This is a genomic window from Paraburkholderia sp. CNPSo 3076, from assembly GCF_026343935.1.
Classification (GTDB): Bacteria; Pseudomonadota; Gammaproteobacteria; order Burkholderiales; family Burkholderiaceae; genus Paraburkholderia; species Paraburkholderia nodosa.
On sequence record NZ_JAPMAL010000027.1, the window covers coordinates 114054 to 170353 of the forward strand.

At 64.6% G+C, this 56300-nt stretch carries 51 protein-coding genes and 1 pseudogene (2 of these 52 cut by a window edge); 24 read left to right on the top strand and 28 right to left on the bottom strand.

Going from position 1 to position 56300, the window contains the following annotated elements:
* Together M3A49_RS28595 and M3A49_RS28600 are read left to right on the top strand one after the other, a co-directional pair.
* Positions 1 to 1084, top strand: partial view of an MFS transporter gene (locus M3A49_RS28595; RefSeq protein ID WP_266232018.1) — the 3' portion only. Its footprint begins 281 nt before the window's first position; only the last 1084 of its 1365 coding nucleotides appear in the window; the start codon falls outside the window, past its left edge; its stop codon occupies positions 1082 to 1084.
* A 116-nt stretch (positions 1085 to 1200) separates the two neighbouring features.
* Positions 1201 to 2019 carry a sulfotransferase family protein gene (locus M3A49_RS28600; RefSeq protein WP_266232019.1) on the top strand — a complete coding sequence of 273 codons (819 nt, stop codon included), beginning with the start codon at positions 1201 to 1203 and terminating at the stop codon, positions 2017 to 2019.
* 16 nt (positions 2020 to 2035) lie between these two features.
* Here the strand turns inward: M3A49_RS28600 and M3A49_RS28605 are convergent.
* Positions 2036 to 2505, bottom strand: a pseudogene (locus tag M3A49_RS28605) (class II aldolase/adducin family protein); the annotation flags it as partial.
* 121 nt (positions 2506 to 2626) lie between these two features.
* Here M3A49_RS28605 and M3A49_RS28610 point away from each other — a divergent pair.
* Together M3A49_RS28610 and M3A49_RS28615 are read left to right on the top strand one after the other, a co-directional pair.
* Complete coding sequence (locus tag M3A49_RS28610) at positions 2627 to 3517, top strand: LysR substrate-binding domain-containing protein (protein ID WP_266232020.1); 891 nt, start codon at positions 2627 to 2629, stop codon at positions 3515 to 3517.
* Between the two features lie 103 nt (positions 3518 to 3620).
* Positions 3621 to 4628 (top strand): hypothetical protein, encoded by a 1008-nt coding sequence (locus M3A49_RS28615; protein WP_266232021.1) that lies wholly within the window; start codon positions 3621 to 3623, stop codon positions 4626 to 4628.
* A gap of 7 nt (positions 4629 to 4635) precedes the next feature.
* On the opposite strand, the gene M3A49_RS28620 is transcribed toward M3A49_RS28615, so the two are convergent.
* From M3A49_RS28620 to M3A49_RS28635, 4 genes are all read right to left on the bottom strand, one after another.
* A complete protein-coding gene (locus M3A49_RS28620; RefSeq protein ID WP_266232022.1) occupies positions 4636 to 4833 on the bottom strand; it encodes a hypothetical protein in 198 nt (65 codons plus the stop codon).
* A gap of 157 nt (positions 4834 to 4990) precedes the next feature.
* The gene (locus M3A49_RS28625; RefSeq protein WP_266232023.1) at positions 4991 to 5506 is read right to left on the bottom strand and encodes a hypothetical protein; all 516 of its coding nucleotides are present in this window, start codon (positions 5504 to 5506) and stop codon (positions 4991 to 4993) included.
* A gap of 202 nt (positions 5507 to 5708) precedes the next feature.
* Positions 5709 to 7190: a carbohydrate porin gene (locus M3A49_RS28630; protein ID WP_266232024.1), complete on the bottom strand. Its 1482-nt coding sequence runs from the start codon at positions 7188 to 7190 to the stop codon at positions 5709 to 5711.
* Between the two features lie 98 nt (positions 7191 to 7288).
* On the bottom strand, positions 7289 to 7651 hold the full coding sequence (locus M3A49_RS28635) for a hypothetical protein (protein WP_266232025.1): 363 nt from the start codon (positions 7649 to 7651) through the stop codon (positions 7289 to 7291).
* A 919-nt stretch (positions 7652 to 8570) separates the two neighbouring features.
* On the opposite strand from M3A49_RS28635, the gene M3A49_RS28640 reads away from it, so the two are divergent.
* The 5 genes from M3A49_RS28640 (at position 8571) to M3A49_RS28660 (ending at position 12944) form a co-directional block, all read left to right on the top strand.
* Positions 8571 to 8711 carry a hypothetical protein gene (locus M3A49_RS28640; RefSeq protein ID WP_266232026.1) on the top strand — a complete coding sequence of 47 codons (141 nt, stop codon included), beginning with the start codon at positions 8571 to 8573 and terminating at the stop codon, positions 8709 to 8711.
* 170 nt (positions 8712 to 8881) lie between these two features.
* On the top strand, positions 8882 to 10216 hold the full coding sequence (locus tag M3A49_RS28645; RefSeq protein WP_266232027.1) for a nitrate/sulfonate/bicarbonate ABC transporter ATP-binding protein: 1335 nt from the start codon (positions 8882 to 8884) through the stop codon (positions 10214 to 10216).
* Positions 10217 to 10457: 241 nt separating this feature from the next.
* Positions 10458 to 11234, top strand: a complete 777-nt coding sequence (locus M3A49_RS28650; RefSeq protein ID WP_028205798.1) for a DUF4118 domain-containing protein — start codon at positions 10458 to 10460, stop codon at positions 11232 to 11234.
* 16 nt (positions 11235 to 11250) lie between these two features.
* Positions 11251 to 12156 (top strand): alpha/beta hydrolase, encoded by a 906-nt coding sequence (locus M3A49_RS28655; protein WP_266232111.1) that lies wholly within the window; start codon positions 11251 to 11253, stop codon positions 12154 to 12156.
* A complete protein-coding gene (locus M3A49_RS28660) occupies positions 12153 to 12944 on the top strand; it encodes a MipA/OmpV family protein (protein WP_375541842.1) in 792 nt (263 codons plus the stop codon). The genes M3A49_RS28655 and M3A49_RS28660 overlap by 4 nt, the downstream gene beginning before the upstream one ends.
* Before the next feature lie 24 nt (positions 12945 to 12968).
* Here the strand turns inward: M3A49_RS28660 and M3A49_RS28665 are convergent, their stop codons facing one another.
* From M3A49_RS28665 to M3A49_RS28680, 4 genes are read right to left on the bottom strand one after another with little or no spacing between them, the layout of a single operon-like run.
* On the bottom strand, positions 12969 to 14201 hold the full coding sequence (locus M3A49_RS28665) for an NAD(P)/FAD-dependent oxidoreductase (protein WP_266232028.1): 1233 nt from the start codon (positions 14199 to 14201) through the stop codon (positions 12969 to 12971).
* Positions 14202 to 14228: 27 nt separating this feature from the next.
* Positions 14229 to 14582 (bottom strand): RidA family protein, encoded by a 354-nt coding sequence (locus M3A49_RS28670; protein ID WP_028205794.1) that lies wholly within the window; start codon positions 14580 to 14582, stop codon positions 14229 to 14231.
* Positions 14583 to 14584: 2 nt separating this feature from the next.
* Entirely contained in the window at positions 14585 to 16111 is a 1527-nt protein-coding gene (locus M3A49_RS28675; RefSeq protein ID WP_266232029.1) for an amidase, read from the bottom strand.
* A 26-nt stretch (positions 16112 to 16137) separates the two neighbouring features.
* Positions 16138 to 17424, bottom strand: coding sequence for an MFS transporter (locus tag M3A49_RS28680; protein ID WP_266232030.1), 1287 nt, complete (start codon positions 17422 to 17424; stop codon positions 16138 to 16140).
* Between the two features lie 102 nt (positions 17425 to 17526).
* Between M3A49_RS28680 and M3A49_RS28685 the strand changes: the two genes are divergently transcribed.
* Positions 17527 to 18192, top strand: a complete 666-nt coding sequence (locus M3A49_RS28685; protein ID WP_266232031.1) for a helix-turn-helix domain-containing protein — start codon at positions 17527 to 17529, stop codon at positions 18190 to 18192.
* Between the two features lie 53 nt (positions 18193 to 18245).
* Here the strand turns inward: M3A49_RS28685 and hutU are convergent, their stop codons facing one another.
* The 5 genes from hutU to M3A49_RS28710 all read right to left on the bottom strand — a co-directional run bounded on the left by hutU (position 18246) and on the right by M3A49_RS28710 (position 23971).
* The gene (gene hutU, locus M3A49_RS28690; RefSeq protein ID WP_266232032.1) at positions 18246 to 19763 is read right to left on the bottom strand and encodes a urocanate hydratase; all 1518 of its coding nucleotides are present in this window, start codon (positions 19761 to 19763) and stop codon (positions 18246 to 18248) included.
* A 311-nt stretch (positions 19764 to 20074) separates the two neighbouring features.
* Positions 20075 to 20908, bottom strand: coding sequence for a hypothetical protein (locus M3A49_RS28695; RefSeq protein WP_266232033.1), 834 nt, complete (start codon positions 20906 to 20908; stop codon positions 20075 to 20077).
* Between the two features lie 83 nt (positions 20909 to 20991).
* Positions 20992 to 21705, bottom strand: coding sequence for a histidine utilization repressor (gene hutC, locus M3A49_RS28700; RefSeq protein WP_266232034.1), 714 nt, complete (start codon positions 21703 to 21705; stop codon positions 20992 to 20994).
* Between the two features lie 160 nt (positions 21706 to 21865).
* On the bottom strand, positions 21866 to 23275 hold the full coding sequence (locus tag M3A49_RS28705; RefSeq protein WP_266232035.1) for a sensor histidine kinase: 1410 nt from the start codon (positions 23273 to 23275) through the stop codon (positions 21866 to 21868).
* An 18-nt stretch (positions 23276 to 23293) separates the two neighbouring features.
* Entirely contained in the window at positions 23294 to 23971 is a 678-nt protein-coding gene (locus M3A49_RS28710) for a response regulator (protein WP_266232036.1), read from the bottom strand.
* Positions 23972 to 24172: 201 nt separating this feature from the next.
* On the opposite strand from M3A49_RS28710, the gene M3A49_RS28715 reads away from it, so the two are divergent.
* Genes M3A49_RS28715 through M3A49_RS28725 form a run of 3 tightly spaced genes read left to right on the top strand, consistent with a single transcriptional unit; the run spans position 24173 to position 26905 of the window.
* Entirely contained in the window at positions 24173 to 25192 is a 1020-nt protein-coding gene (locus M3A49_RS28715; RefSeq protein ID WP_028205084.1) for an ABC transporter substrate-binding protein, read from the top strand.
* A gap of 37 nt (positions 25193 to 25229) precedes the next feature.
* On the top strand, positions 25230 to 26024 hold the full coding sequence (locus tag M3A49_RS28720) for an ABC transporter ATP-binding protein (protein WP_266232037.1): 795 nt from the start codon (positions 25230 to 25232) through the stop codon (positions 26022 to 26024).
* Between the two features lie 17 nt (positions 26025 to 26041).
* Positions 26042 to 26905: an ABC transporter permease gene (locus M3A49_RS28725; protein WP_028205082.1), complete on the top strand. Its 864-nt coding sequence runs from the start codon at positions 26042 to 26044 to the stop codon at positions 26903 to 26905.
* A 105-nt stretch (positions 26906 to 27010) separates the two neighbouring features.
* Here the strand turns inward: M3A49_RS28725 and M3A49_RS28730 are convergent, their stop codons facing one another.
* Complete coding sequence (locus M3A49_RS28730) at positions 27011 to 27667, bottom strand: peroxiredoxin (RefSeq protein WP_254354984.1); 657 nt, start codon at positions 27665 to 27667, stop codon at positions 27011 to 27013.
* 497 nt (positions 27668 to 28164) lie between these two features.
* Here M3A49_RS28730 and M3A49_RS28735 point away from each other — a divergent pair, with 497 nt between their 5' ends.
* The 4 genes from M3A49_RS28735 (at position 28165) to M3A49_RS28750 (ending at position 31307) form a co-directional block, all read left to right on the top strand.
* Positions 28165 to 29556 carry a short-chain fatty acid transporter gene (locus tag M3A49_RS28735; RefSeq protein ID WP_266232038.1) on the top strand — a complete coding sequence of 464 codons (1392 nt, stop codon included), beginning with the start codon at positions 28165 to 28167 and terminating at the stop codon, positions 29554 to 29556.
* Positions 29557 to 29746: 190 nt separating this feature from the next.
* On the top strand, positions 29747 to 30322 hold the full coding sequence (locus M3A49_RS28740) for an ankyrin repeat domain-containing protein (protein ID WP_254354986.1): 576 nt from the start codon (positions 29747 to 29749) through the stop codon (positions 30320 to 30322).
* A gap of 242 nt (positions 30323 to 30564) precedes the next feature.
* Positions 30565 to 30930, top strand: coding sequence for a hypothetical protein (locus M3A49_RS28745; protein ID WP_028205078.1), 366 nt, complete (start codon positions 30565 to 30567; stop codon positions 30928 to 30930).
* A 152-nt stretch (positions 30931 to 31082) separates the two neighbouring features.
* Entirely contained in the window at positions 31083 to 31307 is a 225-nt protein-coding gene (locus M3A49_RS28750; protein ID WP_266232039.1) for a hypothetical protein, read from the top strand.
* A gap of 67 nt (positions 31308 to 31374) precedes the next feature.
* Here the strand turns inward: M3A49_RS28750 and M3A49_RS28755 are convergent, their stop codons facing one another.
* From M3A49_RS28755 to M3A49_RS28770, 3 genes are read right to left on the bottom strand one after another with little or no spacing between them, the layout of a single operon-like run.
* Positions 31375 to 32826 (bottom strand): efflux transporter outer membrane subunit, encoded by a 1452-nt coding sequence (locus M3A49_RS28755; protein ID WP_254354988.1) that lies wholly within the window; start codon positions 32824 to 32826, stop codon positions 31375 to 31377.
* Positions 32827 to 32829: 3 nt separating this feature from the next.
* Positions 32830 to 35994 carry an efflux RND transporter permease subunit gene (locus M3A49_RS28760; protein ID WP_266232040.1) on the bottom strand — a complete coding sequence of 1055 codons (3165 nt, stop codon included), beginning with the start codon at positions 35992 to 35994 and terminating at the stop codon, positions 32830 to 32832.
* A 3-nt stretch (positions 35995 to 35997) separates the two neighbouring features.
* Positions 35998 to 37629: an efflux RND transporter periplasmic adaptor subunit gene (locus M3A49_RS28770; RefSeq protein WP_323183338.1), complete on the bottom strand. Its 1632-nt coding sequence runs from the start codon at positions 37627 to 37629 to the stop codon at positions 35998 to 36000.
* On the opposite strand from M3A49_RS28770, the gene M3A49_RS28775 reads away from it, so the two are divergent.
* Positions 37628 to 37969, top strand: a complete 342-nt coding sequence (locus tag M3A49_RS28775; RefSeq protein ID WP_266232041.1) for a hypothetical protein — start codon at positions 37628 to 37630, stop codon at positions 37967 to 37969. The two genes, M3A49_RS28770 and M3A49_RS28775, sit on opposite strands and share 2 nt — an antisense overlap.
* A gap of 68 nt (positions 37970 to 38037) precedes the next feature.
* On the opposite strand, the gene M3A49_RS28780 is transcribed toward M3A49_RS28775, so the two are convergent.
* The 3 genes from M3A49_RS28780 to M3A49_RS28790 all read right to left on the bottom strand — a co-directional run bounded on the left by M3A49_RS28780 (position 38038) and on the right by M3A49_RS28790 (position 41098).
* The gene (locus M3A49_RS28780; RefSeq protein WP_051481580.1) at positions 38038 to 38397 is read right to left on the bottom strand and encodes a hypothetical protein; all 360 of its coding nucleotides are present in this window, start codon (positions 38395 to 38397) and stop codon (positions 38038 to 38040) included.
* Between the two features lie 136 nt (positions 38398 to 38533).
* A complete protein-coding gene (locus M3A49_RS28785) occupies positions 38534 to 39859 on the bottom strand; it encodes an MFS transporter (protein WP_266232042.1) in 1326 nt (441 codons plus the stop codon).
* Between the two features lie 63 nt (positions 39860 to 39922).
* The gene (locus M3A49_RS28790; RefSeq protein ID WP_266232043.1) at positions 39923 to 41098 is read right to left on the bottom strand and encodes a M20 aminoacylase family protein; all 1176 of its coding nucleotides are present in this window, start codon (positions 41096 to 41098) and stop codon (positions 39923 to 39925) included.
* A 117-nt stretch (positions 41099 to 41215) separates the two neighbouring features.
* Between M3A49_RS28790 and M3A49_RS28795 the strand changes: the two genes are divergently transcribed.
* Complete coding sequence (locus M3A49_RS28795; protein ID WP_254342145.1) at positions 41216 to 42166, top strand: LysR substrate-binding domain-containing protein; 951 nt, start codon at positions 41216 to 41218, stop codon at positions 42164 to 42166.
* Between the two features lie 610 nt (positions 42167 to 42776).
* Here the strand turns inward: M3A49_RS28795 and bamA are convergent.
* The 3 genes from bamA to M3A49_RS28810 form a co-directional block, all read right to left on the bottom strand.
* Positions 42777 to 45092, bottom strand: a complete 2316-nt coding sequence (gene bamA / locus M3A49_RS28800; protein ID WP_266232044.1) for an outer membrane protein assembly factor BamA — start codon at positions 45090 to 45092, stop codon at positions 42777 to 42779.
* A 138-nt stretch (positions 45093 to 45230) separates the two neighbouring features.
* Complete coding sequence (locus tag M3A49_RS28805) at positions 45231 to 45629, bottom strand: hypothetical protein (RefSeq protein WP_266232045.1); 399 nt, start codon at positions 45627 to 45629, stop codon at positions 45231 to 45233.
* Positions 45630 to 45867: 238 nt separating this feature from the next.
* Positions 45868 to 46611 (bottom strand): hypothetical protein, encoded by a 744-nt coding sequence (locus M3A49_RS28810; protein ID WP_266232046.1) that lies wholly within the window; start codon positions 46609 to 46611, stop codon positions 45868 to 45870.
* A gap of 71 nt (positions 46612 to 46682) precedes the next feature.
* On the opposite strand from M3A49_RS28810, the gene M3A49_RS28815 reads away from it, so the two are divergent.
* Entirely contained in the window at positions 46683 to 47738 is a 1056-nt protein-coding gene (locus M3A49_RS28815; protein ID WP_266232047.1) for a phytoene/squalene synthase family protein, read from the top strand.
* A gap of 63 nt (positions 47739 to 47801) precedes the next feature.
* On the opposite strand, the gene mmsB is transcribed toward M3A49_RS28815, so the two are convergent.
* A complete protein-coding gene (gene mmsB / locus M3A49_RS28820; protein WP_266232048.1) occupies positions 47802 to 48692 on the bottom strand; it encodes a 3-hydroxyisobutyrate dehydrogenase in 891 nt (296 codons plus the stop codon).
* Positions 48693 to 48743: 51 nt separating this feature from the next.
* Complete coding sequence (locus tag M3A49_RS28825) at positions 48744 to 50270, bottom strand: CoA-acylating methylmalonate-semialdehyde dehydrogenase (protein WP_266232049.1); 1527 nt, start codon at positions 50268 to 50270, stop codon at positions 48744 to 48746.
* A gap of 345 nt (positions 50271 to 50615) precedes the next feature.
* Here M3A49_RS28825 and M3A49_RS28830 point away from each other — a divergent pair, with 345 nt between their 5' ends.
* Positions 50616 to 51569, top strand: a complete 954-nt coding sequence (locus M3A49_RS28830) for a LysR family transcriptional regulator (protein ID WP_266232050.1) — start codon at positions 50616 to 50618, stop codon at positions 51567 to 51569.
* A 171-nt stretch (positions 51570 to 51740) separates the two neighbouring features.
* Here the strand turns inward: M3A49_RS28830 and M3A49_RS28835 are convergent, their stop codons facing one another.
* Together M3A49_RS28835 and M3A49_RS28840 are read right to left on the bottom strand one after the other, a co-directional pair.
* The gene (locus M3A49_RS28835) at positions 51741 to 52139 is read right to left on the bottom strand and encodes a BON domain-containing protein (protein ID WP_266232051.1); all 399 of its coding nucleotides are present in this window, start codon (positions 52137 to 52139) and stop codon (positions 51741 to 51743) included.
* Between the two features lie 486 nt (positions 52140 to 52625).
* Complete coding sequence (locus M3A49_RS28840; RefSeq protein ID WP_266232052.1) at positions 52626 to 53507, bottom strand: LysR substrate-binding domain-containing protein; 882 nt, start codon at positions 53505 to 53507, stop codon at positions 52626 to 52628.
* A 107-nt stretch (positions 53508 to 53614) separates the two neighbouring features.
* On the opposite strand from M3A49_RS28840, the gene M3A49_RS28845 reads away from it, so the two are divergent.
* The 3 genes from M3A49_RS28845 to M3A49_RS28855 form a co-directional block, all read left to right on the top strand.
* Positions 53615 to 54862, top strand: coding sequence for an MFS transporter (locus M3A49_RS28845; RefSeq protein ID WP_266232053.1), 1248 nt, complete (start codon positions 53615 to 53617; stop codon positions 54860 to 54862).
* Between the two features lie 284 nt (positions 54863 to 55146).
* Positions 55147 to 56223, top strand: coding sequence for an ABC transporter substrate-binding protein (locus M3A49_RS28850; protein WP_266232054.1), 1077 nt, complete (start codon positions 55147 to 55149; stop codon positions 56221 to 56223).
* A 21-nt stretch (positions 56224 to 56244) separates the two neighbouring features.
* Positions 56245 to 56300 carry the beginning of an ABC transporter permease gene (locus tag M3A49_RS28855; protein WP_266232055.1) on the top strand. It continues 808 nt past the right edge of the window, so 56 of the gene's 864 nt are visible here — the first part of the coding sequence; it begins with the start codon at positions 56245 to 56247; its stop codon lies beyond the right edge, outside the window.

Consider the following 56300-nt stretch of genomic DNA (forward strand, 5'->3'; position numbering starts at 1 on the left):
TGCGTCGGTCGCGGCCTTTGGCATCTGCACGCTCATCGCCGCGCAGGCCCAGTCGATCGCTTCGCTCACCGCACTGCGCTTTATCACCGGACTCGGGCTCGGCGCTGCGATGCCCACGACCATCACCATGATGTCCGAATACGCACCGCAGCGTGTGCGCGCCCTCTCCGTCAACGCCATGTACTGCGGATTCTCGTGCGGCCTCATGGCGGGCGGCGCGGCCTCGGCATGGCTCATTCCGCATTTCGGCTGGCGCAGCGTGCTGATGGCGGGCGGCGTCGGGCCACTCGCGCTGGCCCTCGTCCTGCTCGTATTTCAGCCGGAATCCGCACAATTTCTCGCGCTGCGGCCCGGCAACGAACGCCGTGTCGCACGCATTCTGCGCCGCGTTGCGCCGGCCAGGGACTTCACGGGATGCACCTTCGTCGCCCGCACCGCGCCTTCGGAAACGCAGGATAAAGCGCGAGGCAAACCGGCACTCGCGCTGCTGCTGGCGCACGACTATCGGCGCCGCACGTTGCTGCTGTGGCTCACGATGTTCATGAGCCTCCTGGTCTACTACTTCATGACGAACTGGATGCCCACACTGCTGCGCAAGGCCGGTTTCAGCGTGGAGCACGGCGCGTTGATGGCTTCCGTGTTTCCGCTTGGCGGCCTGATCGGCAACCTCATTGCCGGCCGTCTGATGGACAGCTTCGGCGCCAACAGGACGATCGTCGTCGGCTACCTGCTCGCGGCGCTGCTCGTCGCCGTGATGGGGGCGAGCGTGGAGCATCCCATGTTGCTCGGCGTTGCGCTCTTTCTGTGCGGCTCGCTCGTCACGAGCGCGGCGACCTCGATGTCCACCTACGCCTCCATGATCTACCCAACCGAAGCCCGCACTACGGGCGTGGCGTGGATGCAGGGCATCGGTCGCGTGGGCGGCATGGCCGGTTCATTCGCCGGCGCGGCACTGCTCGGGCTCGGGTGGAATTTCAACGCCATCTTCGCCATGCTCGCGCTGCCGGCGCTGGCCTGCGCCGGCGCGCTCATGCTGATGAAACCGCGGCGCGCATATGCTCCAGTAACCGCATTGGAGCCGTAACCGCCGCAACCGCTTTGTCACCTTGGCCATCGCGGCGTCAGTTTCGCGCCAGCGTCGGCAGGTAACATCGGTGCAAACGAAGCAATGGCGCAGGACGCAACAGGGGAGAGGGCAGAATGCATTCTTTTCCGCTATTCATTGTCGGCGCACCCCGCTCGGGAACGACGTTCCTCTGCTCGGTTCTCAATGCGCACCCGCACATCCAGCTCACCAACGAGTGCCGCGTTTTCGCGCTGGTCAAGGAGATGCTGGATGTGGGCAGCCAGCGCCCCGACCTGCTGGGCGCGGCCTGCCGCGACCGCTTCAACGCGTTTAGCCGCCGCACGCTCGGCGCCTGGGTCGAGCGCTTCTATCGCGAAGACCTCGACATGTCGGCGCCGATCTGGGGCGACAAGCATCCGCCTTACGCGGATCCGACGATTCTTTCCGGCCGCTTCGGCGCTATCGAGCGCCCGCCGCGCTCCGGGTCGTGCCTGAGGCTCATCCACGAGTTGCTGCCCCACGCTCGCTTCATCCATCTTCATCGCGATCCTGGCTGGGTCGCCAATTCGCTTGTGCGCAAGCACTGGATCGGGTCCATCAACGACGGTGTGCGCGTATGGGGTCAGTATGTGACCGAGATCATCGACTTTTTCGCTGAAATCCCGGAGGAGCAGACATTGACGATCGGCTATCGCGATCTCATCGAGGATGCGGACACGACGATAGCAAGTATCAGCCGCTTCCTGGGCCTCGCGGACCCTGCGCCGATACGCGATTTTCTGCACGCCCAGCGCAGTGCGCCAACGCCGTTCAGCGACCCGGTGACCGATATCGCCGATCTCTACGTCGTTCCGCCTACGCCAACGACCGACAGCGCGCTCCTCGCGCTCGCGGAAAAAGCGGCGACGCAACTCGGCTATTCGGCATCGGCAACTCTTTCGGAATCCCGATAACTTGCGCGGGCCAGCGCCTGGAACACGTCAGCAAGCCGTGGTTCTGGTGAATCGCAGCCTTCACGCCGGCGAACGCGTTGGCGACCTTGTGGCCGGCCTTCACTTCCACCGCGACCTGGCCCGCTTCGTCGCCAATCACGACGTGGTCTTCGAAGAACGCGCAGGCGTCCTGGGTGATCGGCTCGATCTTCTTGCCGAGCGCCGCGAAAGCGGTGCCGTAGACGGTATGCGCATGGCACATCGCCACGATGTCGGGGTGCGCTTCGTGCACGGCCGCGTGCAGCACGAAGCCGGCGCGGTTGATCGCGTACTTGCCTTCGACCACGCGGCCTTCGTGGTCCGCGAGAATCAGGTTCGAGACCTTGACCTGCGAGAAGTGCACGGCCATCGGAAAATCAGATCCTTCTGCTCGGGCTGATAGATCGAGATGCGACCGTTCAGGTCGATTGCCTTCGTGGCCTGGGCCGTCTCCATCACTTCGGACATGCTGCGTCTCCCTTGAAATCCTTGTGTGCAATGGCTGACATCTTGTCCGGCTCTCGACGCGTTGACAAACGATGGATGTTCATGAAAACATGAGCCGCATTCACCTATCTCGGGGTCGAACGTGCGCAAAATTCCGAATTTTGTGCTGCTGCGCGCCTTTGAAGCCGCGGCACGGCTCCAGAGCTTCGCGCTCGCGGCACGCGAACTCCATCTCACGCCATCGGCGATCAGCCATCAGGTCAAGGATCTCGAGGCGTATTTCGGGCGACCGCTCTTCATCCGGCGCAATCGCCGCATCGATCCAACCCCCGAGGCGCTGCGTCTGCTCGACAGCCTGAGCCGGGTGTTCGATGTCATCGAGTCGGCCTGCACCGAAGTCTCGCTTGCGCCTCAGGCCCAGGTGCTCGCCGTATACAGCGCGCCGAGTTTCGCCGTGAAATGGCTCGGGCCCAGGCTCGCCGACTTCGCGCGCCATCACCCCAACATCACGCTGCGGCTTTCCACCGGACCGGAGCCGCTTGACCTCACGCGCGCTCAGGAAATCGACGTGGCGATTTCGTACGGCGGCGCGCTGGAGCGGCCGGGCGTGGAGACGGTGGCGCTAGGCGTCGAACCGCTCGTGCCGATGTGCTCACCCGCGTTGCTGGCGAGCGCGGGCTCGGTGGAAGCGTTGATGCAGGAGGCCACGCTGATCGACAGCCCGTTGAGCCGCGTGACCTGGTGCGACTGGTTCGCCGCGAACGGCCTGCCGTTGACCGACCGGCCGCGGCCCTCGTTCGATCGCGCGGCGCTCGCGATTTCGGCGGCGGCCGACGGCATGGGCGTCGTGCTCGAAAGCACGCGCCTCGCCGAGCGCGAGCTTGCGCGCGGCGATCTGGTGGAGGTGGGCGCCGACCGCTTCACGCGCTTTTTACGCGAAACGCATTTCGTTTCGTGCCGCACGATCGACATCAGGCAGAGCCGCCTGGCCGCATTCCGGCAGTGGTTGCTGGGGCAAGCGTCGCCGGGTTGAGCGCTTGCGTTCGGCTGCATACCCAGGGGGTTTCCCGCCGCTTGAATGTCACCATCCGCGTAGTACGATGAAGTCATCGAAAAACAGAATTAGAGGTCCCTCCATGGACACGACCGCACGGCACGCGACGGCCATCGCATTGCTTGCAACGGGCTGCGCAGTATCGGCAGCGTCCCACGCCTATAGCAAGGAAGACGACGCCGCGGCGCAGGACCGCGAAGTCCAGGCGGCCTATGACCGGGGTTACAAGGCAGCCAGGGAGGAGATGGCGCAGGCGGCGGCTCCCGCCGCTGCGCCTGCGAAGAAGGCTGCCGGCGCGGCGGCGCAGAAGCCCATCCTCGACATCAAGCATGCGTATAGCGACGCGGGCGAGGTCTCGACGGTCATGACCGTGCCGGTCGTGGTCAAGCCACTCGCGGATGGGCAAGGCGCGCAAAGCGAACAAAGCACTCAGGCCACTCAAGAGGCGCAAGACGTCCAGGATTCCACTGCCGCGGCTCCGGCCGCAGCGGCAGCGCCGGCTCTCGAGCAGACGAACGCGCGCACCACCGTTGCGAAAGCCGCCGACGCTGCGCCGGCTGCGGCCGCACGGCAGCCGCAAGCGCAGCCGCACGCCTACGCGCAGGCGAGCGCGAACCATCGCGCCGTCGCGGCAACGCAGCCCGCGCAGGACGACGTCGCGCCGCCGGAGTCGCTGGCGAACGACGAAACCGTCGACGAACCGGAGCCGCCGCGCTCCGCGCAGATCTACTCGACGCAGGGCCAAGGTTACGCCCAACCCTACTACCAACCGGCGCAGCCACGGGTCCAGCAACAGGTCCCACCGCAAGCCCGGCAATACGCGCCGCCGCCCCAGCCGTATGGCTATGCCCAGCAGCCGGCGTATGCACAGCAGCGGCCGGCCTACGCGCAGCCGCCCGCCTATGCGCAGCAGCAACCGGTGTATGCGCAGCAATACGCCCAGCAGCAATACCCGCAGCGGCAACCCATGTACGCGCAGCCCCGGCCCGCTTACTACCCGCCGCCCGCACCGTGGGGCGCGCAGTACCAGCAACCGCCGGCGCGCTGGGTGTACTGGTCGCCGCAGTACGGGCGCTGGATGTACTACTGAGCGCCGGTTACCAGCGCGCGTCGTTCATCTGGCAGGCGAGCAGGCAACCCAGGGCGGAGAGGGTACCGACCGAGCCGATACCAAAACCCAGAGCAAGATTTTCCGCGGTCGTCGCGCAGCCCTGCAGCATCAGCGTCGAGCTGAGCAGCACGGGAAGCAGGAGCTGACCCAGGATGCGCGAACAGGTTGGGCGTCGTTGTGACATGGGGCGTGGGTCCGGGGAGGATCTTTTTTGCGGTAGTTGAGCTTGTCAGCTTACTGACTCGCCTCATTCGCATTCCCGGGAGCAACGTGTCACAACGGCAATGCCTTACCAATTACCTCGCAGCGGTAAGGAAGCGGGTGACAGGGGGATGTTCGTTCTAGAAGCCGCGCCGGGCGCTAATCGCCGCACCGGTGTCATGCGAGCGCGTCAACGGCAGATGCGCGTCGGCTGAGAGATCCCAGTCGCCGACGGTGACGAGCGGCGGCGTTTGCGGATGCAGCGCCTGGTTCGGCACGCCATTGCTGTCGACCTGGGCGCCCGGCGTGCGCGTCCCGCTCGCGCCCGGATCGAGCGTGGCGTCGGTATCGTCCGGAATGCCAGGCGTTGCGGCGGTGGTTTTCGCCAGATGCGCGTCGTACTGCCGTTCAAACGGCGACTGGTACTCGAAGCGCTTCGCAATTGCAGGCAAAGAGACGGATGGCGCCGCCGGCGCTGGTGCGGCCGCAACGGCGTGTTTCGGGGCGTGGCCCCTCGCGTCCTTCTGGACGTGCTTTTGGACGTGCTTCTGGACAGGCTTCTGGGTGTGCGCCGCCTTGGCGGGTTCGGCCGCCGAGACGCTGGCAAGCGCCAGAAGAGAGACACCCAAAAGCCATCCCTGGATCGGATGCTTCATGGAACGAAATCTGCGTTTGGAAACTGGTGCCGCATCGAAAAGCTGCGCAGCACTCGCCCTTGGAGTCTAGATCAATCGCAAGTCCGACCAATCGGGGTCTTCCCTCGTCTTTCGCTCGTCTCTTCATGCGCGCAACACAGCATTTCGTCATCCTGCACGTTCCTGCCGCCGCCAATCCGGCGGTAGGAACGACGTTTTCCAATCAGAACGCGACTGTCGTACGCAGGCCGAGCACCGCCTCGTCGCCAATCCGCCGCGACGGATTCTGCGGGTCCGGAATGCCGCCGGCCGGCCGGAAGAAGTACTGAAAGTCCGCCTGCAATTGCCACCACGGCGCGATCTGATACTGGTAAGTCGCTTCCAGAACCGTCTCGGCGCTGCGCGACGGGTAGCCGGGCGCCGAGATCGCCTGGGCGCTCGCGTAGTCCTGCGCATGCGAGCCGATGTGCGCGTAGCCAACCGCCAGGCCGGCCACGTCGTTGTCGCGTCCCTTGAACGGCGCCTTGAGCGTCACGCCCGCGTTGACCCCGAGGTCCACCAGGTTGCGGTCGCCGGGCGCGCCCATCACGCGCGCGAACACCCCCACCGACTGCGGACTATCGGCGCTCGGACGCCACACCATCTGGTCCGCCACGGCATAGATGCTGTAGTTGCCCCGATGGCTAACCGGGCCGCCCACGCCCGTCACGCCCGTTGCCGGATCGGCGAAACGGTTGCTGTTGTACCAGAAGCCAAGCTTGTAGGTTCCAGGCATTCCGCTTGGTTTGGGGTCCGAATTATTGGCGGGCGGCTGATTGATTGCATATTGAATTTCGCCGATCACCAGAGCCCGGTTGCCCAGATTGAAATTCGTGCCGCTCGCGTTGAGCTTTTGCGGGTCGCCCTCGCCCGGCGCCGGGTTACCGTCGAATACGCCGCCGAGCACGGTAATCGCGTCCGTAGGCGTAGCGCGCACGCGCACGCCGAGCGACGAAAGCGGATACGCGGGGCCGCCCGCGGGCAGATCGACGGACGGCAGCACCGACCAGCCGAACGTCGCGTTCATGAACGTATTCGCGTACTGGCTGACCATGAACTCCTGGTCGAGGCTTTGCTGACCGACCTTCACGTCGACCTTGCCGCCAGGCAGCGTCTGCTGGTACCACAACTCCCACAGGCGGGTCGAGGCATCGGCCTCGATGCCGCTCGCGTTCTGCAGCGTTTGCAGGTTGCGCGCAGTCAGGCTCGTGCCGTGAATCTGGAAGCCGGACACATTGAAGATGCCGCCAGGCAAACCGAACGCCTTCTGCGTGTCCATGCCGAGGCTGAATTCGGTGACGCCTTGATAGGCGCCTCCACGACTCGTGCCGCCGCTCACGTTGCCCATGTACTCACTGGTTTCCTGCAGGCCGAACGACAAGCCGTACTGCGCGAGCCAGGGCCGCAAGCCGCCCATATCGCCAAAGAGGTTCGAGCGTTCCCAAAGGCCCGTGGGCGCGGCTGCGTTCTGATCGGCAGCGGGCGCTTGTTGCTGATCCGCTGCGCCGGATGACGAAGCAGGAGAAGCAGGCGAAGCCGGTTGAGCGGGCGCATTTTCGCCGCTGGTCTGCGCGAAGGCGGCAGGCACGACGCCCAGCGAGAGGACAGCGCTCAGCGTAATGGGGCCGCGCGAACCGAGCAGCCTGCTCTTGAGGATGTTTTTCATAGTATTTGTGGGGCTGTAGTAAGTTGCGGACGAGTCCGCTATTCAGCGCAGAGCGTGCCTGCGAAGCTTGATGAAACTGTGTCCGGCGCGCAGGTTGTCTACGCGAAGCGCAAACGCGGCCATAAAGGATGCTCCGGCTCAGTGTCGGACGCGGGCGCGCACAGCAGCGAAACCGGCGCGGCTGCCGCTACGGTCGCGCCGAGAAGCACGTAACCCGTGGGCGTGAGCGGATGCCCCGCGTGAACGGTGCGCAGCGCGCCGCGTGCCGCCATGTGCGCCGCGCGGCGTGCGAGGCGCATCGAACGGCGGCGCACGCCGGCGGGCGTGGCGCGAACCGCAGCCGCGAAAGCGAAGCCGTGCAGGCGGGCGAGCGCCGCTGCAGCCACCAGAACCCGTGCGCGACGGCAGACAGCCCGCAACGCGCGCAGTTGAAAGACAGGAAAGAGAAAGACGAACATCATCCCTCCGCGTTGGCCGCTGCGATAAGCGGACGAAATGCGAAAGCGCAGCCATTTCTGCAAGCAAGCTTGCAAATGGCAATCAATCAGAGGGAGCGTGCTGCTGAGAGACTGGTCGCAAAGGCGACTGAGACCAGTCGGTAACGAAGCGCGCTAACCCGGCATAAGCGAGTTAGCGGCGAAGGAGTGAACCTGCGGCGACTATCTCGCGGTTGTGCTGCCGGCGCTGGCCGGCATCGGACTTCCACTGCTGGAACATGCGTCCACGGAGGACTCCTTTGCTATGACGGGGCGGATTGTATTGGGCACGCAGATAAAAACGCAAGTAAAAAAAGCATAAAGACGAGGCCTGCGCAACAGCCCCGCAGACTCCAATTTCTTTCAACCGCGTTTCTTCAACCTTCAGAATTGAATCTCTGCTCTGCTTAGCAATTTTGGTTGACTTGGTGTTTTTACCGAGACTAGAATTCGCCCGTCTTCTCAATGGGGCCGACGCCTTGGACAGTAGCAGTAGTCGACCTTCGAATAGTTTCGCTGCCTGACCGGCAGGACATCCGCTCCCTTTCCCGAGCCGCCGTCCTGCCAGCAGGCAGACGGTGCGCGCCGTAGCAGTCTTCCTTCGTGCAGCCCAAACCATAGCGCCATGCCGACGCGGGCTCCGCTCGCGTACGCGTTGACGCAACCTCGCGAGCGCTTGCGCCCGCGGCCGCCGTACGCCTGCCGCCCCTTCGTGGCGAGTGCCGGCGTGCGCCCAGCATGAACAGGAGCCGACATGCCCGACAGTGACAGTTGCCCTTACCGCTTGCCTTCAGGCTCGTCCGAGGAAAGCACGTAGACCCATGCAACCGCGCCGACTGCGCGGCGACCGAACGTCTGCGGGCTTTGCACTCGCCCATACACGCCAGACGTCCGGAGAAACATCATGATGTTCGGTCTGCTTTTGTCGCATCTGCCTCACGTCAACGAGGCGCGCTCACACTACGAAGCGCTGCTGTCGCTCGAACCCGTTCGCCGTCACCCCTGGAAAGACCTGTGGCGCCGGATCAAGTCCCGGTTTTCCTAAGTTCTGCCAAACTCCGGTCACGAAGATTCGCCATCGTTGGAAAAGCGAGGCGTTCCCTGATCGTGGCCGTGAGGTGAACATTCCCTTTCACGCGCTTTTCGTTTCGCCATGAATCGGCTGTTATACGCGTATGCCGAGTCCTGTCTTCGTCTTGATTGAGTATCAATCTCATGCAAAACCTCAAAACGACCACTCCCGACATGCCGCAGACGCAGCCCCGCACCGGCCAGGAGGTGCTGTGTGTCCAGCATGTGTGCCGCGGTTTCGGCAAGAACCCGAGCGAGCAACTGGTGCTCGACGACGTGGACGTCACGCTGCGTGAAGGTGAGATCGTTGGCTTGCTGGGCCGCTCGGGCTCTGGCAAGTCCACGCTGCTGCGTATCATCGCCGGCCTGATTCCGCCCACCAGCGGCAACGTGAACTACCTCGGCAAGCCGCTGCGCGGTCCGGCGGAAGGCGTCGCGATGGTGTTCCAGACCTTCGCGCTGTTCCCGTGGCTCACGGTGCTGGAAAACGTCGAGGCCGGACTGGAGGCGATCGGCGTCGGCCCGCACGAGCGACGCAAGCGCGCGCTCGCCGCCATCGACCTGATCGGTCTGGACGGCTTCGAAAACGCCTATCCGCGCGAGCTTTCGGGCGGCATGCGCCAGCGAGTGGGCTTCGCGCGCGCGCTCGTGGTCGATCCCACGCTGATGCTGATGGACGAGCCCTTCTCCGCGCTCGACGTGCTCACGGCCGAAACGCTGCGCACTGACCTGCTCGACCTGTGGACGCAAGGCCGCCTGCCGATCAAGTCGGTGCTGATCGTCACGCACAATATCGAGGAAGCGGTATTCATGTGCGATCGCATTCTCGTGTTGTCGTCGAACCCGGGCCGCGTGGTGGCCGAAATTCCGGTGCCGTTCAAGCATCCGCGCAATCGTCTCGACCCGGTGTTCCGCAAGCTCGTCGACGACATCTACGCAAAGATGACCGCACGCCAGGCGGGCGCGCCGGCGAAACCCGAACTCGAGCCGGGCAGCTCGCTGCCGGGCGTGTCGGTCAACCTGATGGCGGGCCTGATCGAAACGCTGGCCGCCGCGCCCTACAACGGCCGCGCGGACATGCCGGAAATCTCGCGAACGCTGCAACTGGAAATCAACGAGCTCTTCCCGGTCGCGGAAATGCTGCAGCACCTCGGCTTTGCGGAGGTCAGCGAAGGCGACGTGGTGCTCACGCACGCGGGCAAGACCTTCAACGAATTCAATACGCAGGAGCGCAAGCTGATGTTCGCCGAACACCTGCTGCGCAACGTGCCGCTCGCCGCGCGGATCAGCACGGTGCTTAACGAGCGCCCCGGACATCGCGCCCCGCGCGTGCGCTTCGAACAGGAACTGGAGGACCTGCTTGCCGACGACGCCGCGCAGGAAACGCTCGACGCCGTGATCGCCTGGGGCCGCTATGCCGAGATCTTTTCGTATAACGACAAGACCGGAATATTCAGCCTGGCCGACGTCGAATCCTGACGTCTGAATCCGGCGACGGTTTCCCGGCGGCCTCGTATCGTCGATCCGACGTTTGTAAACAGTGGTAATATCCGGGACTCGAAAAAATCGTCAGAGCGCTGACGGTGACAGGCCGGTCACCGCCGCGCGGTTCTGCCGTTCCTGTCGAATTCCTTGCACTGCTTACAACTAAAGCGTCAGCGATTGCCCGTGCGCAATACGCGCGCGACGGCCCGTCACGCGGCGGGCGACCCGGGAAACCATGAAAGTTCGTAACGCCCGCCTCTGGGCGCCAAGAGGCCCGCGCCGGTGGTGCATTGCCGCTGGCGCGCTCGCGCTCGCGAGCGCCATCCGCTTCGCGCTGCATCCCCTGCTCGGCCCGATGATGCCGGGCACGACGTTCTGTATCGCCGCTTCGCTGGTCGAATACTTCCTCGGCCTCGCGCCTGCGCTGACCGTGATGGTGCTGGGTCTCGCCATTGCGGACTATATGTTCGTGCCTCCCTACAATTACATTACGTTCCTCGACACGCGCGATGTGATCCTGATGGTGTCCTATCCGCTCGTCACGATCATCGTGATCACGCTGATCGAGCGTCTGCGGCGCGAGCAGTTTCGCGCGCAGTTGATCACCTCGGTCGCGCAGTCCCGCTACGAAATGCTACTGCGTCACGACAACGAGCGCGCGCTGGCGCGCCGCGCCGTCGATGAAACGCATCGCCTGCTGCGGCATCTCGCGCAGCATCACGAAGGCTTCATCCTCATCAAGGGGCTCGAGCGCAATGCCGCCCAGCGCGCAAGCGTCGGACAGAGCATGTCGCAAGCGCTGCCGGCCGCCGCCGAAGTCGCGCCCGGCCCGCTCTTCGACGCGCTGCATCCCGACGACGTGCAGCGCCTCACGCACGCCCTGTCACCGGGCCATCATCGCGTGCGCCTGCGCAGCGAGCAGCACAAGCGCGAGTACCGGCACATCAATTGCAGCTGCGAACGCTTCACCACTCACGCGGGCGATTTTCTCGTGCTGCGCACGGAGAGCTGACATGGCGACGCTCGACATGGAGCTGGGCGCTCCCGAAACGACAGCCGTGCAGTCCACTCGCTTTTTCTGCGAAGGCGACGGCCACGCCGTGCTCATGCTTCACGGGCTTTCCAGCTCGCCGATCGAACTGCGCTATCTCGCGCGCTATCTGCAGGGCGAAGGGTTCACGGTATGCGCGCCCGTCATCGACGGTTATAGCGCCGGCACCGGCCAGTTGCCGATGGAACAATGGGTCGAAAACGCCACGCGCGAGTTCGACGCCCTGGCGGCGCGCTACGAGCGCGTCTCGATCTGCGGGCTTTCGATCGGCGGCGCACTCGCGCTGCGTCTGATTCGCGAGCGGCCCGCCGCGCAGTCGCTCGCGCTGCTCTCGCTCACGCTCGCCTACGACGGCTGGGCGATCCCGTGGTATCGCTTCCTCCTCGACTGGGCGTACTTCACGCCGCTGCGCCACCGCTACCGCTATCGCGAGGCCGAACCGTTCGGCGTGCGCAACGAAGCGCTGCGCAAGAAAATCGCGCGCGCCATGCAGCGCAGCGATTTCAGCGAGGTCGGCCCTTCGACGATCGCGCTGCCCGCGCTGCATCAGGCGCTGCGCCTCGCACGCGCGGCGCGCAAGGATGTCGCCGCGATCGAAAACGACACGCTCGTGATCCACGCGATCGACGACGAAACGTCGAGCCCGCGCAACCCGCGCCACGTGATCGACCGCATCGGCTCGAACTTCCTGCGCACGCTGTGGCTCGACGATTCGTATCACATGATCACCTCGGACAACGAACGCGAGATCGTTGCGCGCGAAACGGCCCTGTTCCTGCGCGAAAGCGAAGTCGCACGCGGCGCGAAGGACGCGCCGGTCGTCTCCAAGGCACTCGCCCGGCGTCTGCGCCAACTGGCGGCAGTGGGAAGGAAAAATACGTGAAGCAATCCGCAGTAGCGAAAGGGCTGGCGTGCGTCGCCGCGCTGACCCTGGCCTCGCACGCATGGGCCGATACCGACACCGCCAGTACCGCAACAACCGACTCGCCGTGGAAAATCTCGATCGGTCCGGGCGCCTATTTCGCGCCCGAGTATCCGGGCGCGCGCCACATGAAGGTCTATCCGTTCCCGTCGCTCGACATCTCGTACCGCGACCGCTTCTTCTCGCAAGGGCCGGACGTGCTGGGCGTGAACGTGATTTCAGCGGAGAACTACCATGTGGGCGCTTCGCTGAGCTTCGACTTCCAGTCGCGCACCGTGTCGGACGACCCGCATCTGCACGGCCTGAGCAATGTCGATGACGGCCCGAAGCTGCGCCTCTTCGCCGATTACACGCTGTGGGCGTTCACGGGCGCCGTTGCGATGTATCAGGACATCAGCGGCCACGGGCAAGGTACGACGGCAACGGCGGACCTCTATGTGTCGCTGCCGCTGACGGGGTGGCTGTTTTCGGTGGGACCGGGGCTCACGTGGGCCAACGGCGTCTACACGCGCACGCTATTCGGCGTGACGCCGGACGAGAGCGCGGCATCCGGCTTGCCAGCCTATGCGCCGGGCGCGGGCATTCGCGATCTGCACATGACGTTCTACATGACGCACGACTTCTCGAAGCACTGGGTCGGTTCGGTGAACGCAACGTTCGGACGCCTTCAGCATTACGCCGCCGACAGCCCGATCACCGAGAGCCGCCGCGAGATCACGGCGTTCGCGGGGCTCAATTACCGGTTCTAACCACGTGCGCCGGTGCGCGCCAAGTCAGAACCGCTCGACGCGGAATGGCCGGGGGTCCACCACCGTCGGCGCGCCCGTCATCATTTCCGCGATCAGGCGCCCCGTGACCGGGCCGAGCGTGAGACCGTGGTGTGCGTGACCGAAAGCGAACCACAGGTCGTCGTGCTTCGGCGCAGGCCCGATGATCGGCATCATGTCGGGCGTGCAGGGGCGGCGGCCCAGCCACGGCTCGGCATCGAGCCGCGCGCCCAGCGGGAAGATATTGCGCGCGAGTGGCTCCACGGCTTCGAGCTGAACGGGCGTTTTCGGCGAATCGCGCAAGCCGAGTTCGACGCCGGTCGTGAGGCGCGTGCCGCGCACCATGGGCGTAATCAGGAAGCCTGCTTCGGCGTCGAGCACCGGCTGGTTCAGCTTCGCCCCATTCGTCAGTGCGTAATGCATGTGATAGCCGCGTTTCACGGCGAGCGGCAATTCGTAGCCCAGCCGCGCCGTGAGATCACCCGACCACGGCCCCATGGCAATGACCGCCGACTTCGCCAGCACGGGGCCATCTTGTGTCATGACGCGCCACGACGGCTCGAGCGTCGCCGCGTCGCCAATCAGCACGCGGCCGCCTAGCTGCTCGAAGAGCCTCGAGTAGGCCGTCACCAATCCCTTCGGATCGCTAACCGAATCGGAATCGGTGTAGCGCACGCCGCCCACCAGCGCGTGGCTGAGCGCGGGCTCGGCGGCGCGCAGCGCCGCGGCGTCCAGTGCCTCGTGGCCCACGCCGTACTCGCGCTGCCAGCGCTGCGCCTCGGCCACCGTGGCGTCCATGGCGGCGGCGCTGCGAAACACCTTCATCCAGCCGTTGGTGCGCAACAGCGCCTGTGCGCCCGCCGCCTCGATCAGCGCGCGATGCTCGGTCACGCAATGCTCGATGAGCGTGGCATACGCGCGAGCGATCTCGGCGTGCCGGTCGGCGCGCGAATGATGCCAGTAGCGATAAAGAAAAGGCAGCAGCTTTGGCATCGCGCCTGGGTGATAGCGCACGTCCGTCGAGCGGTTGCGTGCGTAGCGCAGCAGCGTCGCAAGCTCACGCGGAAACGCATAGGGGTAGACACCCTCGCGCTGAATCAATCCCCCGTTGCCGTGCGATGTTTCGTTGCCTGGCGCCCTGCGGTCCACGAGCGCGACCGAGAGGCCGCGCCGCTGCAACTGCAAGGCCACGGAAACGCCGACAATACCGCCGCCAAGCACGACCGAATCGAATTTCATCACGCAATGTTCCTGGCTCGAAGGCACTCAGGCGAGCGCGGTGACGGCCACTTCGACGTCGAGGCCCGGGCGCATCAGCAAGGCCTGCACGCAGGCGCGCGTGGGTGCGTGCCCCTGCGGAACCCAGGCGTCCCATACGGCATTGAACGCCTCGAAATGCTTCGGGTCGCTCAGCCACACGTTTGCGGTCAGCACGCGCGTTTTGTCCACGCCCGCCGATGCGAGCAGCTTGTCGATCCGCGTGAGGATTTCGGTAGCCTGAACGTCGATCGGCGCGCCTGCGGTATCGGGCACCTGGCCCGAGAGATACACCACGCCATTGGCGATCACCACCTGGCTCATGCGCGCGTTGGTTTGCAGTCTTTGAATGTCGTTGCTCATGTTCATACCGCCGATAGGCCGGCAGCGTCGCTACCGGCTGGGTCGTAAATGGGAGGCGCCGTGACGATGGACGTCAGCGCCGGATTGGCTTGCGTCAGGCGCGCGAGATCGGGGCGCGGGCGACGCAGAAGAGGATACGCCGAAAACGCCGTTTCCAGCGCCTGCGAGACCGCGAGCGTCTTCATGTCGCCGCGGAACGGACCTACGATCTGGAGTCCGAACGGCATGCCCGCGTGATCGACGCCGCATGGCAGCGCGAGCGCAGGATGCGTGGTGAGCGTAACGACGTACGTGAGCGCGAGCCAGCGGTAGTAGTTCTCTTGCGCGCGGCCGTCGATCTGTGCCGCATAAAGTTCGGTCCACCGGAACGGCGTCACCGGCGTGGTGGGCGAAACGATCACGTCGTAGCGCGCGAACGCGCTCTGGAAGCGCTGGTAGATGCGCGTTTGCTCCGCTTGCGCCCATGCGCTGTCCGAGAGCGACATCTTCGCGCCCATTTCGTAGTTCGCGCGCGTGTTCGGACCGAGCGCGCCCGGGTCACGCGTATAGGCGGCATGCAGGCCCGCGACGAAGCTCTCCGCGCGGATCACGTCGAAGCAGCGATGCACGTCGCCAAGATCGAATTCCACCGGCTCGCAGGTATGGACGATGCGCTTGAGTTCCGCCATGCGCGCGCGGAATACGGCGCGAATCTGCGGGTCGACGTCGCAGCAGCCGAAGTCTTCGGTATAGCCGATGCGCAGCGTCGACGGATCCATGTGCGCGGGCAACGCGAACGCATTGGCATCCACGGCATAGCTCAGCGGATCGCCAGCCGATTCGCCCGCGGTTGCCGCGAGTTGCAGCGCCGTTTCGGCAACGTCGCGCCCCATCGGCCCGACCACCGAGATCGGCGTCCAGCCGAGCAGCCGGCGCGAATTGGGCACAAGCCCCGGTGAAGGACGGAAGCCCACTACCCCGCACTTCGCGGCGGGGATGCGCAGCGACCCGCCGGTGTCGGAGCCTGTGCAAACCGGCAGCATGTCGCACGCGAGCGCCGCCGCCGAACCGCCCGACGAACCGCCCGCATTGAGTCCGGGGTTGAACGGATTGCCTGTTGCACCCCATACCGGGTTGCGCGTATTCGCGCCCGCACCTAGCTCCGGCACGTTCGTCTTCGCCACGAGAATCGCGCCCGCCGCGCGCAGGCGCTCCACGAGCACCACGTCGCGCGAGGGCACGTGGCCGCGCGACATCGGCGAGCCGTAGGTCGTGAGCAGGCCCGCCGTGTCTTCGAGATCCTTTACGCCGAGCGGCAGGCCGTGCAGCAGGCCGAGCGGTTTGCCGTCCATGACGGCCTGCTCGGCCGCCTTGGCGGCTTCACGGGCGGCGTCGAAACACGTCGCCGTAATCGCGTTGACGGCCGGATTCACGGCTTCGATGCGCTCGATGCACGCATCGAGCAGTTCAACGGGCGATATGGCTTTCGCGCCGATCAGGCGGCGCAGTTCGACGGCGGACAGGCTGACCAGCTCGGTCTTGTCAAGCATCGTTCGGTTTCCTGATGAAGGGGTGTTCAGCCGATGGCCTCGCCGGTACGGTCGCGCAGCCAGACGAGCGGAATCAGCGAAATGGCGCAGGCAGCCGCCACATACCAGGCGGGCGCAAGCGGATTGCCTGTGCGCGCAACGATCCAGCTTGCCACAAGTGGCGAAAATCCGCCGAAGATCGAGGCGCTCACGACGTAGGTCAGCGCAATGCCGGTGGCGCGTACTTCGCGTGGGAAGAGTTCGGGGATCATCACGAGCACCGGCACCACCTGCCCCGCCACGAACACGGAGAGGAAGGCGGACACCGCGCAGAGCAGCGCCATGGAAGGCGCGGCGGAAAGCCATGCGAACGCCGGATACACACTGAGCAGCAGCACGACGCGCGAGATCACGAGCACGCGCTTGCGGGTGTAGCGGTCGGCCAGCTTGCCCACGAGCGGCGCGGCTATGAACAGCACGAGCGAGCTGACCACGCCCGACGTGAGCGCCGCCGTGGAGGAAAGATGCAACACGCGCACGGCGTGGTTCGGCAGAAAAAACGCCGTGATGTAGATGGACACCGAGCCGCCGAGTTCGGCGAACGTCCCGAGTATCGTCAGTTTCAGATGCATGGTGAGCGCCGCCTTCAGCGCGCCGCTTCGTGGCGCGCCGTGTGCGGGCGCCGTGCTCAGCGTTTCTTCGAGGCGGCGGCGAATCAGCATGCCCACGGGCGCCGCCACAATGCCCACGAGGAATGGAATGCGCCAGCCCCAGCTATCGACCGCCTCCTTCGGCAGCAGGACGTTCACGAGCGTGGCGACCGCCGCGCCAAGCGCGAGGCCCAGCGCCGTCGCCGCGAAGTTCCAGCTTGCGAAGAACGCGCGTGTGTTGTCGCTCGCATATTCCACGAGCAGCGTCGTGCCGGGGCCGAACTCGCCGCCCGCCGCAAAGCCCTGGATCAGGCGCGCCGCAAGCACGATGAGCGGCGCGGCGATGCCCGCCACCGCGTACGGCGGCGCGCAGGCGATCAGCGCGCAGCTCAGCGCCATCAGCATGATGGTGAGCACCATGGCGCGCTTGCGTCCGGCGCGGTCCGCATAGGCGCCGATGACGATGCCGCCGAGTGGACGCACCACGAAGCCCACGCCGAACAGGCCGATGGAAAGGAGGAACTGGTTGACCGGCGAGGCAGAGGGAAAGAACAGCTTGCCGATCTGGATCGCGAAGAAGCTATAGATCGTGAAGTCGTAGTACTCGAGCGCCGTGCCCAGCGTCGTCGCGGCAATGACCTGGCCCTTCGAAAGACCCGTTTTTCCCAGTGCAATTGAGGCCACGACGCTGCTCCTTCAAAAGGGAGTCGAGATGCGAGTTATCATATACGAGAAAAAAACATTTCTCGTATACGACAAAACCCGTAACCGGGAACCGTCCCTTCCATGGCAAAGAGCGCAGTACAAAATCACGCAATCGGGCAGGCCACCAGGCAGGCAACCGGACAGGCGGCAACGGAAATCGATCACGCGGCCGTCGGCGCGCGTCTGCGCGAGGCGCGCAAGGCGCGCGAGCTGACGTTGATGCAGCTATCGGAGTTGTCGGGCATCGCCGTCTCGACGATTTCGAAGGCCGAGCGCGGCGACATTGCGCTCACCTATGACAAATTCGCGGCGCTCGCGCACGCGCTGAACGTGGACTTCGACACGATTTTCGGGCGCAGGAAGCGCAAGGCGGCCGGCCCGATGAAGCCGTCGCTCACGCGCGCGGGCAAGCAGATGATTTACGACACGCCGAACTACGAGTACGGCATGATCGCCAACGACCTCACGGGCAAGCGCATGGTGCCGATGCGCGGACGCATCCACGCCCGCACGATGGACGCGTTTCCCGATTACATCCGCCACAGCGGCGAGGAGTTTTTGTTCCTGCTGGGCGGGGAGCTGGAACTGCATTTTGAAAACGGCACTGTCTTCAGGCTGTCGCCCGGCGACAGCCTCTACTTCGACAGTGCCGTGGGGCACGTGTATCTGAGCACGGGCGCCGAGGATGCGGAGGTGCTGGTCTGTTGCGTAGACAACGACTCACACCGGCTGCCCGAAACGCTCTGAGCGAGCGCTCGCAAGCGTGACGCCGCCGCGTTTGAACGGCGGCGTCGCGCCGCTCATCGGCCGAGCATCGGCAGCTTGAGACCCGCCTCGCGCGCGGTCTGCTGCGCGAGTTCGTAGCCGGCGTCCGCGTGGCGCATCACGCCCGTCGCCGGATCGTTGTGCAGCACGCGGCCCAGACGCTCGTGCGCCGCCTGCGTGCCGTCCGCCACGATCACCACGCCCGAGTGCTGCGAGAAGCCCATGCCCACGCCGCCGCCGTGGTGCAGCGAGACCCACGACGCGCCGCCCGCCGTGTTCAGCAGCGCATTGAGCAGCGGCCAGTCGCTCACCGCGTCCGAGCCGTCCTTCATCGATTCCGTTTCGCGGTTCGGGCTCGCCACCGATCCCGTGTCGAGATCGTCGGGGATCAGCTCCTTGACCTTGGCGTCCGTCTTGTAGATATCCTCAGGATCACCCGAGAGCGCCACCCAGCGGAACGGGCCCTTGCCCTCGCAGAACAGCGGACGGATATACGCCGGCACGAAACCCGGGAAATCGAACGCGTTTTCCACGCCCATTTCGAGCGCCATCTGGCGAATGTTGTTGCCGTAGTCGAGCGTGGCCGCGCCGCGCTCCTGCAGCGTGAGCATCGCGCGCACCTGGTGGGCCATCGACTCCTTCGCGACCTTCACGATGCTTTCCGGCGCGACCTTCTGCGCTTCGCGCCACTGCGCCACGGTCCAGCCCTGCGGCAGGTAGCCGTTGATCGGGTCGTGCGCGCTCGTCTGGTCCGTCACGCAGTCAGGCGTGATGCCGCGCTTCACGAATTCGGCGAACACATCGGCAGCATTGCCAAGCAGGCCCACCGAAACCGGCTTGCCCGTCTTCTTCGCTTCCTCGACGATGGCCAGCGCCTCGTCGATCGTCTTCGCCTTGCGGTCCACGTAGCGCGTCTTCAGGCGGAAGTCGATGCGCGTCTCGTCGCATTCCACCGCGATCATCGAGAAGCCCGCCATCGTCGCTGCGAGCGGCTGTGCGCCGCCCATGCCGCCGAGACCGCCCGTGAGGATCCAGCGGCCTTTCGGGTCGCCGTTGAAGTGCTGGTTCGCGACCGAATAGAACGTTTCGTAGGTACCCTGCACGATGCCCTGCGAGCCGATGTAGATCCAGCTGCCCGCCGTCATCTGGCCGTACATCATGAGGCCCTTGCGGTCCAGTTCGTGGAAGTGTTCCCACGTGGCCCAGTGCGGCACGAGGTTCGAGTTCGCGAGCAGCACGCGCGGGGCGTCCGCATGCGTGCGGAACACGCCCACGGGCTTGCCCGACTGGATCAGCAGCGTCTCGTCCTCGTTCAGGTCCTTCAGCGACGCGAGGATCTGGTCGAAGCACTCCCAGTTGCGCGCGGCGCGGCCAATGCCGCCGTACACCACGAGCGCATGCGGATGCTCGGCGACTTCGGGGTCCAGATTATTCTGGATCATCCGGTAGGCGGCTTCCGCCAGCCAGGTCTTGCAGACCTTCTCGCTGCCGCGCGGCGCGCGGATCGTGCGGGTCGGGTCGAGGCGCGGGTCGGTGAAGTTCGGGTGGTTCATCGTTTTTGATCAAACGTGGGTTAGTAGTTACCCTGACGCAAATGGCGGGAATCAGGCTACAGGAGCGAAGAGCGACGGAAGATCGGTGAAAGCTTTGTCTAGACAAGACGTCTGCAGACAGACTGACACGGTGAATGGCACGCGGAGGCGACCAGACCACGCGCGCAAGCGAAAGAGGTGGCTTGAAGCAGGTAGGGATCAGGAGGCACGGAGCGCTGGGAACCAGGCGGCAAGGCGCGCTTGAGCGTCCGGTGGAGTGCGGTTTAGCAAGACTGCAGGAAACGAGCGGGCGCGGTAATCCGCTAGCGGAGCTAAGCGCCCATGCCGAGCGCCCGCTTCAAGGCGCTCACGGCAACCTCGACGCCTATTTTTTTCGCCACCTCGAATGCCCATGCTCCGGCCTCTTTCAGGTGTTCGATCGCCCCTTGCTTATCGTCGTTTTTGGCCGCTTTCTCGGCTGACGCAACCTGCCCGATGGCCTCGTCGTTATCCGCCGACGTGTCTTCACTCTTCATGGCCGTGCGAAGACGGGCCAGATCGGCAGCGAGTGCATTCAAGTCGATGTCCGCGTGGTCGGCGTTGACTTGCTGGAAGACATTGTGGTCGGCACGTGCATTTGGGCCCATCGCTCCTGCCTGCTTTGCGACGAACTTATCGCCCATGTGCACCGCCCCATAGTAGTGGTGAGTGTGAGACGGGTTTGCTGCGGCGGTTGCCGGTTGTGCAGCGGCGCGCTGCCCGGCAGACGGGTCCGGTATCCGCCGCGCTCGCAATTCATAATATCTGACGAGTTCTTTACCAAAAGACCGGTCCACATCGGCGATTGCTTCGTTGATCGCAGCGAGCGCAGTGCGTTCCTCAACCTCCCCGTCTGCGCGACGTTCGACGACGCCTCTCAGGACGGCAACAACATTGTTCAACCGATTCTCGAGCAACTGGATTGCTTCCTCAAGGACAGCACGCTCCTGGTTCGGAATCGCATGCTCGAGTGACCGAATCCTCGAGGTGTGTTTGATGATGACGGCCCATTCACGATTAGGCTCAAACGTTCCGTCCTGTCCGGACAGCGTATCGACCAATTCCCTCTGAACAAAGAACCGTATGCTGGAAAGACTTTCGTCAATCGTGTCGGCGATAGATGTCACAGAAGGCCCCTGGGTCGGATCGCGTGAGTCCGTCGTTTGCTACGGCATTTCAATATAGACCGTATGCGGCCTTGCCGCCCTGTTCAAACAGTGCCCGCCAGATGAAACCGCGAAGCCGGATGCCACAGGCGCACGGAAGTCGCCACATGACGCCCCACCCACGTGCGCCGCAGCAACAACAAACAAGGCTCGCCGATTTCCATTTCCAGGTACTGCCGCACGCGCGCGTCGGGCTTCTGCGCGTAGATGCGGAACTCGGCGCGCTGGATCGGCGCGAGGCGCACCATGTAGTGATTCGGCGTTTCGACGGTGAAGTCCTGAGCGAGGTAATCGGGGAACACCTCGGGGTTCACGTAGCGGTCCTCGTACTGGATCGGCTCGCCCTCTTCGCTGTGCACGATGCGCGAGTGGAATACCGGCCCGGCGTCGAGTTCGAGCGCGGCGATCGCATTCGGATCGTCGCTCGACTCCAGTTCCAGCACGCGTGCCGCATACCGATGGCCGCGCGCCGCGATTTCGTCGGCGATATTGCGGATCTGCAGCACCGTCGATTCGTACTGGCGCGGCGCCACATACGTGCCCGAGCCGCGCACGCGGTTCAGCACGCCTTCGGCCATCAGCTCGCGCAGCGCGCGCGACACCGTCATGCGCGCCACGCCGAATTCTTTCACCAGTTCCGTTTCGGAAGGCACCACGTCGCCGGGCCGCAAGGCGCCACTTTCGATCTGCGCGAGCACATGACGCTTGATCTGCTCATAGGCGGGCAAAGGGGCGCCGCGGACCGTCTTCTTTTGCATGGTCTCGATCTTCGAATGAACGGGTGGTCGCCGCAGCGATGGCCGCCAGGCGCGGCGCGGGCTTGCGGCTTCAGGCGGCCACATTGTACCGCCCCTTAAAGTGGCTCCGCGCACGGGCTGCGAGGCAGCACGCCATGGCCTCGAATCGCCGCGCCGGCTCCTATGCAGGCTCGGCCACAAGCGCGGGCTGTCGGCGCGCGAGCACCACACAGGCGCGCACGCCCCGCCCGTCCGCGCCCGGAGTCAGGCTCACCGCGCCGCGATGCGACTGCGCGATCTCGCGCACGATCGCGAGACCAAGGCCGGTGCCTTCCGTCCCGGCGGCGGCGCGGAAGAAAGGCTCGAACACGCGCGCACGCGCTTCCGCGGGAATGCCGCGTCCGTCGTCGAGCACTTCGAGCGCGACCGTCTCGCCGCTCGCCCGCACCGACACCGTGACGTGCCCGCCAGCCGGCGTGTAGCGCAGCGCGTTATCCACGAGATTGCTGACCATCGCCCGCAACAGTTCGCGATGCCCCTGCACCACCGCCTCGCCCGCCTCGCGAGGCAGCTCCGCACCGAGATCGATGCCGCGCGTCTGCGCGAGCAGCGCGAGCGCCTCGATCACTTCGCGCGCGAGTTGCGCCATGTCGACGGGTGCGCCCGGCAACTGCGCGGGATCGAGCGCCTCGGCCTGCGCGAGCAGCAGCAACTGGTTCGTGAGCGCGACCATCGAGCGGTTGCTCACGTGCATGGCCGCCAGCACTTCGTCGAGCGCGGGATCGACGGCCTTTTGCTGGCGCGCGTACTGCAATTGCGTGCCGAGCAGCGTGAGCGGCGTGCGCAGCTGGTGCGCTGCATCGGCGATGAAGCGGCGCTGCGCCGCCGTCTGCGCCGAAAGGCGCGCAATGCATTGATTGATGGCGTCTACGACGGGCCGCAGTTCGGCATGCAGCCCTTCGGCGCGAATGGGTTCGAGGTGCGAAGGATCGCGGTCCGCCACGTCGTTCTTGAGCTTCATCAGCGGACGCAGCTCGAACGTCAGACCGATGCAGGCGAGCGCCACGGCCAGCATGACCATGCCGATCTGGCGATAGAGCTGGGGACGCCATAGCGCCTCCACCATCGCGTCGCGCGAGCGCCCGGTCTTGCCAACCGAGACGCGCACGCGCCAGATGTGACCATTGTCGTACATGGAGCGCACCACGCTCACGGCGCGCACGGCCTGGCCGCGCAGATCCGCGTCGTACGCCACGGGTGAATCGACGGCGGGCGACGAGGCCGCATGCGGAAAATCGGGCATGCCCGCGAGCAGCGAGCCGCCCTCCACGTGCACGTTGTAGAACACCTGATCCTGCTGCGGCGAAGCGAAAAGTTCGAGCGCCGCGGGCGGCACGTCGGCGCGCAGCGCGCCGTCGGCCCATTGCACGGAACCGGCGATCATGCGTGCGGACGACAGCAGCCGGCCGTCCTGCACCAGATCGGCGGTATGGCGGGCAGCGCGATACTCGGAGGTTGCCGTAAAACTCACGTAGAGCGCGAGCGGCACGAGCATCCACCACAGCAGGCGAACGCGCAGGCTACCCGTCATGACGGCACGCGCAAGTCGTCATAGCGTTTCATCCTTCCGGCGCAGCAAATAGCCCAGGCCGCGCAATGTCACGATCACGGCCGAGCTGCCTTCGAGCTTCTTGCGCAGCCGAGAGACGTAGATTTCGATGGCGTCCTCGCTGGGTTCGTCGGCGAGCGTGAAGATCGCATCGACGAGCGCGGCCTTCGAAACGGTCTGGCCGAGGCGCAGCGCCAGCGTTTCGAGCACCGTGCGCTCGCGCGGCGTCACGTTCAGCGGCGCACCCTTCAGCGTGAACTGGCGTGTGTTGAGGTCGAACACGAGGTCCCCGCAGCCGATTTCGTTCGCGCGCGCGGGCGTTTGCCGGCGAATCAGCACCTTGATGCGCGCCACCAGTTCGCGCACCTCGAAGGGCTTGACGAGATAGTCGTCGGCGCCCGCGCCGAGCAGTTCCACCTTTTCGTCGATCGAGCCGCTCGCCGTGAGCACCATGACGGGCGTCGCGTCGCCGCGATGGCGCAGCCGCCGCAGCACGTTCTTGCCCGAGAGCTTCGGCAAATTGAGGTCGAGCAGCACCACATCGTAGTGATTGGACTGCAGCAACTGGTCGGCGGCTTCGCCGTCCTGCACGGCGTCGAAGGCGAACGCCTGCTCCTCCAGCGTTTTGACGAGCCAGTGCGCCAGCGTGGGATTGTCTTCGATCAGCAGCAACTTCATGGGCAGGTGCGGGCAAGGGCGAAAGGCCGTTTCAGGGGAATCGATTGTGCCGTTGCCGGCGCGCCGCCGCCCTGCGGGTTAACACGGACGATTTTGCACGGCGCCCGAAGGCTGGCAGAAGGCTTACGGTTTTTATAATCGGCTCCATCCACCCAAAAAAGCGCCCGCATGCACGGCGCACCACCTTCAGGAGACTCCACGATGCCTACCTTGCGCCAGATTGCCGCTGTATCGAGTGTCGCGTTCGCCCTCGCCGCCGGCTCCACGGCTGCCCACGCGGAAAAGATCACGATCATGGTTGGCGGCGCCACCAAGATCATCTATCTGCCCGCCAAACTGACCGAGCAGCTCGGCTACTTCAAGGACGAAGGCCTCGACGTCGAGCTGCAGTCACAGCCGGCCGGCGTGGACGCCGAGAACGAGCTGCTCGCGGGTGCGGTGCAAGGCGTGGTGGGCTTCTACGATCACACCATCGACCTGCAGAGCAAGGGCAAGGAAGTGCAGACGCTCGTGGTGTTCGGCCAGGTGCCGGGCGAAGTGGAAATGGTCTCGAACGCGGCAGCCGGCACGCTCAAGAGCATGGCCGACGTGAAGGGCAAGACGCTCGGAGTAACGGGCCTTGGCTCCTCCACGAGCTTCCTCACGCAGTACCTCGCGCAGCGCTCGGGCGTGCCCTCCAACCAGTACACGCTGCTGCCGGTGGGCGCGGACAACACCTTTATCGCAGCGATCAAGCAGAACCGCATCGACGCGGGCATGACCACGGAGCCCACCGTCTCGCGTCTGCTGCAAACCGGCGACGCCAAGGTGCTCGTCGACATGCGCACGCTCGAAGGCACGCGCGCGGCGCTCGGCGGCACCTACCCCGCTTCGAGCTTCTACGTGCAGCGCGCCTGGGCGCAGTCGCACAAGGACGAAGCGACGAAGCTCGCGCACGCGTTCTCGCGCACGCTCAACTTCATCGCCACGCATAGCGCCGACGAAATCGCCGCGAAGATGCCGAAGGACTACTACGGCAACAACAAGGATCTCTACGTGGCCGCGCTGAAGTCCTCGCTGCCGATGTTCACGAAAGACGGCCGCATGCCCGCCGACGGCCCCGATACGGTGCTCAAGGTGCTCTCGGCGTTCAATCCTTCGGTGAAGGGCAAGCACATCGACCTCGCGAAGACTTACTCGAACGACTATCTGCCGGCTGCGACCGCCACGGCGTCGAAGTAAGCAACGCAACCGGCCCCACGTTCAGCCCACTGAGACAATGACTTCCTCCCATTCCCAAGGCACGCCGGCCATCGAGCTGCGCCACGTTTCGTGCCGCTTCATTTCACCGGACGGCAAGGCGACCGTCGCCCTGCGCGACTTCAGCATGTCGGTCGCGCGCGGCGAGTTCGTCGCGATCGTCGGGCCCACGGGCTGCGGCAAGTCCACCACGCTCAGCATGATCACCGGCCTGCTCAAACCCACCACGGGCGAAGTGCGCGTGATGGGCGCGCCCGTGGACGGCATCGATCCGCGCATCGGTTTCGTGTTCCAGGCCGACGCCGTGTTCCCGTGGCGCTCGGTGCTCGACAACGTGGCGGCCGGTCCGCTCTATCGCGGCCGCTCGAGGTCGGCGGCCTACGACGAAGCCAACGAATGGCTGCGCCGCGTGGGCCTCGCCAATTTCGGCAAGCACTATCCGCATCAGCTTTCTGGCGGCATGCGCAAGCGCGTCGCGCTTGCGCAGACGTTCATCAACAAGCCCGAAATCCTGCTGATGGACGAGCCGTTCTCGGCGCTCGACATGCAAACGCGCACGCTCATGCAAGACGAGCTGCTGCAGCTGTGGGGCGGCACGGGGTCGGTCGTATTCGTCACGCACGACCTCGAAGAAGCCATTGCGCTCGCCGACCGCGTGTTCGTGCTGACCGCGCGCCCGGCCACGCTCAAGAAGGTCTACGAGATCGATCTGCCGCGCCCGCGCGTGACGTCCGAAATCCGCTACGCGCCGCACTTCGTCGAACTGTCGCGCCAGATCTGGCACGACCTGCGCGAAGAAGTGCAGATCGCCTAACACCGGAGCCGTTCACTATGTCCACCCCGCAACAAACCCTGCCGCAAGGCCTCGATCCCGCCTCGCTCGACGCCGTCGAGCGCGCCGCGCAAAAGCGCATTCGTCAGCGCAATTTGCTCGTCATTTCGCTGCGTATTCTCGTGCTCGTCGTCGTGCTCGGCGGCTGGGAACTCGCCGCGCGCCTCAAATGGATCGATCCGTTCTTCTTCTCGATGCCCACGGCCATCTTCGACCAGATCATCGACTGGTTCGTGAACGGCACCTCGCAAGGGCCGCTGCTCACGCAGGTCTGGGTCACGCTGGAGGAAACGGGCCTCGGCTTCATCATCGGCTCGGTGGCCGGCGTGTTCTGCGGCATCGTGCTTGGCCGCAACAAGCTGCTCTCCGACGTGTTCAGCCTCTACATCAAGATCGCCAACTCGATTCCGCGCGTGGTGCTCGGCTCGGTGTTCGTGATCGCGCTGGGGCTCGGCATGGCGTCGAAAGTGGCGCTCGCCGTGGTGATGGTGTTCTTCGTGGTGTTCGCCAATGCGTTCCAGGGCGTGCGCGAGGCCGACCGCTACATGATCGCCAATGCGCAGATTCTCGGCGCGTCGCGACGCCAGGTGACGACCTCGGTCGTGATTCCCTCAGCGCTTTCGTGGATTCTCGCGAGCCTGCACGTGAGCTTCGGCTTCGCGCTGGTCGGCGCCGTGGTGGGCGAATTCCTCGGCTCGAAGCAAGGCATCGGTTTGCTGATCTCGACGGCGCAGGGCGCGTTCAACGCGAGCGGCGTGTTCGCCGCGATGATCGTGCTCGCCGTGGTCGCGCTGGCCGCCGACTATGTGCTCACCGCGCTCGAGCATCGTTTGCTCAAGTGGCGGCCTACGCCTTCGAACTGACTCGACCGCTTTCCCCTGTCCGGGCTGCGTGAGGCGCGAGCTTACCTGGCCCGTGGTCCGCGGCGCACTGTCAAGTGCGCCGCTTTTTTTTGGGCGTGCCAAAAGCTACTTAGGCTGTGCGACCGTACGCAGATACGGCTTGAGCGTCTTGAAGCCCTGCGGATACTTCTGCTTCGCCGCATCGTCGGAAACCGAAGTCGGGATGATGACGTCGTCGCCCGGCTTCCAGTTCACCGGTGTCGCCACCGAGTGTTTCGCCGTGAGCTGCAGCGAATCGAGCAGGCGCAGTACCTCGTCGAAATTGCGGCCCGAACTCATCGGGTAGACGAACATCGCCTTCACTTTCTTGTCCGGCCCGATGAGAAACACTGCGCGTATCGTGGCGTTGTCGGCCGCCGTGCGCGGGCTGGCGCCGCTCGCGTTCGGGTGGATCATGTCGTAGAGCTTCGCGACGTGCAGATCCGGGTCGCCGATCATCGGATAATTGACGGCGCTCCCCTGCGTTTCCTCGATGTCCTTCGCCCACCTCGCATGGTCGTCCACCGGGTCGATGCTCAGTCCGATGATCTTCGTGTTGCGCTTGTCGAACTCCGGCTTGAGCTTTGCCATATAGCCGAGTTCCGTCGTGCAAACGGGCGTGAAATCTTTCGGATGCGAAAACAGAATGGCCCATTGGTCGCCGATCCATTCGTGGAAATGAATCTTGCCTTCGGTGGTCTCCGCGGTGAAATCGGGTGCATCTTCTCCAAGACGAATCGTCATCTTCTGTCTCCTGAATGCAGTGATTTACAGCTCGTGAGGGGGTCTGCGTGCGCGCGAAAGCGGTTCCCGCTTCTGCATTTTAGGTAGTCCGCGTGACGCTTATGAAATTTCTTTCCGATTTCATTATTCTTACAATTATCATACATTCGGCCCTCATTTGAGGTTAACAACCTGCATCGACACGCTATCGCAACCTTGACATCCACTCAGCATGAAGCGAATAATGCGTCGTTCGATAATCGAAACCGTGTTCGAATTGCGAACACAAGAACAACAAGAACGGGCTGGCCGTCTTGCCGTGCGAATTCGCGCGTGCAAGGCGTGATATGAACCCGCTGCGCCGGGGCGGCATCGCCTCTCGCTGATGGAGGAGCCGCACCTGCCTCCCCGCCCACCACGCGCCTGGCTCGCCAGCCGCACGGTGCCGGGACCACCCGCAAGCAACGCCTCCTGTCCGCTCCGGCCAGCCAGTAGCCACACGCTATAGCGCAAAGAGCATGAAAAGAGACCTCCAGACTGAAACGCGCGATTCCCGCCAGGGTGTCGTCGCCGCCCTCGTGTATGTTTTCGAGCGGGTCATGCCCGACCCCTTCGTTCTGTCCATCTGCCTCACCTTCTTCGTCGCGGTGCTCGCGCTCGTCATCGCGCCGCACGGCAATCTCCCCACGCTGCTCAGCTCCTGGTACGAAGGCACGTTCGGCATTCTCGGCTTCGCGCTGCAGATGATCCTGATCCTCGCCACGGGCTATGCCATTGCCGAAGCGCCCGTGATCCAGCGCGTGCTGCGCGCGCTCGCGGCCAAGGCACAAACGCCGGCGCGCGCGGCGCTGCTGGTGTTTCCGGTGGTCGCCGTCGCCGCGTGGCTGAACTGGGGCCTGGGCCTGATCGTGGGCGCGCTGCTCTCACGTGAAATCGCCAAGCGCGTGAACGTGGATTTCGCGTGGCTCGTGGCGGGCAGCTATTCGGCATGGTCGATCTGCAATAGCGGGCTCTCCAGCTCGATCGCCCTTTCGCAGGCCTCGCCCGGCAACGCGCTCAATCTCGTGGAAAAGGCGACCGGCCACGTGATCCCGCTCAGCCAGACCGTGTTCGCGCCGTTCGTCTTCATCCCCACCGTGCTCGTGGTGGTCGTGATGACGTTCATCTTCATCCGCATGCATCCGAAGCCGGAGCACGTGGTGCCGTTCAGTCAGGCGGCCGAAGCCGAAGCGAACGACGCCGGCGCCAGCAACGACCCGCACGCGCGCGTCGGCAACGGCACGCCTTCGTTCGCATCGCGCCTCGAACAGTCGATGCTCGGCACGCTGCTCCTGATCGCACTCGGCGCGGGCTATCTCGCGATGGAATGGAGCGAAAAGGGTTTCGATCTCGACATCAACACGACGATCCTGATCTTCCTGCTGATCGGCCTGGCACTGCAGCGCACGCCTATCGCCTACGCGAACGCCATTCGCCGCGCCGCGCGCCAGACCGGCTCCATGCTGCTTCAGTACCCCGTGTACGGCGGCATCATGGGCGTGATGAAGGGCACGGGCCTCGCCTCGATGATCGCCAAGGCCTTCGTCACGATCGCCACGCCGCTTTCGCTGCCGCTCTGGAGCTATCTCAGCTCGCTCATCATCACGCTGCTCGTGCCGAGCGCGGGCGGCCACTGGGCCGTGCAAGGGCCGTTCGTGCTGCCCGCCGCGCTGAGCCTGCACGCCTCGGTGCCGCGCACCGCCATGGGCGTGGCGATGGCCGAGAACGTCTCGAACATGCTGCAGCCGTTCTGGGCCGTGCCGATCGTCGCGATCGCGGGCATCCGCATCCAGCGCGTGATGGGCTATACCGCCGTGACGTTCGCCGTGTCGCTCGTGATCTACGCCGTCGCGCTCTGGCTCGTGCCCTGAGCGTCAAGCGGTTCCGCCGCGAAGGAAGGCGCTGTGCCGGCCGCTGTTCAGCGGTTCGGGCAGCGCCTTTTTCATTAGGGCGCGCGCAAGCCGCGCTGGCCTCGCGCCTCGCGAAGATCGGCGACAATGGGCAAGCCTCGACGGCGGCAAACGCCCCGAATCGAAATGCGATCCGAACCAGGAGACCGCCATGACCGCCAGCCCGCCGCCCTCCCCACCCTCATCGTCTTCGTCCGGCTCCGGCGAAGACGGCGGCGAGCTCGATCCGCGTTTCGTCGAGTTCGCGCGCCAGGTGTTCGACACCGCGCGCCGAGGCGCGGCGGCCACGCTCGCCACTCTTATCGACCAAGGCCTGCCGCCGAACCTGCGCAACGAAAAGGGCGACAGCCTCGTGATGCTCGCGAGCTATCACGGCCACGCCGCCGCCGTGCGCGCGCTCGTGCAGCGCGGCGCCGACCCCAACCTGCGTAACGACAACGGCCAAACGCCGATCGCGGGCGCGGCCTTCAAGGGCTACGCCGACGTGGTCAGCGCCCTGCTGGAAAACGGTGCCGACGTGGAAGGCGCCTCTCCCGACGGCCGCACGGCGCTGATGATCGCCGCGATGTTCAACCGCTCCGATATCGTCGACCTGCTGCTGGCTCGCGGCGCGAACCCGGCGGCGCACGACGCCGCGGGCAACACCGCGCTCGACGTGGCGAACGCGATGGGCGCGGTGGACACGGCCGCCCAGCTCGCCGGGAAAGCAGGCGGCAAAAGCGCGTAGATCAAGGGGCTCGATGGCAGGCACGTGAAACGCTGCAAACCGCATAGCTGTACGCCCCTTCCTGGTGTCACTCCTGGTTTGCATACAACGCGCCGCCAGGCGACGCTATCCATGTAACACCCGTGCGTGCAGCGCCAGTGCGGGGCAGGCGATTTTCCACGAGCCGTGATATCGTTTTGTCATCGGATTCGAAGTCTGCACGCACCCGTCAATCGAACTCTGTTACTTTCGCGAGCGTCGCCATGAGTGATGTACGCCACCATCTGAGTCCGCGCGATCGCGTGGAGCTGCTCTGCTGGCTCACCTGCGGGAGCCTCGGGGCCTACTATCTCAACGAATCCTGGCCCAACGCGGCCTTTCACGTCCAGGCGGCGCACAAGTGGCTCGACCGTCACGCGCGCGAGGCCGACTGGCTCGCGATCGCGCGCCTCGCGGCCATGGCACAGGACATCGCACAGCAGCACGCGTGGTTCGTGGACGCGGTCTGGGCGCGCGACGCCGTCGAGGAAATTCTCGACACCGACGACCTGAACTACCAGGCCAAGCTCGTCCTGCAGGTGCTCAAGGACTGCGAACGCGCGCTCGCCGACCGCCGCCCCGCCGACTAAACCGGAACCCGATAAGCGGGGTTCCCCACACAGGCCACGCGTTTCTCCATCAAATGATGGACGCGTGGCGGTTATCCTCAGAACATACTTCCGCTTGCAGCGCCGGCCCCTTTTCCCCATCGCCGGCCGCTCGCCCACGCGGGAGAACCCAGATGACTCGCCCCCTCGCCCTGACGTTCGCCGCCGCGCTGCTCGCGTTGGCATCGGCGAGCCCCGCTGCGCTCGCGCAAACCAGCGGCCATGCAACCGCCCTCAACGCCGCCCGGCCCATCCAGCTGCAAAAAGTCGCGAAGCCGGCGCCCAAAGCCCAGCCAACCGCGAAAGCCACCAGGCCCGCGCCGCAATCGCTGCGCTGGCTGATGTCGGAAACTCCATGAAACGAACCGGCGCGCCCGCGCCAGGTTCGCCTTTCGCCACCCCGCCTCGAAGCGCAGCCGTCGCGACTTAAGACTGCGACGGCTTCGCGCTGTCTGCCGCCGGCGGCGGCGCTGCCGGCGTCCAGCCATAACCGAGCGCCTTGTACAGGCTCACGATCTGCGCGAGTTCCTGGTCCTGCAGCGACGACTGCTGCAATTGCGCATTGAAGAGACTGCGCTCGGCGTCGAGCACTTCCAGATAGCTAGTGTAGCCGCCTTCGTACAGATCGCGCGCGACTGACGTGTATTCCGTGAGCGCCGCCACCTGGCGCGTCGTCGAATCCAGCTGATCGCGCGTGCGCGCCACGCCCACGAGCGCATTCTCGACATCGGCGAACGCCTGCTGGATCGTCTGCTCGTAGCTGAACAGCGCTTCCTGCTGCACGGCTTCGGCCTGATGCACGCCACCCGCGATCGCACCGCCCTCGAAAATCGGCTGCGTGACCGCGCCCGCGAACGACCATACGCGCGCGGGGCCGGTCCAGAGACCCGAAAGCGCCGTACTCGCGGCACCGAACAGTCCCGTGAGCGAAATCTGCGGGAAATACAGCGCGCGCGCCGCGCCGATCGACGCATTCGCCGAAATGAGCGTTTGTTCGGCCTGCAGAATATCGGGCCGGCGCTCGAGTAGCGTCGACGGCAGACCGGCGGGAATGGCGGGCGCGGTGAGCTCGGTGATCGACTTGCCGCGCGGAATCGGCCCCGGATTCTGGCCCAACAGCAGCGAAATGGCGTCTTCCTGCGTCGCGATCTGCTGCTGGATCGAGTACACGGAGGTCTGCGCCGATTGGTACTCCGACTGCGCCTGGCTCACCTGCAGCCTCGAAACGACACCGCCCGAATAGCGCTCGTTGAAGAGATCGAGCGCGCCCTTGCGGCTTTCGAGTGTGTCCTGCGCGATGACGAGTTGATTGTCGAAGTCGCGCAGCTGCAGATACGACGTGGCCACGTTCGCGATGATGGCGATGCGCGTGGCCTGCTGGGCGGACTGCGTGCTCAGATAATCGGCGCGCGCGGCTTCAGTGAGCCTGCGCAAGTGGCCGAACAAATCGAGCTCCCAGGACACCGCGCCGTTCAGCTCCACCTGGTTGCCGACCACGGGCGGGAAGCCCGGCGCCGGAACGCCACGGCTGCGCGACGCGCCGAAGTTCGCCGAAACCTGCGGGAACAGGCCCGCGCGCGTCACGACGTAGCGCCCGTAGAACTCCTCGACGCGCGCCGCCGCAATCAGGAGGTCCTTGTTCTGCGCAAGCGCCTTCGCGACGAGGTCGTTGAGCACCGGGTCGTTGAACTGCGTCCACCAGTCGAGCGAGGTGTCGACGGCTTCCGCCTGCGGCGCGGCGTAGCGAAACGTCGACGGCGTCTCGACCGCCGGACGGTGATAGTCGGGCCCGACCGCGCAGGCGCCAAGCCAAACCGTCGCGACGACCAGTGCGAGAGGACACAGCGCGCGATTCGTCAGATTCGAACGTGTCTTCATCGCTCAGCCCTCCTGCGAAGGCGGCGCCACAGGGGGCGTGCCGGCATGCGGCATGGCGTCCGCTTTCTTGCGCGACGAGAGCGTTTCCAGTCCCCAGAAGAACATCGGAATGAAGAACAGCGCGATCACCGTGGCGCCGAGCATGCCCGCGATGACGCCGGTGCCGAGCGAGCGCCGGCTCGCAGCCGACGCGCCACTGGCGATGGCGAGCGGCACGCAGCCCAGGATGAACGCGAGCGAGGTCATGATGATCGGCCGCAGACGCAGCTTGGCGGCGTGCAGCGCGGCCTCGTACGGCGACATGTTCTCCTTCTCGCGCATTTCAACGGCGAACTCGAAGATCAGAATGGCGTTCTTCGCCGCGAGCGCGATCAGCACGGTCAAGCCTATCTGGAAGTACACGTCGTTTTCCATGCCGCGCAACAGGATGCCCACCAGCGCCCCGAAAATCGCGAACGGCACGGCCAGCAGCACGCCAACCGGCAGCGACCACTTCTCGTACTGCGCCGCCAGAATGAGGAACACCATCAGCAGTGCGAAGCCGAACACGAGCGCCGCCGTCGAACCGGCCTTCTTCTCTTCGTACGCCTGGCCGCTCCATTCGTAGCTGTAGCCGTCGCCCAGCACTTCGTTGGCGATCTGCTCCATCGCCGCGATCGCCTCGCCCGAGCTGTGGCCCGGCGCCGCGTCGCCGGTGATCTTCGCCGCCGGAAAATTGTTGAAGCGGTTGACGATGTCAGGTCCAGGCACGAAACGCGAAGTCGTCACGGCCTTGATCGGCACCATGTCGTTGTTGCGGTTGCGCACATAAAGCTGCTGGATATCGTCCGGGCTCAAGCGGTATTGCGGCTCGGCCTGGATGATCACCTGGAAGAGACGGCTGCCCTTCGGGAACTGGCTCACGTACAAGGAACCGAACATCGTCTGGAGTGCAGAATAGATGTCCTGAACCGGAACGCCGAGCGTTTCCGCCCGCTCGCGATCCACTTCCACGAGCAACTGGCGCGAATTCGTGTTGATGGTCGAATTCACGCCGCGCAGCGCCGGGTTCTGGCGCGCCTTCGCAATCACCTGGCGCACCTTTTCCTCGAGCTGCTGATAGCTGCCGTCGCCGGTGCTCTGCAGCCAGAACTCGAAGCCGCCCGTTGTGCCGAGGCCTGGAATCGACGGTGGATTGAGCGGCACGACCACGCCGTCCTTGAACGTGGAGAACGCCTTGGTGGCATCGCGGATCAAGTCCTGCGCGGAGCCGTTTTCGCCGCGATCCTTGAAGCCCTTGAGCGTCACGAACAGCGTGCCCGCGTTCGACTTGTACTGCGAGTCGATCAGGCTGTAGCCGATCGGCGCCGCCACCGAACTCACGGCAGGCTGTTTCGCGAACCAGTCCTCCGCTTTCTTTGAGAGGTCGCCGGTGCGGTCCAGACTCGCCGCGTCGGGCATCACGACCGCGCCGAACAGATAGCCCTGATCCTCCACGGGCAGGAACGACGATGGAATATGTTTGAACAGGCCGACGGTTGCGATCAGCATCACGACGATCAGGCCGATGGAGAGGATCACGCGGCGTATCGCGGTCTGCACCCAGCTGCCATAGCCCTCGGTCAGGCGATCGAACTTCTCGTTGAACCAGCGGAAAAAGCGGTTCTTCTTGTGCTCGCCCGGTTTGAGCAGGATGGCTGCAAGCGCGGGCGAAAGCGTGAGCGCGACGATACCCGAAAGCACCACCGAGACCGCGATCGTCACCGCGAACTGCTTGTAGAGCTGCCCCGTGATGCCCGAGAGAAACGCCACCGGGATAAACACCGCGAGCAGCACCAGCACGATCGCCACCACCGGTCCGCTCACTTCGTCCATCGCGCGTTTGGCCGCTTCCTTTGGTGGCAGCTTGAATTCGGTCATGTTGCGCTCGACGTTTTCGATCACCACAATCGCGTCGTCCACCACGATACCGATGGCTAGCACCATGCCGAACAACGTGAGCATGTTGATCGAGAAGCCGAACGCCTCCATGCCGATGAACGCGCCGATGATCGACACGGGCACTGCGAGCAGCGGCACGAGCGTCGCCCGGAAACTTTGCAGGAAGATGTACACCACGATGATCACGAGAATCACCGCATCACGCAGCGTATGGACCACCTCGTTGATCGACTCGTGCACGAACTCGGTCGTATCGAGCGCGACTTCATACTTGAGGCCAGGCGGAAAGCTCTTGTTTAACTGCTCGAGTGTCTGGCGCACCTGCTTGGCCACTTGCAATGCATTCGCGCCCGGCTGCTGATAGACGGCGAGCAGTGTGGCCGTCTTGCCGTTGTAGCGGCCGCGCAGCGAATAGTCCTTGGCGCCCAGATCCGCGTGGCCGATGTCCTTGAGGCGCACGATCGCCGCATCGCCCGACGCCGCGCGCAGGATGATGTTGTCGAAATCGGCGGGCTCAGTGAGGCGGCCTTTCGTCGTCACCGGGAAGGTCTGGTTCACGGGCTTGTTGGTCGGCGCCTGGCCGAGTCGCCCCGCGGAGAACTGCTGGTTCTGTTGCGCAATCGCATTCTGCACGTCGGCCACGGTAATGCCTAACTTCGCCATGCGGTCGGGCTTGAGCCACACGCGCATCGCATAGTCAGCAGAACCGAAGATCGACGCCTGGTTCGCGCCCGGAATGCGCTTGAGCGCGTCGAGCACGTAGACGTTCGCGTAGTTCGCCACATAGGACGCATCGTAGGCGTTATCGGGCGAATAGATCGCGATCACCATCATGAACGCCGACGAGCGCTTCTGCACCGACACGCCCTGGGCCGTCACCGAATCGGGCAGGAAAGGCAGCGCGAGGTTCACGCGGTTCTGCACGTCCACCTGGGCGAGCGACGGATCGGTGCCGATATTGAAGTACACCGTGAGCGTCATGTTGCCCGTCGAGGAACTCGACGAGTTCATGTACATCATGTTGTCCGCGCCGTTCACCTGCTGTTCGATCGGCGCGGCCACGTTCTGCGCGACGATATCGGCGCTCGCGCCCGGATACGTGGCGCTCACCGTGATGGTAGGCGGCGCGATGTCCGGAAACTGCGCGATCGGCAGGTTGAACATCGACACCAGACCCGCGACGACGAGCACGATCGAGAGGACCGACGCGAAAATTGGCCGGTCAATAAAAAAGTGGGAGAACTTCATCGTTCAGCCTCCCGCGGCGGGCGAGAACGTGACGTCCACGCGGCGGGATTTGTCCGGCGGATCGTTGGCGACGATCTGCGCCGGTTTGCGCATCTCGATGCGCTCCGTTTTCACGCCGGCCACGACCAGCGCCGCGCGCACCGTGCCTGCGCGGGCAGCCGCGAGACGCTGGTTCGCGGCTTGCGAGCCGCTCGCATCGGTGTAGCCGGAAATCACCACGCGCATGCCCGGTTCCGCGACGAGACGGCGCGCCACGCCCGCGAGCGCGTCGGCCGACTGGGCGTCGAGGCTCGAACTGCCCGACGCGAAGTAGAGCGCGGTGTGTTCGCCCAGCACGTCGGCGGCGCCGGAGGCAGCGCCCGGTTGAGCGGCGCTCGTGCCCGCGCTGGCCTGAGCTTTGGCGTTGGCGTTCGCAGCCGCCGGGCCGGAAGCCCCGGCCGCACCCGCCTGCGCCCCGCCGCCTGCACCGGCGTCGGGCCCGCCAATATTGACGGTCGCGGGCGGCGTGGCCACGAGATTCGCCTTGACCGGCGCACCTGGCATGAGCCGCAGCGTATTGTCGATCACGACATGATCGCCCGGATGCAAACCCGACTTGATCACCCAGTCGTTGCCATTCCATTCGCCCGTTTCCACCACGCGCTGCTGCGCCTTGCCGTCCTTGTCGACGGTCCACACATACGCGCCGCGCGGCCCCTGCTGCACCGCCGACTGCGGCACGGCCACCGCAGAACTACGCAGCGCGCCCAGCAACTTGATGCGCACGAACTGACCGGGCCGCAGCGACCCCGTGGGATTCGGCATGGCGGCGCGAATCAGGTAGGTGCCGGTTTCCGAGCTGAGCGAGGCGTCGGTAAACGCGATGTGGCCGCGTTCCGGATAGATGCTGCCGTCCGCGAGCACGATCACCGCTTCGAGCTTGCCGACGGGCGGCAGCTTGAGCGTACCGTTCTGCGTTTGCGTGCGCAGATTGAGCATCTCGTTCTCGGAGAGCGAGAAGTTGATCCACATGGGATCGAGCTTCGCCACGTAGGTGAGCAGGCTGTTGGTCGCATCGATATACGAACCGTCCTGCTTCTTCGCAAAGCTCGAAAGACCGGTCACGGGCGCAACGATCGTCGTATAGCCGAGATTGAGCGTCGCGCTAATGACATTCGCCCGCGCACCTTCGACCGCGGCGGCGGCCGCCTGCTCCTGGCCGACCGAGTCGTCGAGATCCTTCTGGCTCAACGCGTTCTTCGCGGCGAGCGGACGTACGCGGTTGAGGTTGGCCTGCGCGGTGACGAGCCGCGCCTTCTGCTGCGCAAGCTCGGCCTGCGCAGCATCGAGCGCGGCCTCGAAGGGTTTGCGGTCCATGACGAACATCACGTCCCCCGCATGGACCAGCGAGCCTTCGGTATAGACGCGCTTTTCGAGGAAGCCGTTCACGCGCGCGCGAATTTCGACCTGCTGTGAGCTTTCTGTCTGCCCTACGTATTCGAAGACCACCGGCACGTCGCGCAGCGCAACATTGATCACGTCGACGTTTGCGGCAGGTCGTGTTTCAGCAGCAGGTTTGTTGTCATGACATGCAACGACGCTTACCAGCAATCCCAGCGACAGGCACAAGCTGGCCACCCGAAATCCGTGAGTCATGCTGTTCTCCGTTGTTATCGACGATCTGCGCTGGACCGACGAACCCCAAATCAGGCGCGCGCGGGCGATCGAGTCGAATCAAATCGCCAAGCTGACTTTGGTGCTCGAGCGAATACTACTGTTTTTCGGGAGAACGCAGAATCAGGACGGCCAAAAAGTCGCACGCGATGACGAGACCGGCACTCACGCAGCAATAGTGACCGAATTCGTTTCGAAATCCGAAATGAAGATACTTGAACCGTTCGCTAACGTTCGCATGAATATGCGCAACGCTTGCGTAGGGACAAAGGGAGAGCGCGGGAAGCGGAGATTGCGGACGCACGGAACGTGCGTCGCGTGAAGGGCGGGCGGGAGAACATTCAGGCGTAGCACAACCCTCGCAGCGGCGGTTGCGCCACGCGTTGCGAATCAGGCGGCGCGATCGAGCCCGCGCACCGCGCCGAATTCCGCACACGAAAGCGTGCGCATCAGCAGCGCCATGGCCTCGACCACGCGGCGGCGATCGAGTTCGACGTGCAGGCAAGCGAGATCGCTGCGGCGATCGATATCGATTGTATGCACGCCGAGCGCGCTGCCAACCAGACCATGTAGCGTGCATCGCGCGAGTTGCGCTTCGCTCGTGGGCACGCGCACGACCAGCTGCACTGTTGTGCGATGGGTTGCCGGGTGAAGGGGCTTGCGCGAGTCGCGCAGAGAGAGAACGGGCCGCGGCGTGGCGGCGGAGCGGGCACCTCGGGAAATCGGGCCCTGCGAGACGATGGACGGCATACGTGTTGTGCGCACGCCGCCGTTTGGAGCGGCGCGCTTGAGTTGAACACGAACCGATTCTAGGCAGCGCCGCGTAAACGTCTGGTAAATAAACACGACACGGCCGCTAAAAGTGCGTAGCGGCCGAAGAGAAGCCTTAATCGAGCGGACGGCCCGCCGGCTCGCGAATGAGCGGCAGTGCGAGCAGCGAGACGGCCCCGCAGCCGATCAGATACCACGCGGGCGCGAGCGGATTGTCGAGCAGCTTGATGAGCCAGGTCGCGAAGAACTGCGCGAAGCCGCCGAAGATCGACACGCCCACGCAATAGACCACGGACATGCCCGTCACGCGAATCGACTGAGGAAAGAGTTCGGGCAGCATCACGATATTGGGGACCGCCGTGAACGCGACGATCGCGCCCAGTACGGCCACGACCGCGAGCACGGTGGCGACGGTCGGCATGGCGTGAATGACCATGAAGGCCGGATAGATCACGGCGATCAGCAGCACGCGCGAGACACCCATCACCCACTTGCGGCCCAGGCGGTCGGAAAGCGAGCCGGCGAACGGCGAGCAGATGGCCGTGACGAGCGCCGCGACGAGGGCCGCGCTCATGCCGACCGACATCGGCAGGCCAAGAATCTTGATCGCATAGGTCGACATGTAGAACAGCACGATATAGTTCGCCGCCGTGCCGCCGATAGTCGTGACGATGCCGGCCACGAGCGCCGTGCGATGACGCCCGAAAATCTCACGCAGCGGCCGCGCCATGTCGGCCACGGGTTCGGCGTCTTCGACTTCGACGGGGTTCACGAGCGTTTCGTCGAGATGGCGGCGGATGTACACGCCCACCGGCACGACCAGCATGCCGATCACGAACGGCACGCGCCAGCCCCAGCTTTCGAGCGCGGCCTGCGAAAGCAAGGTGGAAAGCGCCACGCCGATGAGCGCGCCGCACACCGTGTTCAGGCCCTGGCTCACGAACTGCCAGCTGCCGTAGAAGCCGCGCGAACGGTCGTCGGCGTATTCGAGCAGGAGCGATGTCGAGGCGCCCACTTCGCCGCCCACCGCGAAGCCTTGCACGAGACGCGCGAGCAGGATCAGCGCGGGCGCCGCGAGCCCGATCTGCGCATAGGTGGGCGCGAAGGCGATCAGCGCCGAACCGAGCGCCATGAGCCACAGCGTGAGCGTCATGGCGGCCTTGCGCCCCACGCGGTCCGCAAACGCACCGATCACGATGCCGCCGATCGGACGCACGACGAAGCCCACGCCGAAGCTGCCCACGGCGAGCATCAACTGGTTCAGCGAGCCATGCACCGGGAAGTACAGCGAGCCGATGATTGAGGCAAAGAAGCTGTAGACCGTGAAGTCGAAGAACTCGAGCCCGTTGCCGAGCGTGATCGCGAAGATGGCCTTCGCGCGCGAGCGGCGCGTGGAAGCCTGGGCGGCGGCGGCCGGCGCCTGAATCGACGTAGCGTTCATCGGGTGTCTCCTCGTGTGTCTCGTGTCTCGTATCGTGGTGCGATTGCCCGCTGGCTGCGGGCTTCAGCCGCGCAGGAAGCGCTCGGCGAGCTGCACCCAGTATGCCGCGCCGGTGGCGAGGCAGTCGTCGTTGAAGTCGTAGCCGGGGTTGTGCACCATGCAGCCGCCCTCCCCGTCGCCGTTGCCGATGATGAGGTAGCTGCCCGCGCAGCGTTCGAGCAGGAACGAGAAGTCCTCGCTGCCGGTGAGCGGCGCCATGTCGTGAATGAGCCCACCTTCGCCGAGCCAGTCGCGCGCCACGTCCTGCGCGAACTCCGTCATCGCCACGTCGTTTACGAGCACCGGGTAGCGGCGCTGATAGTCGATGCGCGCCGTCGCGCCATACGCGCTCGCCTGCGCGTGCACGAGCGCCGTGATGCGCTCCTGCAGCAAGTCGCGCACTTCGGGGCGCAGCGCGCGCACCGAGAGGCGCATTTGCGCGGTTTGTGGAATCACGTTGGGGGCGTCGCCCGAATGGATCGCGCCCACGGTAACGATCGCCATGTCGAGCGGCGGCACGTTGCGCGACACGATGGTCTGCAGCGCGAGCACGACGTTGGCGCACACCACCACCGGGTCGATCGCCTTATGCGGCACCGCGCCATGGCCGCCGCGCCCGTCGATGTCGATGATGACCGTGTCCGACGAAGCCATGAACGGCCCTGCGCGAAAGCCGAGCTTGCCCGTGGGGAAGCCCGGCATGTTGTGCATGGCGAACACGGCGTCGCAGGGAAAGCGCTCGAAAAGGCCTTCGTCGAGCATGCGCTTCGCGCCGCCCAGGCCTTCTTCTGCGGGCTGGAAAATGAGGTGCAGCGTGCCGCAGAAGTTGCGCGACTGCGCGAGATGCTTCGCCGCTGCGAGCAGCATGGCCGTGTGGCCGTCGTGGCCGCACGCGTGCATCTTGCCGGGAATGCGGCTCGCGTAGTCGAGGCCGGTGTTTTCGTGGATGGGGAGCGCGTCCATGTCGGCGCGCAGGCCGAGGCGTTGCTTGCCATCGCCCACCTTGAGCGTGCCCACGACACCCGTGCCGCCCAGCCCGCGGTGCACCTCGTAGCCCCACTCGGTGAGGCGCTGCGCGACGAGGTCGCTCGTGACGAATTCTTCGAAGCCGAGTTCGGGATGCGCGTGGATCTCGTGGCGCAGCGCGATCATCTCTTCTTCGATCGCGGCGATAGCGGCCGGGATAGCCATCGTGTTCATACGAATTCTCTCCAGAGGGGACGACGAATTCGCTCGAGAATAATGACGTCTGTCTGGCGCCGACAGCCCTAAAATAGTTGGCCCGCCAACCAGAAGTGCGCACCCGGGTTATCCCTTATGAAGTTCCATCAGTTCCGCGCGCTCGTCGCCATGGCCGATACCGGCAGCATTCGCGCGGCCGCGCGTGCGCTCGGCATCTCACCGGCCGCGGCAACGAAGGCGGTGCGCGAACTAGAAGCCGAGCAGCAAATCGCGCTCGTCACGCGCAACGCGAATGGCATCGCGTTCACGGAAGCGGGCCAGGCGCTGCTCGTTCATGCGCGGCTCGTCGTGCACCAGATGTCGCGCGCCCAGGACGAACTCGATGCGCGGCGCGGGCGCGGCGGCGGCAAGCTCGCGATCGGTGTGACGCCGTGGCTCGCCCTCTCCTTTCTGCCCGACGCCGTCACGCTGTTCCGCGAGCGCATGCCCGGCATGCAGCTGGAGTTTTACGAAGGCCTGCTCAATATCGTGATGCCGCGGCTGCGCGACGGCTCGCTCGACTTCTCGCTAGGGAAGCCCGGGCCCGCTTCGCTGCATGCGGAATTCACGCAGACGCCGATCTTCGCCACGGAGTCGGCCGTCGTGGTGCGCAAGGACCATCCGCTCTCGCATGCGCAGTCGCTGAAAGAACTTCAGGATTGCGAATGGCTGCTCAACTGGGACCCGGCCAGCAAGGAGATGATCGCCGACGACGTCTTCCTGCGTCACGGCCTGCCGATGCCGAAAAACGTGCACCTCGCGCACTCGTTCGTGGTGGCGATGGGGCTCATCATGAACACGGATATGGTGAGCATCTTCCCGTGGCCGCTGGTGGAAACGCGCTTTGCGCGCGACAATTTGCGGGCGCTCGCGCTTCAGGAGGAAGTGGATCGCACGGTGGTGAGCGTGGTTGCCCGGCGCGGTGTGCCGCTTTCCGCTGCGGCCGAATGCTTTCTGGAATGCCTCAAGGAGGCGATTCATGCTGGTGAGGCTTCTGCTAATCCTGAGCGCAGGCGGCTTTATCACTCGCTTGAGTTGCTGATTTGATTGGTTGCTTTTTCTTGTTGTTCTGGCTGTTTTTGCTTTTACTTGTATTTGTGTCGGTATGCTAGCGTTGCCCCTGTGCGGGGCGGCACCTCCTTTCTTTGCAGCGGCAAAGAAAGGAGGCAAAGAAAGCCGCTCAAACCGCCAGCGCCTGCCACCGTTCACATCTCGCCGTTAATGGTGAATGGCTCCGGAGCGTCTGTCACCTCGCACCACCAAAGTCAGTGACAAGGCCGTCATTCATCCCGCTGCTCGCTACGCGCGCTGCGGTCGGGTCTGCAAGGGAAACCATATGGGATGAATCAGAATTCGCGAGAATGCACGCGCACCAAAGGGTTTTAAGCTATGCCCATCGGCGCGCGGAGCGCCGCTGGAAGGATGAGCGCCTTGTCACTCCGTCTGGGGGCGAGTGGCGACAGACGCTCCGGAGCCATTCACTATTTACGGCGAGATGTGAACGGTGGCAGGCGCTAGCGGTTTGAGCGGCTTTCTTTTGCCTACTTTTCTTTGCCGCTGCAAAGAAAAGTAGGTGCCGCCCCGCACAGGGGCAACGCCTGCATACCGCCGCGAATAAAAGAAAAGGCCAAACCCACAAAAGAACCGCAAAAAAAGCTCAAAACGAAGTCCCAATCTGAAACTGAAACTTCTGATACTGATCACCTGCGTGCTTGACGATCGGGAAGCCCAGATCAAGCTTGAGCGGCCCAATAGGCGAGATCCATTCAAGCCCCGCGCCATAGCTGTACCGCAAGCCGTTCGCCCCAGTGCTGCTGCCTTCCGTGCCCCACACATTACCGCCATCCACGAACGTGAAAACGCGCAGCGTGCGGTCATAACCCGTGCCGGGCAGCGGGAACGTCAACTCGATATTGCCGACCACCATCTTCGAGCCGCCGATCGGGTCGTTCGTCGTGGTGTCGCGCGGCCCGAGCGAGCCCGATTCATAGCCCCGCACCGACCCAATACCGCCCGCATAGTAGTTCTTGAAGATCGGATACGGCTTGCCGCCCAGACCGTTGCCGTAGCCGCCCTGGAAGTTCAGCCCCAGCACGAAGCCGCGCGCGAATGAGTAGTAATACTGCATTTGCGCATCGCCCTTGTAGTACTGCGTGCCAGCCGGCGTGCCGTATTCGGCGTTGGCCTGCGCATAGTAGCCGCGGCTCGGCACCAGCGCGCTGTCGCGGTTGTCGCGCGACCAGCCCACGGTAAGCGGCACCGTGTTCGAGACGCGCCCGAACTCGTTCACGTAGTCGATATAGGTCTGCGGCGTGCTGGAATCGACGTCGAGGCGGTCCTGCTCGATGCCGAGGCCGAAATACACCATGTCGGTCTCGGAAAACGGAATGCCGAACTTCATGTCAGCGCCATACGAAATGATGCGAAAGCTCGTGTCGTTCGTGCTCGAGTAGTAAAGCGGCTCGGTCGTGCGGTAGTAGACGTCGGTAATGCGCTTGATGCCGTCCACCGTGAAATACGGATCAACCTGCGTGACCGAGAGCGTGCGGTATGTCGTGGCCGTATTCACGTTCAGCGAGAGGCTGTTGCCGGAGCCGAACACGTTGTCCTGCGAAATGCCCGCCGAGATGATCGGCCCTTCGCCCGAACCGTAGCCGAGGCCCAGCGAAAGCGTGCCGGTGGGCTTCTCGGTCACTTTCACGTTCACGTCCACCTCGTCCGGCGTGCCTTCCACCGGCACCGTGGTCACGTCCACGTCGGTGAAGTAGCCAAGGCGGTTGATGCGGTCCTTCGAAAGCGCGAGACGGTTCGAATCGAACCACGAGCTTTCTAGCTGGCGCATTTCGCGGCGCACGACTTCGTCGCGCGTGCGTGTATTGCCAGTGACGTTCACGCGGCGCACGTACACGCGTCGGCTCGGATCGACCTGTAGCGTAAGCGCAACCGTGTGGTCCTTCTGGTCGATTTCCGGCAGCGCGTTCACGGTCGCGAATGCGTAGCCGTATTCGCCGAGCTTGTCCACGATCGCCTTGGTCGTGTCCTTGAGCTTTTGCGCCGAAAAACGCTGCCCCGGCTTGATGCCCACGAGTTTCTTCAACTCCGCCTCGCGGTCGAGCAGATTACCGGCCATCTTCACGCTCGAGATCGTATAGGGCTCGCCCTCGTGAATCCCGATCGTCAGATACATGTCCTTCTTGTCGGGCGACAGCGAAACCTGCGTCGAATCGATATTGAACTCCAGATAGCCGCGGTCGAGATAATACGAGCGCACGTTGTCGAGGTCGCCCGTGAGCTTTTCCTTCGAGTACAGATCGTTCTTCGTGTACCACGAGAACCAGTTCGGCGTGGAGAGCTGCATTTCATCGAGGAGCGTGCCGTCGCTGAACGTGTTGTTGCCGATGAAATTGATCTGGCGAATCTTCGCGCTCGGCCCTTCGACCACGGAGAACAGCAGCCCGACGCGATTGCGGTCGATCGGCGTGACCGTGGTCGTGACTTCGGCCGCGTAGTAGCCGCGCGTGAGGTACTGGCGCTTGAGTTCCTGCTCCGCCTTGTCGACGAGCGCCTTGTCGTAGCTCTGGCCCGGCGAGAGACCGACCGACTTGAGCGCCTTCGTCAAGTTATCCTTATCGAATTCCTTGATGCCCGCGAAGTCGATCGTGCCGATGGCGGGCCGCTCCTGCACCTGCACGACCACCGTGCGGCCTTGCGTGGAAATGCGCACGTCGCTGAACAGGCTCGTCGCGTAGAGCGCGCGAATGGCATCGGAAGCCTTGTCGTCGGTGAAGGTCTCGCCCTGCTTGATCGGCAGATAGGCGAACACGGTGCCCGGCTCGATGCGCGTCAGCCCGTCGATGCGGATGTCCTGGACCACGAAGGGCTCGGTGGCGTGCGCCGCAGCGGTCACACCGATGCCGAAGCCGGCGAGAATCAGTGCGCGTGCATAGCGCGCCGTGCTAGTTGATGCCGTCATGCGGGAGGTCGAATGTGAAGCCAACGAAAGAGCCGTGAAAGTGCCGAATGCGCCATGACCGGCGCGAGACGCGCGCGGCCGGCATCCACGGATGCGGGGTGTACAACGGATGCGCCAGGCGAAGCCGGCGCGCCACGCCTATTGCATGCTCGCGCGGCCAGGCAGGCGCATCTTGGCGAGCCCCGTTGCGAGCGAGAGCACCTCGGTCATGTGCACGGCTTGCGCAGGCTGCAGACGGAACGACAATTCAGCGCCGCCGGGCAGACGAAAACTCACCACGAGATGCTGCACGTCGCCCGACTCGCGGCCGACCTCCCAGGCCTCGCAGGGCATGGTGAACTTCACGCTCGCGGTCTTGTGGCGGATGCGCTCGGAGCGGCCAATCGCGTTGGAAAGCGCGGCGAGCAGATCATGCATCACCGAGCAATGCAGCGCGACGCTGTCCGGCTGATTGCCGTTCACCATCAGGTACTGGCCGTCCGCAGTCAGCTCGAAATCGCGCAGGGAATGAATGGCAAGAGCCGGGGACGAGGGCATGAGCGACGCTCCGTGACAAAAGCATCGGCGGAGTCTAGTGCGCTGGGCGCGATGTGCGCGTTACCCCTGCATTACAGGGATTACTTTCATCTATATTGCGCAAGGGCCGGGTTCGGTCGTTTCGCGCGCATCCATTTGCGCGCCAGGCCAATGCCCCGCGTGCATGCAGCGGCTTTCAATCTTCTCTCTCTTGCACGCTGTCACGGTTACCTTGAAAAATTCTTGGTAACCGTATCGGTTACGTTCGCTTTCTATCGGCAAACACCTCGACGCTCGCCTGTACCGCTAGCGCCTGTAAGGGAAAGCAAGACAAAAGATCGGTGAAGGCACTTGCGCGTTCGATGCGCGCGAGCAGCATCGCGGCCGCCTCGTTGCGCACGCAGCCGTTACGGTCGAGAAATTGGCCCCAAAGCGAGAGCGCACGCAGGCGGGCGACCGGCTGCGCGCTCGCAATATAGGCCGCTGGAAAGATCCGCCGGTAAGCGGGCACGTTGTAGAGCCAGGACGTGCCGTGGACGAGCACGTCGCTCGCCGCACGACCGCTTTCGCGCAATTGCCAGCGCAACTGGTCGATTAACGTCCGCAACTCGCCTTGCCGCTCGGCAAGTTGCCGGGTATCGAGCGGCGACATGCCGTTGTCGGTTTGAGCATTGAAATGCAGACGCACGCCGCCATGCGGTTCCTGCGCGTACGAGAAGCAGCCAACCGTGACGGCAACCGCAGGCGCCGCCTGATGGGTCGGGCAGCGCTGCATGTAACGCCACGTCCACTCGCACTGCTCCGCAACGCTTGCGCGCTCATCGAGACCCTCTACATAGGCGGCCCAGAGTGGGTTCGTGCGATCGAAGGTGCGCCCCGCGCCGAAGCGCACATACAGATTCGTGCAGTCGAGCAACGCCGCCGCGAGCGGCATGTCCGCCAGCCGCGCCGCCGTGCGCGCGAAACGCACCTGGAGGTCGTAAAACGCGCGTTCGGGTCTCAACGGGCCTCGTCTCCCTCGTCCACGATACAATGCGGCTGCGTCCGATCCGTCCCCCGCTGCCCCTATCCGACATGCAGAATTCTACCCGGGCCCACCTGTTGGGCCCGTTGCTCAAAGGCGTTTCCCGTTCGTTCTACCTCACGATGCGCGTGCTGCCCGCCGGCATGCGCGACCCCGTGGGCGAAGCCTATCTGCTCGCGCGCGCCGCCGACACCATTGCCGACACCGCGCTGATCCCGCCCGAGCGGCGCCTTGCCCTGCTGCTCGCGCTGCGCGAGCGCGTGAACGGCGCGACGAACCATGACACGCTGCTCGCCGATCTCGCGGGCGAGGTCGCGGGCCAGCAGACGCAATCGGACGAGAAGCTGCTGCTCGAATCGCTGGGCGGCGCGCTCGACGTGCTCGCGCAACTCGAAGAGGCCGACCGCCAGGCCGTGCGCGAGATCGTCACGACGCTCACCGAAGGCATGGAGTTCGATCTACGCACGTTCCCCGACGAGCGTTCGGGCCAGGTGGCCGCGCTCAACACATGGGACGAACTCGACCGCTACACGTATCTCGTGGCGGGCTGCGTTGGCGAGTTCTGGACGAAGATGACCTACATGCACTTGCCCGGCACGCTCGCGCCCTCGCTGGAACAAACCATGTACGTGCGCGGCATCCGCTTCGGCAAGGCCTTGCAGATGGTGAACGTGCTGCGGGACTGCGGCAAGGATCTGCGCATTGGCCGCTGCTATCTGCCCGCTTCGATGCTGGCCCAGGCGGGGCTCACCGCGCAGGACCTGCTGCAGCCCGGCGCCTCGGCGCGCGCACGGCCGATCATGCTCGAACTCGTGCGCATCGCGCTCGATCATTTCCGCGCGGCCATCGACTATACGTTCGCGCTGCCGCGCCTTTCGGTGCGCCTGCGGCTCGCCTGCCTGTGGCCCATTCTCATCGGCCTCGAAACGCTCGAACGCCTCGTCGAGAACGACGACTGGCTCGATCCCGCGAAGACCTCGAAGGTCACGCGCAACGATGTCTATCGCATTCTTGCCTGCTCCACCGCGCTCGCGCCTTCGAATGCGCTACTCGGCGTCTGGTTCAAGCGGCTCTTCGCACGCGTCGAGGCTCGTATCAAGGGCTAAAAAATACGGTCGAAAAAAAAGCGCGCTTCGCAGCGCGCCTTTCGCGACTCGAAACCAGGCGCCTCAACCTTTCCCGGCGCGATACAGCTTGATGATCGCCGAGAAGTCGAGCTTGCCGTCGCCCTGGCTGCTCATGGCCTGATAGAGCTGCTGCGCAAGCGCCCCCATGTACGCGGGCTGATGCGCGCCTTTGGCAGCGTCGGTGGCGAGACCCAGGTCCTTGAGCATGAGGTCCGTGCCGAAGCCGCCCGTGTAGCCGCGTGAAGAAGGCGCCGCCTCGATCACGCCAGGATACGGGTTGTAGGTATCCGAACTCCAGCAGCGGCCCGTGGACGTGTTCATGATGCCGCCCAGCACTTTCGGGTCGATGCCGAGCGCCTCGCCCAGCGCCATCGCTTCGGCCACGCCGGCCATCGTGATGCCCAGTACGAGGTTGTTGCAGATCTTCGCCACCTGCCCCGTGCCCGTCTCGCCGCAATGGACGATGTTCTTGCCCATTCCCGAGAGCACCGGCTTCACGCTCTCGTAGTGCGCGGCGCTACCGCCCACCATGAAGGTGAGCGTACCCGCCGCCGCGCCGCCCGTGCCGCCCGACACCGGCGCATCGACGAACGCATTCCCCTGCGCCTCGGCCAGCTTCGCGAACTCCTTGACGCTCGCGGGATCGATCGTGCTCGAATCGATGATCGTCACGCCCTTCGCGATGCCCGCCAGCACGCCGTCTTCGGCAGTGAGCACGCTGCGCACGTGCGCAGCGGCGGGCAGCATCGTGATGACACACTCCGCGCCGCTTGCCGCCGCCTTCACCGATGCGGCCTTCTGCGCGCCGGCCTCGGCGAGCGTTTGCATCGCGCTCGCGCTCAAGTCGAACACCGCCACCGTATGTCCCGCTTTGAGCAGGTTGAGCGCCATCGGCGCGCCCATGTGGCCCAGCCCGACAAATCCGATTTTCATGAGCCGTTCTCCGTTATTGTTCAGGACTCCATGTTGATGCCGGGCCGCGCATCAGCGCAGGCTGATCGTCGTGTTCACGCCGTCGCTCACGGTCGCATCGTCGAACCAGCGCGCGGTGACCGTCTTGGTCTGCGTGTAGAACTGCACGACCTGCTTGCCGTACGGGCCCAGGTCGCCGAGCTTCGAACCGCGCGAACCCGTGAAGCTGAAATACGGCACCGGCACCGGAATCGGAATGTTGATGCCGACCTGGCCAATGTCGATCTCGCTCTGGAACTTGCGCGCCGCCGCGCCGCTCTGCGTGAAGAGGCCCACGCCGTTGCCGAACGGATTCGCGTTGACAATGGCGATCGCTTCATCGAGCGTCTTCGCCGAGAGCACCACGAGCACCGGCCCAAAGATCTCGTTCGTGTAGATGTCCATGTCGGTCTTCACGTTCGTGAACACCGTGGGGCCGACGAAGTTGCCGTTCTCATAGCCCGGCACCTTCACGTCGCGGCCATCCAGCGCGAGCGTTGCACCCTGCTTCACGCCCGAGTCGATCAGGCCGAGAATGCGCGTTTTCGCGGTGCGCGAAACGACCGGCCCAACGTCGGTCCGGGCCTCATGGCCCGCATTGACCTTGAGGGTCTTCGCCTTTTCCACCAGCTCGTCCACCCATTGCTGCGCGGCACCCACGAACACGGCCACGGAAGTCGCCATGCAGCGCTGGCCCGCTGCGCCGAACGCCGCGCCGACCAGCGCATTGAGCGCCTGCTCGCGATTCGCATCGGGCAACACGACGGCGTGATTCTTCGCGCCCATCATCGACTGCACGCGCTTGCCGTGCTCGCTGCCCAGACGATAAACGTGCGTACCCACGGCGGTCGAGCCGACGAACGAAATCGCCTTCACGAGTTCGTGCGTGCAGATCACATCGACGACTTCCTTGCCGCCGTGCACGACGTTGAGCACGCCTTTCGGAATGCCCGCCTCGATGGCGAGTTCGACGAGTTGCATGGTCGAGAGCGGGTCCTGCTCCGAAGGCTTGAGCACGAACGTATTGCCGCAAACGATCGCCATCGGGAACATCCACAGCGGAATCATCGCGGGGAAGTTGAACGGCGTAATCCCGGCGCACACGCCTAGCGGCTGCTGCAGCGTATAGGTGTCCACGCCGCCCGCCACGTTCTCGGCGAAACCGCCTTGCTGCAGCGTGCCGATCGAGCAGGCATGCTCGACCACTTCGAGGCCGCGGAAAATGTCGCCCTCGGCGTCGGGCAGCGTCTTGCCCTGCTCGGCGGTGAGCGTCTGCGCGATGCGCGGCATATGCTCGCGAATCAACGCCTGTAGTTTGAGCATGATGCGCAAACGCGCGCCGAGCGGCGTGTTCTTCCACGTGGCGAATGCGGCGTGTGCGGCCTTCACGGCCTGGTCCACTTCCTCGACGGTCGCGAACGGCACGCGCGCGAGCACTTCCTGCGTGGCCGGATTGACGATGTCGCGCCATTCCTTCGTTTGCGATTCGACGAACTCGCCGTCGATGAGCAGCTTGACGGTCGAAACTTGCGCGTTGGATGCCTGGGTCACTGCGTTCATCGTGAACTCTCCCTGATGGATTCGAACGGGCCGGCCGTGGCCGGATATAGCAAAAGGTGCGGAACCAGCGACATCCTCAATCGCAGCACGCGCGCAAGCACGCTGTGCGAACGCGTACAGTCATGGCGAGCGTGCGGGGAATGGAGCTGGGCGAGGTAAAGGAGAGGCCCGCTGAACACCGGCGCGCCGGGGTGCATACCTGCGGCGCCCGCGCGGGGAACGACTGCATTGGCATCGTCTGTCTCCATCCTTGTTGTCGTGCGACCGTGTCTGTTTCAGTCGCGTTCTTCAACGAGTATAGTTATTCGAATATCCACGGCATAGAGATGAAAAAGCCCATCCGATATGCAAAAAAACACAACGAGCAGCATGGAGACACTGAACTGGGACGATCTGCGCTACTTCCTGGAAGTCGCGCGCACGCAGCGTGCGAGCGGCGCCGCGAAGCGCCTGGGCGTCGACCACACCACGGTTGCGCGCCGCGTGCGCGAGCTGGAGGCAGCGCTAGGCACCGTCCTGTTCGACAAATCGCGCTCGGGCGGCTTCGTGCTGACGACCGAAGGCCAGCGCCTGCTGGCCTACGCGGATGCCGTGGAAACCACGGTGCAATCGGCCAGCGAGCAGTTCGCAATCGGCGCGCAGTCGCTCTCGGGCCATGTGCGCGTGGGTTCGACGGAGGGTTTCGGCTGCTTCTTTCTTGCACCGCAGTTGGCGCGCTTCACGGGCCAGCATCCCGACATGTCGATCGACCTGTTGCCGGTGCCGCATTTCGTGAGCCTTTCAAAGCGCGAGGCCGACCTCGCGATCATGCTGGAGCGCCCCGAGCGCGGACAGTATGTCTACACGAAGCTATGCGACTACCGGTTGCGCCTGTACGGCACGCCGGCCTATCTCGAGCGCCACCCACGCATTCGCACGCCCGCCGACCTGCGCAATCACGCCTTCATCAGCTATGTCGCCGATCTGGCGTTCAGCCACGAGCTGCTCTACCTCGAACGCACGGCGCCGAACGTGGCCGCGAACCTGTGCAGCACCAGCGTGATCGCGCAATACCATGCTGCTTTGCAAGGCAGCGCGCTCGCTATCCTGCCTTGCTTCATGGCCGAGCCCGACCCGCGCCTCGTGCCGATCCTGCCCGACGAAGTCGTGGTGACGCGGCGCTTCTGGCTGTGCAGCCGCGAGGACCTGCGCAAGCTGCGGCGCATCACGTCGCTCTGGGATTATCTGCGCGCGGCCGCCGACGCCAATCGCCCGCTGCTGATGGGCGAATCGCCGGAAATGCATTACGTCGAGCCGTGAGCGCAACGCGCTTTACCGCATGGCGCTTCACAGTTTCGCCAAGCCATAAAAAAGCCGCACATGCAGTCCATGAATGGGACTGCATGTGCGGCCTTCAGGAAGAAAGACACCCGCTCCGGCATCGCCGCCCGCACCTCGAAGGGCGATGGGCGCGCGCCGGCTAGCCGATGCTCAGGTCCCAACCGGGCGGATGGTCAGCGCGTTGCGCACCGACGTCACGCCTTCGACGCCCTTGGCAACATCGCCAGCGCGCTGGATCTGCGCCTGCTCGGGCACGGTGCCCTGCAGGATGACGGCGCCGTCTTTCGCACGCACGGTGATGTTGGAGACGCTGATGTTCCGGTCGCGTGCGAGCGCCGCACGGACCTTACGGCCGAGCGCACGGTTCGCAGCGCGTGCCTGGCGCAATGCTGCCTTCGATTGATTGACGTTGTGCTGGGCTGAGGCCGTCGGACCGCTGGTAGGGGCTTCTGCGGCTGCCGGTGCCGAAGCGTCCTGCGCGTAGACCTGGAACGAGGCCGCCACGAGTGCCGTGGCTGCGGCAAGCTTGAACATCTGAATAGCCTTCATGCAGTTTCTCCTGTTGTCAGTCTTATTGCTGGCCCAGGAATGGGCCGTTAACTACACCATTGACTACAAAACATTCACGCGCCTAACGGCGATGGGGAATAACAATACCGCAACTATTTCATTCTTGACACGAAGCGTGCCCAATCTGTGATTCCACGCCACACTTCCTGCCGCTTTCCGCAGACGAATACAGTTGATTGTCCAAATAGTGAAGCCATCGCGCAAGAACGCAATTGAATCGCTTCACGCGCCCACTTTACGGCCCATTCACCGGCGTTTCATTGCCGCTTTTAAACGCCCGGTGCGATGCCTTCAGCCATGATCCGCCCTGGTGCATGCGATATGAATACAATGACTAATCGCGTAATCCAGAGCGGGATTGAGCCGCTTTATTCAAACAGCAACGCGCATCACACAAGCAGCGTTGACAATACGGACAGCGGTTAACCCGAATACCCATTGCGCAATACGAGAGGCCGGCCGGCATCAATTGGCCAATTGCGCCTTTATCCATCGATAGAACTGCTGGATCGCCGCCTCGCGCGGATGCCCCTCGCGCCACGTGAAGTAATAGTCAAGCGAGGCCGGAATGCGGACCTGTCCCAACTGCACCAGCTCGCCGCGCTCGATGAATCCGCGCGCGAGCTGCAGGCGTGCCGTCGCCGCCCCTTGCCCGGCCACCGTCGCCTGCAGCAGCAGGCCCGCGTCGTCGAACACTGGTCCGCGCTCCGGTTCGTCGCCGGCCACGCCCGCGGCTTCGAAGAAGTCGCGCCAAGAACGGCGCGAAAAACGCAGCAGCGGCATGCTCGCGAGATCTTCCATGCGAAAGTCGGGATGGCGTGCGAGCAAGGCCGGACTGCATACCGCAACGACCTGGTCGTCCAGCAGCTTGCGGATCTGGAAGCCGGGCTCGTCGACCCGCCGATGCCAGATGCCGATGTCGAAGGGATAGGGGTCGGGCGGCGTCACGTCGGCGTGCATGCGCAGCGAGAGGTCGACCATGGGATGGCGGTCGTAGAAGTCGCCCAGGCGCGGAATCAGCCAGACCGACGCGAAATCGGACATCACGCTCAGTTCCAGCCGCGTGACGCCGCTCACGCCGGGGCGCGTGGCGTCGAGCGCATCGCGCAGGTCGTCGAGACTGCGGCGCACGCGCTCGGCCAGCTGTGCGCCCGCTGCCGTGGGGATCATGCGACTGCCCGTGCGGCGGAACAACTCGACGCCCAGTTCCGTTTCAAGCGCGCGCAAGTGATGGCTCACGGCGCTGTGCGTCAAATGTAATTCTTCCGCGGCGCGGCTGAAACTGCGCCGCCGTGCAGCGGCTTCAAGGGCGCGCAGCGCCTGCAAAGGTGGGAGAGGTCGGGCCATGACGTCAAATTCTACTCACAATGCCGTCTGAAATCTCTCGCTGGCCTCACACACGGCAGATCGCCAATAATCGACAGCCAGGCATTCAATCCGCTTTCGCCCCCAACATGACCTCACTCAGACTGCGCGTCTTCGCCGTATTCGCGCTCGGCTACTTCATTTCGTACCTGTTTCGCGGCGTTAACCTCGGCTTCGCACCGTTTCTCTCGCGCGAAATGGGCTTCACGGCGACCGATCTCGGCACGCTCACGAGCCTTTATTTCCTCGGCTTCGCGGGTGCGCAGATTCCGGGCGGCGTGCTGCTCGACCATTACGGCCCGCGCCGCGTCACCGCGTGCGTCATGCTCGTGGCGGCGGCGGGCGCGCTGATCTTCGGCGTCTCGCACAACATGGCCGCGATGATGGTCGGCCGGCTGCTGATCGGCGTGGGCGTGTCGGTTTGTCTGGGCGGCGCGTTCAAGGCCACCGCGCAACACTTTCCCGTCGCACAGCTCACGCTCGTGAACGGCCTCGTGATGGCCGTGGGCGGCCTGGGCGGCGTGGCCGTGGGCGCCCCGCTCTCGTGGCTGCTCTCGATCGCGCCCTGGCGCGCGGTGAGCCTCGGGCTCGCGGCGCTCACGGTGCTGGTGGCCGCCATCATCTGGATCGGCGGGCCACGCACACGCGACACCCACCACGAGGCGAGCGTGCTCGAGCAGTTCAAAGGCACCGCGCACATCCTGTGCAGCCATGCATTCTGGAAGACCGCGACGTTCTCGGGCCTCACCCAGGCCGTGTTCTACGCCATGCAGTCGTTGTGGGTCGGCGCGTTCCTGCGCGACGTCGTACCGGCCGGCACCGCCGATGTCGGTACGCGTGCGGCCTCGCTCGTTTCCGTGCTCGGCGGCGCATTCATTGTCGGCAACATCGGCTTTGGCGCGCTCGCACGCAGCTTCGAGCGGCGCGGCGTGAGCGTCCAGCTCTTTTCCGGCGTCACGATGCTTGTGTTCGTGCTCGTGCAAGCCTTGCTCGCCGCGCGCGTGCCGCTGCCCGCGCCGCTACTTTGGGCCGCGTACGGCGCGTTCGGCGGCACCGGCATCCTCACTTATGCCGTGCTCGCCGAATATTTCCCGCCGCGCCTGATCGGCCGTGTGAATACCACGTTCACGCTCGTCATCTTCATCGGCATCTTCCTTCTGCAGATCGCGATCGGCGCCGCACTCGCGCACTGGCCGGCACTTGACGGCCACTACCCCGCGGTCGCGCATCAGACCGTGTGGGCTGTTCTCGTCGGGATGCAAGTGCTTTGCGCCGTGTGGTACTTCATGCCGTCGCGGCGTGCCGCTGCGCCGCGCCATGCGGTCGAAACGCAATAAGGCGCGCTTGCGCGCACCGCGCCCGGCGCGCGGTGCGGCTTTGCGCTTCTGCTCACATCGATAGCACGATTTCTTCCTTCGGCACGGGGTGCGCTCCACTATCATGAACGGGCCCTGCCGTTCACTTTCCCCAAAAAACGCAGCGCCTTTGTCGAGAAATGCAAATCTCGAATCATTGGTTGTCCTGATCGGCATACCCGGAAAAGAATGACCCAACGGCAACGACAGCGACGCAAGCTCGCCAGTCCGCGCACCCCGTTTCGTCACCCAAATCCGACCTGCCCATGCGTTCACATCGCGTTCTGCAGTATCTGCCGCAGCTTCTGATTTATGCCGCGCTTTCGCTCATCTCCCTGCATGCCGCCGCTGAAAAGCCGGCCGTGATCCGCATCGGCGTCGCGCAGCAAGGCGCGGGCGACCCGCCCACTTTCGGCGGCTCGCCCGCTGCCACGGTGCGCGGCCAGCAGCTGCTCGAAAAGGAATTCGCCGCCAACGGCATCAAGGTCGAGTGGCTCTTCTTCAAGGGCGCCGGCCCCGCAGTAAATGAGGCCATTGCCGACAACGCACTCGACTTCGCGTATCAAGGCGACCTGCCCTCGGTGCTCGCGCGCGCCAACGGTCTCAAGACCCGCATTCTGCTGGAGTCTGGCGTGCGCTCCGGTGTGAAGGTGGGCGTGCCTGCCAATTCGGATATCAAATCGATCAAGGACCTCAAGGACCGGCGCGTCGCGATTTTTCGCGGCACGAATCTGCAGCTCGTGGCCGACAACGCGCTCGCCGGGAACCAGCTGGACGAGCGCGCGCTACGCGTGATCAATCTCGACACGGCAAGCTCGCTCGCGGCGCTCGCATCGAAAGGCATCGACGCCTCGGTGAACGACTATCACCTTTACCGGCTGCGCGATCAGGGGCTCGCGCGCATCGTCTACGAATCGCAGCATGATGGCCCCCAATTGACGCGCCAGGCGCATCTGCTCGTGCTCGACGGCTTCGAGAAGGCGCACCCCGACATCGTGCAGCGCGTGGTCAATGTCTTCGTGCAAGCGGCGCAATGGTCGTCCGACGAAGCGAACCGCGACGCGCTCTTCAAGCTTTGGGCGAAGAGCGGTGTGAGCTATTCGTCCTGGCAAGCCGAATTCGGCGAGCAGCCGCTCAAGTACCGCAATTCGCCGCTGATCGATCCGTTCATCGTGGCGCGCTACAAAGCCGTCGCGCAGGACGCGCTGCGCCTGAAGCTGATTCGCCAGCCCGTGGAGGTCGAATCGTGGTTCGAGCCGCGCTATCTCGACAACGCGCTGCGCGAGCAAAAGCTCGAACACTACTGGACCCGCTACGACGCTGCCGGCAAGCCGCTTGGCTGAGCACGCGAGAGGAGCCGCATCATGACGGAAACCGCGATCACGATTGCTTCGGACACGCCGCGTGCAACAGCACCACG

Coding starts and splice junctions, on each gene's coding strand:
- M3A49_RS28600 (WP_266232019.1), top strand. CDS start 1,201: ATGCATTCTTTTCCGCTATTCATTGTCGGCGCACCCCGCTCGGGAACG.
- M3A49_RS28615 (WP_266232021.1), top strand. CDS start 3,621: ATGGACACGACCGCACGGCACGCGACGGCCATCGCATTGCTTGCAACG.
- M3A49_RS28620 (WP_266232022.1), bottom strand. CDS start 4,833: ATGTCACAACGACGCCCAACCTGTTCGCGCATCCTGGGTCAGCTCCTG.
- M3A49_RS28625 (WP_266232023.1), bottom strand. CDS start 5,506: ATGAAGCATCCGATCCAGGGATGGCTTTTGGGTGTCTCTCTTCTGGCG.
- M3A49_RS28630 (WP_266232024.1), bottom strand. CDS start 7,190: ATGAAAAACATCCTCAAGAGCAGGCTGCTCGGTTCGCGCGGCCCCATT.
- M3A49_RS28635 (WP_266232025.1), bottom strand. CDS start 7,651: ATGATGTTCGTCTTTCTCTTTCCTGTCTTTCAACTGCGCGCGTTGCGG.
- M3A49_RS28640 (WP_266232026.1), top strand. CDS start 8,571: ATGATGTTCGGTCTGCTTTTGTCGCATCTGCCTCACGTCAACGAGGCG.
- M3A49_RS28645 (WP_266232027.1), top strand. CDS start 8,882: ATGCAAAACCTCAAAACGACCACTCCCGACATGCCGCAGACGCAGCCC.
- M3A49_RS28650 (WP_028205798.1), top strand. CDS start 10,458: ATGAAAGTTCGTAACGCCCGCCTCTGGGCGCCAAGAGGCCCGCGCCGG.
- M3A49_RS28655 (WP_266232111.1), top strand. CDS start 11,251: ATGGAGCTGGGCGCTCCCGAAACGACAGCCGTGCAGTCCACTCGCTTT.
- M3A49_RS28665 (WP_266232028.1), bottom strand. CDS start 14,201: ATGAAATTCGATTCGGTCGTGCTTGGCGGCGGTATTGTCGGCGTTTCC.
- M3A49_RS28670 (WP_028205794.1), bottom strand. CDS start 14,582: ATGAGCAACGACATTCAAAGACTGCAAACCAACGCGCGCATGAGCCAG.
- M3A49_RS28675 (WP_266232029.1), bottom strand. CDS start 16,111: ATGCTTGACAAGACCGAGCTGGTCAGCCTGTCCGCCGTCGAACTGCGC.
- M3A49_RS28685 (WP_266232031.1), top strand. CDS start 17,527: ATGGCAAAGAGCGCAGTACAAAATCACGCAATCGGGCAGGCCACCAGG.
- hutU (WP_266232032.1), bottom strand. CDS start 19,763: ATGAACCACCCGAACTTCACCGACCCGCGCCTCGACCCGACCCGCACG.
- hutC (WP_266232034.1), bottom strand. CDS start 21,705: ATGCAAAAGAAGACGGTCCGCGGCGCCCCTTTGCCCGCCTATGAGCAG.
- M3A49_RS28705 (WP_266232035.1), bottom strand. CDS start 23,275: ATGACGGGTAGCCTGCGCGTTCGCCTGCTGTGGTGGATGCTCGTGCCG.
- M3A49_RS28710 (WP_266232036.1), bottom strand. CDS start 23,971: ATGAAGTTGCTGCTGATCGAAGACAATCCCACGCTGGCGCACTGGCTC.
- M3A49_RS28715 (WP_028205084.1), top strand. CDS start 24,173: ATGCCTACCTTGCGCCAGATTGCCGCTGTATCGAGTGTCGCGTTCGCC.
- M3A49_RS28720 (WP_266232037.1), top strand. CDS start 25,230: ATGACTTCCTCCCATTCCCAAGGCACGCCGGCCATCGAGCTGCGCCAC.
- M3A49_RS28725 (WP_028205082.1), top strand. CDS start 26,042: ATGTCCACCCCGCAACAAACCCTGCCGCAAGGCCTCGATCCCGCCTCG.
- M3A49_RS28730 (WP_254354984.1), bottom strand. CDS start 27,667: ATGACGATTCGTCTTGGAGAAGATGCACCCGATTTCACCGCGGAGACC.
- M3A49_RS28735 (WP_266232038.1), top strand. CDS start 28,165: ATGAAAAGAGACCTCCAGACTGAAACGCGCGATTCCCGCCAGGGTGTC.
- M3A49_RS28740 (WP_254354986.1), top strand. CDS start 29,747: ATGACCGCCAGCCCGCCGCCCTCCCCACCCTCATCGTCTTCGTCCGGC.
- M3A49_RS28745 (WP_028205078.1), top strand. CDS start 30,565: ATGAGTGATGTACGCCACCATCTGAGTCCGCGCGATCGCGTGGAGCTG.
- M3A49_RS28750 (WP_266232039.1), top strand. CDS start 31,083: ATGACTCGCCCCCTCGCCCTGACGTTCGCCGCCGCGCTGCTCGCGTTG.
- M3A49_RS28755 (WP_254354988.1), bottom strand. CDS start 32,826: ATGAAGACACGTTCGAATCTGACGAATCGCGCGCTGTGTCCTCTCGCA.
- M3A49_RS28760 (WP_266232040.1), bottom strand. CDS start 35,994: ATGAAGTTCTCCCACTTTTTTATTGACCGGCCAATTTTCGCGTCGGTC.
- M3A49_RS28775 (WP_266232041.1), top strand. CDS start 37,628: ATGCTGTTCTCCGTTGTTATCGACGATCTGCGCTGGACCGACGAACCC.
- M3A49_RS28770 (WP_323183338.1), bottom strand. CDS start 37,629: ATGACTCACGGATTTCGGGTGGCCAGCTTGTGCCTGTCGCTGGGATTG.
- M3A49_RS28780 (WP_051481580.1), bottom strand. CDS start 38,397: ATGCCGTCCATCGTCTCGCAGGGCCCGATTTCCCGAGGTGCCCGCTCC.
- M3A49_RS28785 (WP_266232042.1), bottom strand. CDS start 39,859: ATGAACGCTACGTCGATTCAGGCGCCGGCCGCCGCCGCCCAGGCTTCC.
- M3A49_RS28790 (WP_266232043.1), bottom strand. CDS start 41,098: ATGAACACGATGGCTATCCCGGCCGCTATCGCCGCGATCGAAGAAGAG.
- M3A49_RS28795 (WP_254342145.1), top strand. CDS start 41,216: ATGAAGTTCCATCAGTTCCGCGCGCTCGTCGCCATGGCCGATACCGGC.
- bamA (WP_266232044.1), bottom strand. CDS start 45,092: ATGACGGCATCAACTAGCACGGCGCGCTATGCACGCGCACTGATTCTC.
- M3A49_RS28805 (WP_266232045.1), bottom strand. CDS start 45,629: ATGCCCTCGTCCCCGGCTCTTGCCATTCATTCCCTGCGCGATTTCGAG.
- M3A49_RS28815 (WP_266232047.1), top strand. CDS start 46,683: ATGCAGAATTCTACCCGGGCCCACCTGTTGGGCCCGTTGCTCAAAGGC.
- mmsB (WP_266232048.1), bottom strand. CDS start 48,692: ATGAAAATCGGATTTGTCGGGCTGGGCCACATGGGCGCGCCGATGGCG.
- M3A49_RS28825 (WP_266232049.1), bottom strand. CDS start 50,270: ATGAACGCAGTGACCCAGGCATCCAACGCGCAAGTTTCGACCGTCAAG.
- M3A49_RS28830 (WP_266232050.1), top strand. CDS start 50,616: ATGCAAAAAAACACAACGAGCAGCATGGAGACACTGAACTGGGACGAT.
- M3A49_RS28835 (WP_266232051.1), bottom strand. CDS start 52,139: ATGAAGGCTATTCAGATGTTCAAGCTTGCCGCAGCCACGGCACTCGTG.
- M3A49_RS28840 (WP_266232052.1), bottom strand. CDS start 53,507: ATGGCCCGACCTCTCCCACCTTTGCAGGCGCTGCGCGCCCTTGAAGCC.
- M3A49_RS28845 (WP_266232053.1), top strand. CDS start 53,615: ATGACCTCACTCAGACTGCGCGTCTTCGCCGTATTCGCGCTCGGCTAC.
- M3A49_RS28850 (WP_266232054.1), top strand. CDS start 55,147: ATGCGTTCACATCGCGTTCTGCAGTATCTGCCGCAGCTTCTGATTTAT.